Annotated in this window: 56 protein-coding genes (2 of these 56 running past the window's edge); 26 read left to right on the top strand and 30 right to left on the bottom strand. The window is 69.5% G+C overall.

Features of this window, described 5'->3' with window-relative positions:
- From AB0B96_RS20750 to AB0B96_RS20705, 10 genes are all read right to left on the bottom strand, one after another.
- Positions 1 to 1360 carry the 5' portion of a cation acetate symporter gene (locus AB0B96_RS20750; protein WP_362900829.1) on the bottom strand. It extends 251 nt beyond the left edge of the window, so 1360 of the gene's 1611 nt are visible here — the first part of the coding sequence; the start codon lies at positions 1358 to 1360; its stop codon lies off the left edge, out of view.
- Entirely contained in the window at positions 1357 to 1686 is a 330-nt protein-coding gene (locus tag AB0B96_RS20745) for a DUF485 domain-containing protein (protein ID WP_350943939.1), read from the bottom strand. The genes AB0B96_RS20750 and AB0B96_RS20745 overlap by 4 nt, the downstream gene beginning before the upstream one ends.
- Positions 1687 to 1859: 173 nt before the next feature.
- Complete coding sequence (locus AB0B96_RS20740; RefSeq protein ID WP_362900827.1) at positions 1860 to 3044, bottom strand: MFS transporter; 1185 nt, start codon at positions 3042 to 3044, stop codon at positions 1860 to 1862.
- A 312-nt stretch (positions 3045 to 3356) separates the two neighbouring features.
- Positions 3357 to 4856 (bottom strand): cation acetate symporter, encoded by a 1500-nt coding sequence (locus tag AB0B96_RS20735; protein WP_350943941.1) that lies wholly within the window; start codon positions 4854 to 4856, stop codon positions 3357 to 3359.
- Positions 4853 to 5350: a hypothetical protein gene (locus AB0B96_RS20730; RefSeq protein ID WP_362900825.1), complete on the bottom strand. Its 498-nt coding sequence runs from the start codon at positions 5348 to 5350 to the stop codon at positions 4853 to 4855. The genes AB0B96_RS20735 and AB0B96_RS20730 overlap by 4 nt, the downstream gene beginning before the upstream one ends.
- A complete protein-coding gene (locus tag AB0B96_RS20725) occupies positions 5347 to 6108 on the bottom strand; it encodes a LytTR family DNA-binding domain-containing protein (protein ID WP_362900823.1) in 762 nt (253 codons plus the stop codon). The genes AB0B96_RS20730 and AB0B96_RS20725 overlap by 4 nt, the downstream gene beginning before the upstream one ends.
- 105 nt (positions 6109 to 6213) lie before the next feature.
- Positions 6214 to 7410 (bottom strand): histidine kinase, encoded by a 1197-nt coding sequence (locus tag AB0B96_RS20720; RefSeq protein ID WP_362900822.1) that lies wholly within the window; start codon positions 7408 to 7410, stop codon positions 6214 to 6216.
- A gap of 146 nt (positions 7411 to 7556) precedes the next feature.
- Positions 7557 to 8033: a VOC family protein gene (locus tag AB0B96_RS20715; protein ID WP_362900821.1), complete on the bottom strand. Its 477-nt coding sequence runs from the start codon at positions 8031 to 8033 to the stop codon at positions 7557 to 7559.
- A gap of 438 nt (positions 8034 to 8471) precedes the next feature.
- A complete protein-coding gene (locus AB0B96_RS20710) occupies positions 8472 to 9206 on the bottom strand; it encodes a DUF3618 domain-containing protein (protein WP_362900820.1) in 735 nt (244 codons plus the stop codon).
- Entirely contained in the window at positions 9203 to 9601 is a 399-nt protein-coding gene (locus AB0B96_RS20705) for a phage holin family protein (protein ID WP_362512280.1), read from the bottom strand. The genes AB0B96_RS20710 and AB0B96_RS20705 overlap by 4 nt, the downstream gene beginning before the upstream one ends.
- A 471-nt stretch (positions 9602 to 10072) precedes the next feature.
- Between AB0B96_RS20705 and AB0B96_RS20700 the strand changes: the two genes are divergently transcribed.
- Positions 10073 to 11842: an NERD domain-containing protein gene (locus AB0B96_RS20700; protein WP_362900818.1), complete on the top strand. Its 1770-nt coding sequence runs from the start codon at positions 10073 to 10075 to the stop codon at positions 11840 to 11842.
- Positions 11843 to 11894: 52 nt separating this feature from the next.
- Here the strand turns inward: AB0B96_RS20700 and AB0B96_RS20695 are convergent, their stop codons facing one another.
- The 3 genes from AB0B96_RS20695 to AB0B96_RS20685 form a co-directional block, all read right to left on the bottom strand.
- Positions 11895 to 12053, bottom strand: a complete 159-nt coding sequence (locus AB0B96_RS20695) for a hypothetical protein (RefSeq protein ID WP_350943952.1) — start codon at positions 12051 to 12053, stop codon at positions 11895 to 11897.
- A gap of 80 nt (positions 12054 to 12133) precedes the next feature.
- Positions 12134 to 13072: a YegS/Rv2252/BmrU family lipid kinase gene (locus AB0B96_RS20690; RefSeq protein WP_362900816.1), complete on the bottom strand. Its 939-nt coding sequence runs from the start codon at positions 13070 to 13072 to the stop codon at positions 12134 to 12136.
- Between the two features lie 111 nt (positions 13073 to 13183).
- Positions 13184 to 15877: an immune inhibitor A domain-containing protein gene (locus AB0B96_RS20685; RefSeq protein ID WP_362900814.1), complete on the bottom strand. Its 2694-nt coding sequence runs from the start codon at positions 15875 to 15877 to the stop codon at positions 13184 to 13186.
- A gap of 276 nt (positions 15878 to 16153) precedes the next feature.
- Here AB0B96_RS20685 and AB0B96_RS20680 point away from each other — a divergent pair, with 276 nt between their 5' ends.
- Positions 16154 to 17515 carry an FAD-linked oxidase C-terminal domain-containing protein gene (locus AB0B96_RS20680; protein ID WP_350943955.1) on the top strand — a complete coding sequence of 454 codons (1362 nt, stop codon included), beginning with the start codon at positions 16154 to 16156 and terminating at the stop codon, positions 17513 to 17515.
- Between the two features lie 215 nt (positions 17516 to 17730).
- Complete coding sequence (locus AB0B96_RS20675; RefSeq protein ID WP_362900812.1) at positions 17731 to 19656, top strand: protein kinase; 1926 nt, start codon at positions 17731 to 17733, stop codon at positions 19654 to 19656.
- A 122-nt stretch (positions 19657 to 19778) separates the two neighbouring features.
- On the opposite strand, the gene AB0B96_RS20670 is transcribed toward AB0B96_RS20675, so the two are convergent.
- Together AB0B96_RS20670 and AB0B96_RS20665 are read right to left on the bottom strand one after the other, a co-directional pair.
- Positions 19779 to 20186: a PIN domain-containing protein gene (locus tag AB0B96_RS20670; RefSeq protein ID WP_350943958.1), complete on the bottom strand. Its 408-nt coding sequence runs from the start codon at positions 20184 to 20186 to the stop codon at positions 19779 to 19781.
- Entirely contained in the window at positions 20171 to 20431 is a 261-nt protein-coding gene (locus AB0B96_RS20665; RefSeq protein WP_362900810.1) for a type II toxin-antitoxin system prevent-host-death family antitoxin, read from the bottom strand. Before AB0B96_RS20665 ends, AB0B96_RS20670 begins: the two co-directional genes overlap by 16 nt.
- 180 nt (positions 20432 to 20611) lie before the next feature.
- On the opposite strand from AB0B96_RS20665, the gene AB0B96_RS20660 reads away from it, so the two are divergent.
- The gene (locus AB0B96_RS20660; RefSeq protein WP_362900808.1) at positions 20612 to 20908 is read left to right on the top strand and encodes a hypothetical protein; all 297 of its coding nucleotides are present in this window, start codon (positions 20612 to 20614) and stop codon (positions 20906 to 20908) included.
- Between the two features lie 143 nt (positions 20909 to 21051).
- Positions 21052 to 21912, top strand: a complete 861-nt coding sequence (locus AB0B96_RS20655) for an alpha/beta hydrolase (protein WP_362900805.1) — start codon at positions 21052 to 21054, stop codon at positions 21910 to 21912.
- Positions 21913 to 22040: 128 nt separating this feature from the next.
- Here the strand turns inward: AB0B96_RS20655 and AB0B96_RS20650 are convergent, their stop codons facing one another.
- Positions 22041 to 22997: a TIGR01777 family oxidoreductase gene (locus tag AB0B96_RS20650; protein WP_362900803.1), complete on the bottom strand. Its 957-nt coding sequence runs from the start codon at positions 22995 to 22997 to the stop codon at positions 22041 to 22043.
- Positions 22998 to 23269: 272 nt separating this feature from the next.
- On the opposite strand from AB0B96_RS20650, the gene AB0B96_RS20645 reads away from it, so the two are divergent.
- Together AB0B96_RS20645 and AB0B96_RS20640 are read left to right on the top strand one after the other, a co-directional pair.
- Positions 23270 to 24118 carry a hypothetical protein gene (locus AB0B96_RS20645; RefSeq protein ID WP_362900801.1) on the top strand — a complete coding sequence of 283 codons (849 nt, stop codon included), beginning with the start codon at positions 23270 to 23272 and terminating at the stop codon, positions 24116 to 24118.
- The gene (locus tag AB0B96_RS20640; RefSeq protein ID WP_362900800.1) at positions 24079 to 26727 is read left to right on the top strand and encodes a PQQ-binding-like beta-propeller repeat protein; all 2649 of its coding nucleotides are present in this window, start codon (positions 24079 to 24081) and stop codon (positions 26725 to 26727) included. Before AB0B96_RS20645 ends, AB0B96_RS20640 begins: the two co-directional genes overlap by 40 nt.
- Positions 26728 to 26769: 42 nt before the next feature.
- On the opposite strand, the gene AB0B96_RS20635 is transcribed toward AB0B96_RS20640, so the two are convergent.
- Genes AB0B96_RS20635 through AB0B96_RS20620 form a run of 4 tightly spaced genes read right to left on the bottom strand, consistent with a single transcriptional unit; the run spans position 26770 to position 29182 of the window.
- On the bottom strand, positions 26770 to 27264 hold the full coding sequence (locus AB0B96_RS20635) for an N-acetyltransferase family protein (protein ID WP_362900798.1): 495 nt from the start codon (positions 27262 to 27264) through the stop codon (positions 26770 to 26772).
- Positions 27265 to 27293: 29 nt separating this feature from the next.
- Positions 27294 to 27710: an arsenate reductase ArsC gene (locus tag AB0B96_RS20630; protein ID WP_362900796.1), complete on the bottom strand. Its 417-nt coding sequence runs from the start codon at positions 27708 to 27710 to the stop codon at positions 27294 to 27296.
- A gap of 9 nt (positions 27711 to 27719) precedes the next feature.
- Positions 27720 to 28802, bottom strand: a complete 1083-nt coding sequence (arsB, locus tag AB0B96_RS20625; RefSeq protein ID WP_362900794.1) for an ACR3 family arsenite efflux transporter — start codon at positions 28800 to 28802, stop codon at positions 27720 to 27722.
- Positions 28799 to 29182 carry a metalloregulator ArsR/SmtB family transcription factor gene (locus AB0B96_RS20620; RefSeq protein ID WP_362900792.1) on the bottom strand — a complete coding sequence of 128 codons (384 nt, stop codon included), beginning with the start codon at positions 29180 to 29182 and terminating at the stop codon, positions 28799 to 28801. The genes arsB and AB0B96_RS20620 overlap by 4 nt, the downstream gene beginning before the upstream one ends.
- Positions 29183 to 29307: 125 nt before the next feature.
- On the opposite strand from AB0B96_RS20620, the gene AB0B96_RS20615 reads away from it, so the two are divergent.
- On the top strand, positions 29308 to 29796 hold the full coding sequence (locus AB0B96_RS20615; RefSeq protein WP_362900790.1) for an ArsI/CadI family heavy metal resistance metalloenzyme: 489 nt from the start codon (positions 29308 to 29310) through the stop codon (positions 29794 to 29796).
- Between the two features lie 843 nt (positions 29797 to 30639).
- Positions 30640 to 32583, top strand: coding sequence for a primary-amine oxidase (locus AB0B96_RS20610; protein WP_362900788.1), 1944 nt, complete (start codon positions 30640 to 30642; stop codon positions 32581 to 32583).
- A gap of 208 nt (positions 32584 to 32791) precedes the next feature.
- On the opposite strand, the gene AB0B96_RS20605 is transcribed toward AB0B96_RS20610, so the two are convergent.
- Complete coding sequence (locus tag AB0B96_RS20605; protein ID WP_362900786.1) at positions 32792 to 33367, bottom strand: hypothetical protein; 576 nt, start codon at positions 33365 to 33367, stop codon at positions 32792 to 32794.
- Between the two features lie 321 nt (positions 33368 to 33688).
- Between AB0B96_RS20605 and AB0B96_RS20600 the strand changes: the two genes are divergently transcribed.
- Positions 33689 to 34000: a hypothetical protein gene (locus AB0B96_RS20600; protein WP_362900784.1), complete on the top strand. Its 312-nt coding sequence runs from the start codon at positions 33689 to 33691 to the stop codon at positions 33998 to 34000.
- Between the two features lie 77 nt (positions 34001 to 34077).
- On the opposite strand, the gene AB0B96_RS20595 is transcribed toward AB0B96_RS20600, so the two are convergent.
- The gene (locus AB0B96_RS20595) at positions 34078 to 34779 is read right to left on the bottom strand and encodes a hypothetical protein (RefSeq protein ID WP_362900782.1); all 702 of its coding nucleotides are present in this window, start codon (positions 34777 to 34779) and stop codon (positions 34078 to 34080) included.
- Here AB0B96_RS20595 and AB0B96_RS20590 point away from each other — a divergent pair.
- The 4 genes from AB0B96_RS20590 to AB0B96_RS20575 all read left to right on the top strand — a co-directional run bounded on the left by AB0B96_RS20590 (position 34769) and on the right by AB0B96_RS20575 (position 36619).
- Positions 34769 to 34969 (top strand): hypothetical protein, encoded by a 201-nt coding sequence (locus AB0B96_RS20590; protein ID WP_362900780.1) that lies wholly within the window; start codon positions 34769 to 34771, stop codon positions 34967 to 34969. The two genes, AB0B96_RS20595 and AB0B96_RS20590, sit on opposite strands and share 11 nt — an antisense overlap.
- Before the next feature lie 11 nt (positions 34970 to 34980).
- On the top strand, positions 34981 to 35598 hold the full coding sequence (locus AB0B96_RS20585; protein WP_362900778.1) for a hypothetical protein: 618 nt from the start codon (positions 34981 to 34983) through the stop codon (positions 35596 to 35598).
- Between the two features lie 211 nt (positions 35599 to 35809).
- A complete protein-coding gene (locus AB0B96_RS20580; protein WP_350943985.1) occupies positions 35810 to 36121 on the top strand; it encodes a DUF1778 domain-containing protein in 312 nt (103 codons plus the stop codon).
- 3 nt (positions 36122 to 36124) lie between these two features.
- The gene (locus AB0B96_RS20575) at positions 36125 to 36619 is read left to right on the top strand and encodes a GNAT family N-acetyltransferase (protein ID WP_362900776.1); all 495 of its coding nucleotides are present in this window, start codon (positions 36125 to 36127) and stop codon (positions 36617 to 36619) included.
- 87 nt (positions 36620 to 36706) lie between these two features.
- Here the strand turns inward: AB0B96_RS20575 and AB0B96_RS20570 are convergent, their stop codons facing one another.
- Both AB0B96_RS20570 and AB0B96_RS20565 read right to left on the bottom strand, forming a co-directional pair.
- Entirely contained in the window at positions 36707 to 36943 is a 237-nt protein-coding gene (locus AB0B96_RS20570; protein WP_362900774.1) for a hypothetical protein, read from the bottom strand.
- Positions 36940 to 37353 carry an ATP-binding protein gene (locus AB0B96_RS20565; protein WP_362900772.1) on the bottom strand — a complete coding sequence of 138 codons (414 nt, stop codon included), beginning with the start codon at positions 37351 to 37353 and terminating at the stop codon, positions 36940 to 36942. The genes AB0B96_RS20570 and AB0B96_RS20565 overlap by 4 nt, the downstream gene beginning before the upstream one ends.
- 262 nt (positions 37354 to 37615) lie before the next feature.
- Here AB0B96_RS20565 and AB0B96_RS20560 point away from each other — a divergent pair, with 262 nt between their 5' ends.
- The 3 genes from AB0B96_RS20560 to AB0B96_RS20550 all read left to right on the top strand — a co-directional run bounded on the left by AB0B96_RS20560 (position 37616) and on the right by AB0B96_RS20550 (position 39458).
- Positions 37616 to 38464: a helix-turn-helix transcriptional regulator gene (locus AB0B96_RS20560; RefSeq protein WP_362900770.1), complete on the top strand. Its 849-nt coding sequence runs from the start codon at positions 37616 to 37618 to the stop codon at positions 38462 to 38464.
- Between the two features lie 7 nt (positions 38465 to 38471).
- Positions 38472 to 38669: a DUF397 domain-containing protein gene (locus AB0B96_RS20555; protein WP_362900768.1), complete on the top strand. Its 198-nt coding sequence runs from the start codon at positions 38472 to 38474 to the stop codon at positions 38667 to 38669.
- Between the two features lie 243 nt (positions 38670 to 38912).
- Positions 38913 to 39458 carry a hypothetical protein gene (locus AB0B96_RS20550; RefSeq protein WP_362900766.1) on the top strand — a complete coding sequence of 182 codons (546 nt, stop codon included), beginning with the start codon at positions 38913 to 38915 and terminating at the stop codon, positions 39456 to 39458.
- A 129-nt stretch (positions 39459 to 39587) separates the two neighbouring features.
- Here the strand turns inward: AB0B96_RS20550 and AB0B96_RS20545 are convergent, their stop codons facing one another.
- The 4 genes from AB0B96_RS20545 to sigJ all read right to left on the bottom strand — a co-directional run bounded on the left by AB0B96_RS20545 (position 39588) and on the right by sigJ (position 44281).
- On the bottom strand, positions 39588 to 39782 hold the full coding sequence (locus tag AB0B96_RS20545; RefSeq protein WP_350943992.1) for a hypothetical protein: 195 nt from the start codon (positions 39780 to 39782) through the stop codon (positions 39588 to 39590).
- A 154-nt stretch (positions 39783 to 39936) separates the two neighbouring features.
- Positions 39937 to 42696, bottom strand: a complete 2760-nt coding sequence (locus tag AB0B96_RS20540; RefSeq protein ID WP_362900764.1) for a M14 family zinc carboxypeptidase — start codon at positions 42694 to 42696, stop codon at positions 39937 to 39939.
- Positions 42697 to 42927: 231 nt separating this feature from the next.
- Entirely contained in the window at positions 42928 to 43281 is a 354-nt protein-coding gene (locus tag AB0B96_RS20535) for a hypothetical protein (protein ID WP_362900762.1), read from the bottom strand.
- 55 nt (positions 43282 to 43336) lie between these two features.
- A complete protein-coding gene (sigJ, locus tag AB0B96_RS20530) occupies positions 43337 to 44281 on the bottom strand; it encodes an RNA polymerase sigma factor SigJ (RefSeq protein ID WP_362900760.1) in 945 nt (314 codons plus the stop codon).
- Between the two features lie 311 nt (positions 44282 to 44592).
- Between sigJ and AB0B96_RS20525 the strand changes: the two genes are divergently transcribed.
- The 9 genes from AB0B96_RS20525 (at position 44593) to AB0B96_RS20485 (ending at position 54503) form a co-directional block, all read left to right on the top strand.
- Entirely contained in the window at positions 44593 to 45102 is a 510-nt protein-coding gene (locus AB0B96_RS20525; protein ID WP_362900758.1) for a carboxymuconolactone decarboxylase family protein, read from the top strand.
- 112 nt (positions 45103 to 45214) lie between these two features.
- Complete coding sequence (locus AB0B96_RS20520; protein WP_362900756.1) at positions 45215 to 46849, top strand: carboxyl transferase domain-containing protein; 1635 nt, start codon at positions 45215 to 45217, stop codon at positions 46847 to 46849.
- A gap of 61 nt (positions 46850 to 46910) precedes the next feature.
- Positions 46911 to 48920 carry a biotin carboxylase N-terminal domain-containing protein gene (locus tag AB0B96_RS20515; protein ID WP_362900846.1) on the top strand — a complete coding sequence of 670 codons (2010 nt, stop codon included), beginning with the start codon at positions 46911 to 46913 and terminating at the stop codon, positions 48918 to 48920.
- 70 nt (positions 48921 to 48990) lie between these two features.
- Positions 48991 to 49803: an enoyl-CoA hydratase-related protein gene (locus AB0B96_RS20510; RefSeq protein ID WP_362900754.1), complete on the top strand. Its 813-nt coding sequence runs from the start codon at positions 48991 to 48993 to the stop codon at positions 49801 to 49803.
- A complete protein-coding gene (locus AB0B96_RS20505) occupies positions 49803 to 51608 on the top strand; it encodes an acyclic terpene utilization AtuA family protein (protein WP_362900844.1) in 1806 nt (601 codons plus the stop codon). Before AB0B96_RS20510 ends, AB0B96_RS20505 begins: the two co-directional genes overlap by 1 nt.
- Positions 51609 to 52022: 414 nt before the next feature.
- Positions 52023 to 52151, top strand: a complete 129-nt coding sequence (locus tag AB0B96_RS20500) for a hypothetical protein (RefSeq protein WP_362900752.1) — start codon at positions 52023 to 52025, stop codon at positions 52149 to 52151.
- Between the two features lie 135 nt (positions 52152 to 52286).
- A complete protein-coding gene (locus tag AB0B96_RS20495; RefSeq protein WP_350944003.1) occupies positions 52287 to 53138 on the top strand; it encodes a helix-turn-helix transcriptional regulator in 852 nt (283 codons plus the stop codon).
- 67 nt (positions 53139 to 53205) lie between these two features.
- On the top strand, positions 53206 to 53475 hold the full coding sequence (locus AB0B96_RS20490) for a hypothetical protein (RefSeq protein ID WP_350944005.1): 270 nt from the start codon (positions 53206 to 53208) through the stop codon (positions 53473 to 53475).
- A gap of 281 nt (positions 53476 to 53756) precedes the next feature.
- On the top strand, positions 53757 to 54503 hold the full coding sequence (locus AB0B96_RS20485) for a hypothetical protein (RefSeq protein WP_362900749.1): 747 nt from the start codon (positions 53757 to 53759) through the stop codon (positions 54501 to 54503).
- 163 nt (positions 54504 to 54666) lie between these two features.
- Here AB0B96_RS20485 and AB0B96_RS20480 read toward each other — a convergent pair whose 3' ends face one another.
- Together AB0B96_RS20480 and AB0B96_RS20475 are read right to left on the bottom strand one after the other, a co-directional pair.
- The gene (locus tag AB0B96_RS20480; protein WP_362900747.1) at positions 54667 to 55317 is read right to left on the bottom strand and encodes a TetR/AcrR family transcriptional regulator; all 651 of its coding nucleotides are present in this window, start codon (positions 55315 to 55317) and stop codon (positions 54667 to 54669) included.
- Positions 55318 to 55662: 345 nt separating this feature from the next.
- Positions 55663 to 56285, bottom strand: the 3' portion of a protein-coding gene (locus AB0B96_RS20475) for an intradiol ring-cleavage dioxygenase (RefSeq protein ID WP_350944009.1). Its footprint extends 241 nt past the window's final position; the window shows 623 of its 864 coding nt (coding positions 242-864); the start codon falls outside the window, past its right edge; its stop codon occupies positions 55663 to 55665.

The raw sequence follows: 56285 nt of genomic DNA, 5'->3' as shown, positions 1-56285 counted from the left end.
CGTAGATGGCCGAGACCGCGCCCGCGGTGTTGAAGCGCTTCCAGAACAGGCTGTAGAGGATCGCGGGCAGGTTGCCCGAGGCCGCCACGGCGAAGGCGAGCGCGACCAGGAAGGCCACGTTCTGCCCCTGTGCGAGGATGCCGAGCCCGATGGAGACCGCGCCGATGACGAAGGCCGAGATCCTGGCGACCAGGACCTCCTCCTTGTCGGTGACGTTGCCGCGCTTGAACACGTGCGCGTACAGGTCGTGGGCGAAGGAGGAGCTCGACGCCAGCGTCAGGCCGGCGACGACCGCGAGGATCGTGGCGAAGGCGACCGCCGCGATGACGGCGAGCAGGATGGTGCCTCCCACCTCGCCGAAGATCGCCTGGCCGACCGCCTCGGCGAGCATCGGGGCCGCCGTGTTGCCCGCCTTGTCCTGCGCCACGATCGCCTCGCCGCCGACCAGGGCCGCCGCGCCGAAGCCGAGCACGAGGGTGAGCAGGTAGAAGGTGCCGATGATGCCGATGCCCCACAGGACCGACTTACGGGCCTCCTTCGCGGTGGGGACCGTGTAGAAGCGGATCAGGATGTGCGGCAGGCCGGCGGTGCCGAGGACCAGCGCGAGGCCCAGGCTGATCAGGTCGATCTTGCCGGCGAGGCCCTGCGCCTCGGTGCCGTACTTCAGGCCCGGCTCCAGGAAGGCCGCGCCCTTGCCGCTCTGGGCGGCGGCCTCGCCGAGCAGGCCCGAGAGGTTGAAGCCGTAGTGGCCGAGCACCAGCAGGGTGACCAGGGTCGCGCCGCCCATGAGCAGCACGGCCTTGACGATCTGCACCCAGGTGGTGCCCTTCATCCCGCCGACGACCACGTAGACGATCATCAGAACGCCGACGCCGACGATCGTGAGCGCCTTGCCCGTCGGCGAGGTGACGCCGAGCAGCAGGCCGACCAGCGCGCCGGCGCCGACCATCTGGGCGAGCAGGTAGAAGATCGACACCGTGATGGTGGAGACACCGGCCGCGGTGCGGACCGGGCGGGGGCTCATCCGGAAGGCCAGCACGTCGGCCATGGTGAACTTGCCGGAGTTGCGCATCAGCTCGGCGACGAGCAGCAGCGCCACCAGCCAGGCGACCAGGAAGCCGATCGAGTACAGGAAGCCGTCGTAGCCCGACAGGGCGATGATTCCGGCGATACCCAGGAAGCTCGCGGCCGACATGTAGTCGCCGCCGATGGCGAGACCGTTCTGCACGCCACTGAAGGAGCGGCCACCGGCGTAGTAGTCGGTGGCGTCCTTGGTGTTGCGGCTCGCCCAGAAGGTGATGCCCAGCGTTCCCGCGACGAAGAGCAGGAACAGGATGGTGGAGAGGGTCTGGTGGCTCATTCGGTCTTCCCCTCGACTCCGTGGCGGATGTCGTCGGCCAGCGGATCGAGCTTCTTCTCGGCGAAACGGGAGTAGGCCCAGGCGATGCCGAACGTCGACACGAACTGCAGCAGACCGAAGATCAGCGCCACGTTGATGTTGCCAAAGACCTTCGCGCCCATGAAGTCGCGCGCCCAGCCCGACAGGACGACGTACAGCAGGTACCACGCGAGGAACGCCGCGGTCATCGGGAACGCCCAGGCCCGGAAACGCCTCTTCAACTCCTGGAACTGGTCGCTGGCCTGAATTTCTTCGTAGACCGATGAATCATGTTGCCTGGCGGTCACGGGACCTCCCAAAATGTGATCTGGATCACGGACAACGTAGGGCTGGACGCTACCCCCGGAGGAGACCCGCATGCGATCTCTTCGCCGAGGCGCCGCCGAGTCGCGTTCAGTTGGGTGGGGCTTGCGGTGAAAGGTCTGTATCGCGCGACGAACGGTCCCCGGGGAAGCCGTCCTCACCACCGTCTCGCCCGCAGGGCGTACGCCCCCGCGCCGCAGACCGTCAGGCCGACCACCGCGAGCAGAACGCGATAGTCGACGAGCGACACCAGCACGGCGCCGGCGAGCAGGGACGACAGCTGGGCGAACCCGATGAGGGACTCGAAGGCGGTGGAGACCCGGCCGACGAGGTGGCCCGGGCTGCGGCGCTGCACCAGGGTCGTCCTGGCCACCCCCTCCAGGGTCAGCCCGGCGCCCGCGACCATCATGGCCACCAGCACGACCGCCTCCGAGGGCACCGTCCAGCAGATGACCGCCATGCCGTACAGGCCGATACCCGCGCCGATCGCGAACAGTTCGCCCCGGCGCGCGATCACCGTGGAGCTCCGCAGTCCCCCGGCGACCGCCCCCAGGCCCATCGCGGTCGAGGTGAACGCGGTGAACTCCGGCGACCTGGCCAGGCCGTGCTCGATGACCGCGAAGATCAGCGACTCGGTCGCCCCGGCCAGTGCGAACATCAGGCAGAGCGCCAGGGCCGCGCGACGCAACGGCGGGTCGGCGCGCAGGTGGCGGGCCCCGGCCCAGAACTCCTCGCGCCAGCGCCCCGGAGGTGCCGGCGAGACGGGCGTGAGAGGTCTCGGTGCGGGGAGCATCGCGAAGACCCCCGCGGCGACGAGGAAAGTGATCATGTCGAACAGCACGAGCGCGCTGATCCCGAAGCCGGTGTAGACACCCACCCCCAGCAGCGGCCCGAACAGGCGCAACCCCTGCCGGGTGGTCTGCAGGGCGCCGTTCGCCTCGGCGAGCAGGTGCTCGGGCAGGATGGCCTTGATCAGCCCGCCGAGCGCGGAGAAGATCACCGCGTACGAGCAGCCCATCGCCGCGGACACCGGGTAGACCAGCCAGACCGTGCCCTGCCCGGTGACCGCGATCAGCGGGGTGAGCGAGATTCCCGACAGCAGGCAGGTGACGACGAGGAGTTTCCTGCGGTCGACCCGGTCGATGAGGTATCCGAAGCAGGGCGAGAAGCACAGGGGGACGGTGAAGAAGAACAGGGTCAGACCCGCGGCGGCGTCGGAGCCGGTGAGGCTCTTGGCCAGGATGGCGGGCACCAGCAGCAGCGAGGCGTCGCCCAGCAGGCTGACGGCCATCCCGAAATAGACGAGCCGGAACCGGGGCCGGCGCAGGACCTCCGGTATCACCGCTGACCGGCTGACCGGCGGACCGTCCCGTTCCCGGAGAGCACGGTGAACCGATGCGGCGCGGTGAAGCGGTGCGCCGTCCCGTTCCCGCAGAGCACGGTGAACCGGTACCGCGCGGTGAAGCGGTGCGCCGTCCCGCTCACGGAGAGCCCCGCGACCGACCGGCGTCCGGCCCGGTTCCCGGGTAGCACGGCAGTGGCGTCGCCGACCTCGGCGACCGCCTCGTCACCGGAGCCGGCACATACCAAAACTAGTTAGAACGACCGATATGTCGGTTCATAATCGTCATTCCGTCACAGCTCCTCGGAGCCGTCAAGAGGACCGTGGCCGCCAGTCCCCCCGGTCCAGGTTGAGGATCTCCGGGGTGTGCAGGCGCACCATGGTGCGGGCCACGTTCGGCGGGATACGCCCGGGCGTCAGCAGCGAGACCACCACCATGACGAGAAAGGCGATCGGCACCGTCCACGCGGCGGGCTGCGCCAGCAGGGCACCGACCAGGCCGGTGTACGGCCCCCCGCCGATCGTCAGCAGGACCGCACCGCAGGCGAGACCGCCACCGGCGAGCAGCCCCGCCATCGCACCCGCGGGAGTCAGCCGCCGCCACCAGATGCCCAGCACCAGCAGCGGGCAGAAGGAGGAGGCCGCCACCGCGAACGCCAGGCCGACGACGTCGGCGACCGGCAGCGAGCGGGCGAAGACCGCCAGAACCAGCGGAACGATCACGGCCAGCACCGCCGCCGCCCGGAACGACCGCACCCCTCCCTTGAGGATGTCCTGCCCGATCACCCCGGCGACCGAGACCGTGAGCCCCGAGGAGGTCGACAGGAACGCCGCGAACGCCCCGGCCGTCACCAGCGCCGTCAGCAGGTCCCCGGCCACACCGCCGACCAGCCGCCCGGGCAACGACAGGACCACCGTGTCACTGCCCTCCAACTCCGGGACGTAGATCCGGCCCAGCGCGCCGTAGACCGCCGGCAGCATGTAGAAGGCGCCGAGCAGCGACAGGACCACCAGCGTCGTCCGCCGCGCCGCCCGGCCGTCGGGGTTGGTGTAGAAGCGGACCAGCACATGCGGAAGCCCCATGGTGCCCAGGAAGGTCGCCAGGATCAGCGAGTAGGTCGAGTAGAGGCCGTACTCCCTGCCCGCCGACAGCGGCAGCGCCCACGAGGCCGCGTCCGCCGCGCTCAGCCCCGGCGCGCCGCCGTCACGCCACGCCAGCAGCAGGAACACCAGCGGCACGGCGAGAGCGGTGAGCTTCAGCCAGTACTGGAACGCCTGCACGAACGTGATCGACCGCATGCCGCCCGACATGACGTTCACCGCGACCACAGCCGCCACCAGCAGGCCCCCCGCCCACTCGGGCGCTCCGGTGATGGCCCGCAGGACCAGGCCCGCGCTCTGGAACTGCGGCATCAGATACAGCCAGCCGATCAGCACGACCAGCACCCCGGCCATCCTCCGCACCGCCATCGACTCCAGCCGCGCCTCGGCGAAGTCGGGAAGCGTGTACGCGCCCGAGCGGCGCAACGGCGCGGAGACCAGAACGAGCAGCACCAGATAGCCGCCCGTCCAGCCGACGGGCAGCCACAGCATGTCGGCGCCGAAGGTGAGGATCAGCCCCGCGATGCCCAGGAAACTCGCCGCCGACAGATACTCCCCGCCGATGGCGGAGGCGTTCCACAGCGGGGAGACCGTGCGGGAGGCGACGTAGAAGTCGGAGGTGGTCCGCGACAGCCTGAGCCCGAACGCGCCGATCAGCACGGCCGCCAGCACCACCAGCACGACGGCCGTCACCCCGTACGCGGTACTCAACGGGCCCTGTCCACCAGCTCGGCGAAGTGGCGCTCGTTCCGCTCCGCCTGCCGGACATACAGCCAGGCCCCGATCACGAACGCCGGGTAGATCAGGCCGCCCAGCACCGCCCAGGGCAGCGGGACCCCCAGCACGTGCAGCGCGCCCAGCTCCGGCACCAGCAGGAACACCACCGGCAGGCCCACCACCACGCACCCCAGCACCGTGCAGACGAACAGGGCCAGACGGAACTGGGTACGGATCAGCGAGCGCATGTAGACCTCGCCCAGACGGGTCTGCTCGTCGATCTCGCGGGTGACCGGGTAACTGGGGTGGCGGGGAGCCGTCGTGCGAGGGCTGGTCACCACCTCGCGCCGCGGACGCTCCTCCTTGCGGGAGCGCTCGCCGTCCCTGCGCGGACGCTCGTCCTTACGCGGACGCTCGGCCTCCCCGCGCGACCGGTCGGTGTTCCGCCGGCGCGGCTCGGCCTCCTCGGGCCCGGCGTCGCCGCTCACTCCTGCCTGCCCTTGCGCGCCCTGCGGACCAGCAGGTCGCGCAGCTCGCGGGTGTGGCGGCGGCTGACCGGGATCTCGGTCTCGCCGATGCGGACCACGCAACGCCCCGAGTCGATGTGCAGCTCGTCGATGTGCTTGACCGCGACCAGGTGACTGCGGTGCACCCGTACGAACCCCGCCGAGGACCAGCGCTCCTCCAGCGTCGCCAGCGAGATCCGCACGAGATGGCTGCCACCCGCGGTGTGCAGCCGGGCGTAGTCGCCCTGGGCCTCCACGTAGCGGACCTCGGTGCTGGCCACGAACCTGGTGACGCCGCCGAGCTCCACCGGGATGGTGTCGGGGTCGGCACGGCCGGAGCCCTCGATCTCCGGCAGCTCCGCGGAGACGAACACCCTGCGGATCGCCTCGGCCAGCCGCTCCGGCCGCACCGGCTTGAGCAGGTAGTCCTCGGCCTTGATCTCGAAGGCGTCGACCGCGTGCTCCTCGTAGGCCGTCACGAAGACCACCCGGGGCGGGTTGGCGAACTGCGACAGCAGACGGCCGAGCACCACCCCGTCCAGGCCGCGCATCCGGATGTCGAGGAAGACCGCGTCGATCGGCCTCCCGTCGGCGATCGCCCGGTCCAGGACGCGCAGCGCGGCGGCCCCGTCCCTGGCCAGGGAGACCTCTCCGATACGGGGATCGTCCCGAAGGAGGTAGGCCAGGTCCTCCAGCGCGGGAAGCTCGTCGTCCACCGCAAGGACACGCAGGCCGGTCACGCTCACTCCTCCGGGTCGTTCGCGAGGGAATTTCTAGAGGGTGATGAATCAGACATCGCCTGTCAACTTCGCGGGATGAGGGGAAGATCCGGACCGGAGGCGGGCTCACCGGACGGAGACACCGGGATGGTACTTGGGCAGGCGGACGCTGACCTTCGTCCCCGCCCCCTTCGCCGTCTCCACCACCAGGCCGTACTCGTCACCGTAGACCTGGCGCAACCGCTCGTCCACGTTGACCAGCCCCACTCCCCCGGCCCCCGAACGCTCGTCGGCGGCACCGGCGAGGATGCGGCGCAGGCGGTCGGGCTCCATGCCCACGCCGTCGTCCTCCACGCTGATCCGGCACTCGGCCCCGGCGTCCTCGGCGACGATCGAGATGCGCCCGATCCCGGGCTTGCTCTCCAGGCCGTGCTGGACCGCGTTCTCCACCAGAGGCTGCAGGCACAGGAACGGCACCGCGACCGCGAGCACCTCGGGGGCGATGCGCAACGTCACCTGCAGCTGGTCGCCGAAGCGGGCCCGTTCCAGGGTGAGGTAGCGGTCGATGGAACGCAGCTCCTCGGCCAGCGTGGTGAACTCCCCGTGCCTGCGGAAGGAGTAGCGGGTGAAGTCGGCGAACTCCAGCAGCAGCTCGCGGGAGCGGTTGGGGTCGGTACGGACGAAGCTGGCGATCGTCGTCAGCGAGTTGTAGATGAAGTGCGGGGAGATCTGCGCGCGCAGCGCCCGGACCTCGGCCTCCATCAGGCGCGTTCTCGACCGGTCGAGCTCGGCCAGCTCCAGCTGCGAGTCGACCCAGTTCGCGACCTCGTGGGCGGCCCTGACCAGCCCCGCCGAGGCGTGCCCGCCGTACGCGGCGAGCGAGCCCACCACCCTGCCGTCGGTGGTGAGCGGCACCACCACGGCGAACCTGATCGGGCACTCGGGCAGGTCGCACGAGACGACCTCGGGGCCCAGGACGCGGGTCCGGCCTCCGGAAAGCGTCTTGGCGGCGTGGGCGAACGCCTCGCGGGCGTGGTGGTCGCCCTCGCCGTCGTAGACCAGCAGCCGCTCCTCGTCGGTGATCGCCAGCGCCGGGGAGCCCAGCAGCTCCCGAAGGTAGCGGGACGCCTTCTGCGCCCCCGCCTCGGTCAGCCCCGCCCGCAGCGGCGGCGCGGCCAGGGACGCGGTGTGCAGGGTCTCGAACGTGGCCCGCTCGGCGGGGCTGCTGCCCAGCTCCCTGCGGCCGCGCAGCACCCGCCACAGCACCAGGGCGGGTACGCCGATCAGCGCGGCGACCACCAACACGGCGACGAGGGGTTCCACGCTCCGGACCTTATACGTCCGGTCACGCCCGCGCCTCGTTCATGGAGATCACGGCCGTCGCCTTTACGATGTAGATTAAATTCTTCCCGCCGGGGACCGGGACCTGTCCTCGCAGGTGGTGAGGCGCGCGGGTGGTGAGGCGCCTCTCAGTCCCGCTCCCGCCCCGGGGCGGAGGTGAAGTCGGCGGCCTGATCCGGCCGGTAGACGCCTTCCGCGCCCACCTGGGCGGCGTGGACCCGCTCGTCGGGGGCGTACAGGCGAATCTGGACGCCGTCGGGGTCGACGAAGCCCAGCGCGTGGCCGGCGGACGCCTTGATGATCGGGCTGTGCGGGACGCCGAGCCTGTCCAGACGGGCGACCCAGGCCTCAAGCCCGTCAAGGGTGACCTGGAGCGCGAAGGGGTCGGCGTCGAAGAGCGCCTTGGCCAGGGAGGGGTTCTCGCGCAGCGCGATCTGGAAGGCCGCGCCGGGGACCGTGAAGCTCATACCCCTGATCACGCCGTCCTCGTCCTGGAAGCTGGTGTGGTGTTCCAGCCCCAGGACCTTCTCGTACCAGGAACGGCTCCGCTCCAGGTCACTCACCCAGATCTTGAGGTGGTGCACACCGGTCAGTACGGCGTTCAACTCGTCTCCTCAGGGGGCCTGCGTCGTCGTGACGGTCGTGGTGAAACGGTGGTCGCGGAAGGGCGGCGGCCCTCCGCGTGCCCGAGATCAGAATAGTTCGCCTTCCGGCCCGGCATCCTGGACCTGACAGGACGTCCGGCGGCGGCAAGCTCCGGGTGGGCGGAGAGGAGGGGGTCCGCCGCCCACCCGGAAACGGTCAGATTACCCCGGCAGACATGAGTTTGGCTCGCTTGTGCGCACAGGTATCGGTCCGATCTCCGCGGACCCGACGGCCCAGTCGGGCAGACCGTCGCGCCGGAACTCCCCGACGGTCCGCTTGAGGACCCCCCATCATGCCCCGCGAGGCAGTTCCGAGGGGGTTTGGGGGACGCTTCGGGGGACATGGGCGGGCCGCCCTCGCGAATCGCCGAGAGCGGCCCTTTCCGTGCTATCGGGCATCTACTTCCTCTTGCCCCGCCGCAGGACGCGCAGGACGACCAGGACGAGCGCGGCGAAGGCAGCGACCGTCACGACGGGACGCTTGCTCGCCTCGGTCGTGACCCTGCCCGCCGCGTCCTTGATCTCGGCGGGAGTCGCCTCCCTCACCCTGCCGACGACCTCGGGAGCCGCCTCCTTCACCCGGCCGACCATCTCGGGAGCGGCCACCTTCACCCGCTCCACCATCTCGGTGGCCGTGGTGGCGGTCGCCGCCCCCACCTTGCGCAGGTCGTCGCCCACCTGGGCGGCGGTCTCCTGAATACGGCCCTTGACGTCGGTCTTGTGCACCAGTGCCTCCACTGTGTCGCCCAGTTCGCGGCGGGCGTCCTCGATGTCCCGCCGCAACGTTTCCGTGTCGTTCCCGTCGTCTCCGACGATCTTTCCGATCTTCGCCGCTTCCGTCGCTCCCGCTGCCCCGACACCGGTACCGCCGGTGTTGGCGTACGGGGTGGTCGCCGCCGTCGTCTCCGGGACGACGACGGGTGCCGCGCCCTCCCGGAGCGGGGACGTGCCGTCACGCGCCGGCTCCGAAGCGCCGAGGCCCTCGCGGGATGTGCCCTCCGGCTGGTTCGGCGGGATGTTCAGCGATCCGCTCTCGTCCGGCGTGATCGGCTCGTCGACACCCTTCCTGCGAGATCCGGTGGTTCCGGCGTCCGGCTCAAGCCGGCCGGGTCCGCCCGGGTCTGTCTCGGTCATCGGTGCGCCCTCTCTTTCACCGCGTCGATGTCGTCCTTGACGCTCTCGATGGTCCGTACGGGGGTCGGCGGAGCGGCCTCGGCGACCTGGCGCTTGCCGAAGAACCCGAGGGCGCCGGCCACGACCAGCAGCACCCCGCCCACCAGCGCGGCCGCCGCCCACGGGGGCATGACCTGCGCGAGCAGCAGGATCACCGCGGCGACCAGGGCCGCGGCCCCGAAGAGGGCGACGATCCCCGCTCCGCCGAACAGCCCCACGCCGATCCCGGCGTGCCTGCCCTTCTCCGTCAACTCCGCTTTGGCCAGGCGCAGTTCGTCCCTGACGAGACGCGAGACCTGCTCCGACATCTGCCGGATCAGCTCGGACGTCGGCAGTGACTCCTTGGTGTTGGTCATGGACTGCCTCCTCCCTCACAGCAAGGGGACGTCTACCCTCCTCTCCCCCGGCAAACATGGGTCTGGCTGCGATGATCACAGAGGGCTCGGGGGCGTCACCGTGCCGTATCCCATGGCGAACCACTCCATGGCCCGCATTTGATCCGTTTTTGATTTCGAGCCGGGACACCCGCGACCCGGGCGGACATGGCGGCGATCATGACGACCCGGTCCGGGGATCCGGGATCACGGCGGTCCGCCAGGAAACCCCGGCCCCCCGGCCGGCGAGGCCGGACGCCCCGGCGGAGCGGCACCGCCACCCACGCGTCCGGTGCGGGTGGACACCTCGATCGCTCTCACCCCCGGGATGCGTCATGATCATAGGGAGGCCCGCGTGTCCGAGTGGTGGAAAAGTAGAGGTACGGGCGAAGATGAGCCTCTTGGGATAGTGCGGGGCACGATGAACACGAGCAGGAAGGCGGCACGCTAGAGATGGCACAGATCGTCGGCGGCGGAAGCCCGGTCAACGACGCCGAGCGACGGGTCATCGCACACCTGCGAGACAACGCCCCGGACGACTGGCTGCTGCTGCACAACATCGAGGTGCCCCGCGGAGACGACATCTTCGAGGTGGACGCGATCGTCCTGACCGGCCACTCGCTCTGCGTCATCGACGTCAAGGGCACCCGCGGCCGGATCGAGGTCGCCGGGACCCGCTGGTTCCCGCTGCGGCGTGAGGCGTTCGGCTCCCCCGTCGCCAAGCTGCGCGGCAACGGGCGCGCCCTGAAGGGCCTGCTCACCCAGGAGCGCCGCGAGCTGGACCGGGTCTACGTCGACAGCCTCGTGGTACTCACCGGCCCCGACGCCGAACTGGTCGACCCCGCGGGCCGCGACTCGCGGCACGTCACCGACCTCGCCGGGCTGATCGACACGCTGAGCGACGTCTCCCGCGTCAGGCGCGGCCACACCACCGACACCGCGCCGTACGGCACCGCGATCATCGAGGCGCTCAACGGGAGCGTGCGGCGCTCCACGGCGCCGCCACGCTTCGGCAGCTGGGAGGTGGAGGAGCAGCTGGGCGGCGACAACCGGGTCACCGAGTACCGCGCGATCAACGCGACGGTCCCCGGCAGCGAGACGGTCCTGCTGCGCGTCTACCGGGCGGATCCGCTGGCACAGGAGGAGCCGAGGGCGGCGGAGCGACGGCTGATCACCAACGCCTACCAGGCCCTCACCAGGATCCCCCCGCACCCGTGCGTGGTGCGCGCCCGCGACTTCTTCGCCATCGACGACGAGAGCCGGTTCGTGCTCGTCCTCGACGACGTGCACGGCCAGGCGCTGCACCTGCACCTCACCGCCTCCCCGCCCACGCTCTCCACCGCCGCCCGGCTGGACGTGGTGGAGGACATGCTTCGCGGCCTGGCCCACGTCCACGCCAACAACGTGATCCACCGGGCGCTCAGCCCCGCGTGCGTGCTGGTGACGGAGGAGGGCCGGGCCATGCTCACCGGGTTCGACTACGCCAAGCCGGGGCCCCGCGCCCACACCGTGGCCAACGAGCTGCCCAACGTCCTCGACACCCACTACGCCGCTCCCGAGTGCCAGGCCATGCCCGTGCGGGTGACGGCCGCCTCCGACGTGTACGCGGCCGGGGTGATCGCCTTCCAGCTGCTGACCGGGAGGCTCCCGCCGATCACCCCCGACGCCGAGCCCGCCTCCGCTTCCGCCTCCGGCGAGGCGTCCGTGGAGGTGATGGACCTGCTGCGGCGCATGCGCGACCACGCGACGCACAAGCGTCCCAGCGCCGCCGAGGCCCTCGCCGACCTCCGGCGGGCTCTGGCCCCCGGCGGACCCCGCCCGCCGGAGCCCGCCGGCCGGATCCCCTCCCCGCAGCAACTCGCCGTACCACCGGATCCCGCCGGATCGGACGCCCTCCCCCACGGCGTCCCGCCGCAGGACGCCCCCTCTCAGGACACCCGCCCTCAGGACGTCCGGCCACAGCCCGCCGAGCCCTCGCACGGCGGCCTCCCGCAGAGCCCGGCACCTCAAGGCCCGGACTCTTCGGGCCCGGACTCTTCGGACAACGGCGCGGCGAGCAACGCGCGACCGGAAGGGCTCGGGCAGGAAGCCCTCCCTGCCCAGGCCCGCCCCCAGGCTCCCGCGCGGTCCGAGGACGAGCGCCCCGAGAGCCCGCCCGCACCGGAGACGCTGCTCGGCAGGCTCAGGACGGGACTACGGCGCATCACCGGCAAAAAGCCGTGAAGGCGAATCGGCCACCCACCGTCGCCCGGACCTGAGCCCGGGCGGGCGGAGGTCAGCGGCGGCGGGTGGGGCCGCCGCGGAAGCGGTCGAGGAGCCCGCGCAGCCTCTGCTGGTTGCGCGGGTCGCGGGCCATGGTCTTGGCCTTCTCCATGTTCCGCCGTCCCTGCGGGGTGCTCAGGTAGCGTCGGACCCGGTCGATCAGCGATGCCATGGTGCCCTCCATCTGTCGGAGACCTTCGACTACCCGGTGACGCCGGTTCCAATCGCCGCCGGCACCGGACCGCACCGGGCTCAGGAGTCGACGAAGTCGTCGGGGACCATCACCCGCAGGCCGTTGGGGATGGTGCGGATCGTGATCGGGGTCATCAGGCGGACCTCGCCGTCGACGTCGGCGGCCATCGGCGGGTCGGTCTCCAGGTGCATCTCGCGTCCCACGACGAAGGGGCCTCCCGCCAGGCTGAGCCAGCGGCCGCTGCCGGCGCGGACCATGGTCTCCAGCAGCAGGCGCAGACGCTTGCCCGACCCGAGCTGGTACGCGACCAGGAGCCCGTTGTCGATGCTGATGTCCCTGGCGACCTGCCAGCCGCCGTGGAAACGGCCGTTGGCGATGTTGAGCTGGTGGGTGAGCAGCTCGTGGCGGCGCCCGTCCACGGTGAGGAAGGCACGGAACGGCCGGTGGCCCGGCAGGATCGTGAGGGCCGTGAGCGGGTAGGCGGCGCGGCCGAGAAGACGCTTCACCCCGTGCCTGACCTTGCCCGCCACCTCCACGGAGACCCCGAAACTGGCCAGGTTGGCGAACTCGCGGTCTCCGGCCACGCCCAGGTCGATGTCGGCGACCTTCCCCGTGCGCAGCACCCGGATCGCTCCGGCGAGGTCGAGGGGGACGCCCAGGCTTCGGACGAAGTTGTTGGTCGTGCCCAGGGGCAGCACGCCCAGGGCGACGTCGCGGTGGGCGACGTGCTTGACGGCGGCGCTGAGCGTGCCGTCGCCGCCCCCCACGACGAGCAGGTCGGGCTCGGAGGCGAGGGCCTCCTCCAGGGTGGCGCGCAGGCGCTTGGGGTCGACCACCGGCAGGAAACGGATCGAGTCGAACCCCTCGGCCCGCAGCGCGCGGACCACCGCGGCGTAGTGGCGCCGGCCTCGGCGCGAGCGCGTGTTGACGACCACGCAGACCCTGCCCTTGGTCCGGATGGCCTCGGTGTGCTCGGCCTTGCTTCGAAGCTCTCCCACGCTGCCCCTGTCCGATCGGATGGTCGCCCGTTCAAATGGTAGGGCCCCGCCGTCGATGACGGCGGGGCCCTACCGATTGTGGGATCTCGTTTACCTTGCCGGCCGGTGCCCCTACTTTTTGGGCGGGGTGACCTGCACGATCGCGCCGAGGTCGCCGGGGAGCGGGGTGATCAGCTTGAGCTTCACGCCCAGCGCCCTGCCCTCGTCACCGGGGTTGCCCGAGCCGAGGACGTGGCCGTTGCCCATGTCGGTCCCGTACAGCTCGGTGGCCGGGGTGCCGTCGGCGTTGACGATCCGGGTGCTGTAGAGCTGGTCGCCCTTGGACGGGACGACCGTGGAGGCGTCGAAGTCGCGGTAGAACAGGCTGGTGCCGCGCGCCTCGAACCCGGGGTACCAGGTCTTCGCGTCGGTGAACTCGGAGACCCCCTTCTGCGCGGCCACCTTGGTGCAGTACTCGCTGAAGGGCTCGCCCGGCCCCTCGAAGCACTCGGTGAAGGGGTAGGTCTTGGCGAAGGAGAAGGCGGCGTTCGAGCTCTGCACGCGGCCGCTCATGTTCTTGAGCGTGGTGGTGTCCTTCGCGGCCGCCGCTCCGGTCCGCCGCAGCGGGTCGAAGTGGGAGTCGACGAGGAGCAGGCTGCCCTTGGAGCCGATGCTCGGCGCCAGGTCGAGGTTGTTCGCCACCGAGTTGTTGGTGTAGTTGGAGTCGCGGAACCACACGAGCAGGCCGGGGGCGTTGTACTTGACCTTCTCCACCTTCCAGGAGCCCTCACGGGAGTAGTTGGTGGCGTAGGTGTACTGCAGGCCCTTGTCGAACCCGTCGAGGTTGCGCCACTCGGCCAGATAGAACCGGGAGACCTCGCGCTTGCCGTCGTTGACGACCCAGCCCTTGCCGGTGGTGCCGTTGAAGGTGCCGCCGTTCGCCGTCCAGCCGGCGGCGCCGCTCTCCAGGTCGTCGCTCCAGACGGTCTGGGCGCCGTTGGTGAGCGCGAAGTCGTCGACGTGCCAGCCGCGCGGGGTGTAGGCGGCGTCGGTGTTGTACGTCAGGCGCAGCTTGACGGTCGTACCGGCGAACGGGGTGAGGTCGACGTAGTCGTGCCGCCAGCCGCCGGTGTCACCGGCGAGGCCGTACTTCTTGTTGCCGAACGCGGCCAGGTTGCCGTTGGGGTCGGGGTAGTCGTCGCCGGTGGAGACCAGGGCGCCGCCCTCGGTGTAGACCTTCTGCTGGGCCCAGGTCGTGCCGCCGTCCGTGGAGACCTCGACGAAGCCGAAGTCCCAGTCCTCCTCGATCTCGTAGTTGTTCCACATCCAGAACTTCAGGTCGCTTCCCGCGGGCACCTGGACGTCACGGCCGATCTTGACGTTCGCCCACTCCTGGTCGAAGTTGGACCAGAACGTCTTGGTGCCGCTGTGCGGCTCGACCATCGTGACCGGAGGGCTGGTCAGGTTCACCCTGACGCCGTCCTGGGTGAGCTTGGGTGTGCGCGAGGCCTGGCCGATCGTCACCAGGCCGGCGCGGTCGCCCGGGTCGAAGACCTTGGGGTTGGCCCAGCCGAGGACCCACTTGCCCCAGAGGCTCATGTGGGTGGGCATCGACTGGAAGATCGGGCCGCTGTGCGAGCCGCTGGACATCAGGTCCCAGAAGTCGACGGCCGAGGAGGCCTGGCCGCTGGTGTCGTAGAGGTCGGGAAGACCCAGGTCGTGGCCGTACTCGTGGGCGAAGACGCCGACGCCGGAGTCCTCGGGCTGCACGATGTAGTTGGAGATCTTCACGTTCTGACCGGGAACCTGGTAGCCGCCGGCCACCGCGCTGGAGTGCGCCCAGATCGCGTAGGTGCCCTCGGCGCCGCCGTCGGAGGACTTGTCCTTGCCCGCGTGGACGAGGACCAGGTGGTCGATCACGCCGTCGGGCTCGGCGAAGTTCCCGTCGCCGTCGGCGTCGCCGACGTCCTCGAGGTCGTAGTCGGCCCAGGGGAAGTTCGGGTCGGAGGCGGCGAGGGTGTTGACCGCGTCGATGGCGAGCTGGCCGGCCCCGCGCGGGTTGTCCGGGTGGCCGCTCATGTCCTGCACCGGCTGGCCGCAGGCGCGCGCGCCGTAGTAGGCCTCGGAGTGCGGGACCTTGATCCACGGGCTGGCCTGGCCGGTGACCGTGTAGGCGCCCTTGGACATCTCCTCGTACATGTTCTTCATGGTGTAGCCGGAGATGTCGATGCCCTTGCGACCGTCGCGGGGGTCGGTCAGGTCGGTGCGGACGCGCTGGGTGATGCCCTGCTTGGTGTAGAGCATCTTGTTGAAGTGGTCGGGGCTGAAGTCGGGCACCCAGAAGCTGTTGTTGTCCTTGTGCGGCAGGGTGGCCGGGTTGGGGATCTTGTTGTGCAGCGGGCCGTTGAGCAGCGTGCCCGGCGGCTCGGTGACGCACTCGGCCGGGTCCTCGCTGTTCACGTCGGCCGGGCGGGAGAAGCCGGAGAAGTCGTCGTTGGCCTTGTCGTCGAACTCCACCAGCAGCGTGAGGAGCTTGGCCGTCTTGACGGTCTTCGACTTCTTGAAGATGAAGTCGGCGGGGTTGATCCCCGTCCTGATCGCCTGCGCCTCGCGGGCGGCCAGCACCCGCGCGGCCACCGGGTTGCCCTGCGAGTACTTCTCGGCGATCTTCTTGGAGGGACCGGCCTTGCGCGCCTTGGCCGACGGGACGGCGGGGTCCTTGACCTCCGGCTCGTCCCTGGGAGGCGCGTAGTTGATGTAGTAGTCGGCCGCGGTCGGCTCGTACCGTGCGACCGAGGTGTCGCTCTCGGCCGACGCACCGCTCACGGCCAATCCCGTGACGGCCAGGCCGAGCACGGGGACTATCGCGAGAAGGCGCCTGCGAGCGCTCCCGCTCCTGACTCTGCCGGACAACGTGTCCCCTTCCTGCCGCCCGGGTTCACCGGACGCGTCCACCACCGGCGCGCCGTATGAGCGCGCCGAACGGGGACGTTAGACGAGAAAGTAAAGGAAGAGTCAAGAGACCAAATGATGTTGCGAAACTGCAATAAAACGTGTTTTGTCCGGAGAAGGCATGTTGGCATAGGCCGTAAAGTCCAATATGTGACCGCAATCTCCGCACTCGCCGCCGCGCTCGCACCGGAGAAGGTGCTGACCGATCCCGACGTGACCGACTCCTACGCGCGTGACCGGACCTTCCTGGAGCCGGGCAAACCGCTCGCCGTGGTGCTCGCCCACACCAGGGACGACGTGGTCGCCGTGATGAGATGGGCCACCGAGCACCGGGTGCCCGTCGTCCCCAGGGGCGCCGGGACCGGGCTGGCGGGCGGGGCGACCGCCGTCGAGGGATGCGTCGTGCTCGCGCTGCACAGGATGGCGGCGATCAGGGAGCTCTCCCCCGCCGACGAGATGGCCGTGGTCGAGCCGGGCGTCATCACCGCCGACCTGGACCGGGCCGCCCGCGAGCACGGGCTGATGTACGCCCCCGACCCCTCCTCGTACGAGATCTCCACCATCGGCGGCAACCTCGCCACCAACGCGGGCGGGCTGCGGTGCGTGAAGTACGGCGTGACCCGCGACTCGGCGATGGGCCTGGAGGTCGTGCTCGCCGACGGGCGGGTGATCAACACCGGCAGGCGCACCGTGAAGGGCGTGACCGGGTACGACCTGACCGGGCTGTTCGTCGGCTCCGAGGGCACTCTGGGGGTCATCACCGCGGCGACGGTACGGCTGCGCAGGGCACCTTCGGTCTACCCGGCGACGATCGCGGCCGAGTTCACCTCGCTCAGGGACGCCGCGGCCGCCGTCTCGGCGATCATCGCGGCCGGATGCCAGCCGTCGCTGATGGAGATGCTCGACCGCAACACGCTCAAGGCCATCGACGACTGGCGGAACATCGGGCTTGAGGAGTCGACCAGGGCGATGCTGATCGCGCAGTCGGACGCGGCCGACGGGCCCGTCGTCTCCGAGCGGATGGCCGAGCTCTGCACCGCCAACGGAGCGGCCTTCGTCGCGGTGTCGTCGTCGGCGCAGGAGGCCGAGGAGCTGATCGGGGTCCGGCGGATGGCCTACCAGGCGAAGGAACGGCTGGGCAAGTGCCTGGTGGAGGACGTGTGCGTGCCGCGTTCCTCGCTGCCGTACATGATCGAGAAGATCGAGGCGATCGCCGTCAAGCACGACGTGCTGATCACCACGGTCGCGCACGCGGGCGACGGCAACCTCCACCCGGTCTTCATCTTCGACCACGCCCTGACCGAGCCGCCGCCGCAGGTGTGGGCGGCGGCCGACGAGCTCTTCAGGGAGACCCTGGAGATGGGGGGCACGCTCACCGGCGAGCACGGCGTCGGGCTGCTCAAACGGCGCTGGCTGGCGCTGGAGACCGGCCCGGTCACCGAGGAGATCCACCACGGGATCAAGCAGGTCTTCGACCCGCTCGGCATCCTCAACCCGGGCAAGGCGATCTGAGCGGGCCTTTGAGGGGGCCTGCCCCGGATTCCCCGCCTCCCCGGTCGTCGCGGCGCGAGATCGCGGGAGCTCCGGGGCACGGCGTCATGGGATCCCAGAGCAACCCGGGCCTCCACCCCCGAGGGGATCTCCGTCACCGTTCACGCTGGTAGCGTTCTGCCCCATCTAAACCTTTTTTGGGTTTTGTTCGGGGACATCGTGTTCGGGGGGACATCGTGACGGCGCCGCTCATCGAGGGGGATCCACCGCGACTGGGCCCGTTCGAGCTGATCGGACGGCTCGGCGAGGGCGGCCAGGGAGTCGTCTACCTCGGGCGGGGGCCCGAGGGCGAGCAGGTCGCCGTCAAGCTCCTGCACCACGGGCTGGTCGGCGACCCCGAGGCCAGGGCCCGCTTCCTGCGCGAGGTGTCGGTCGCACAGCGGGTCGCCAGGTTCTGCACCGCGGCCGTGCTCCACGCCGACCTCGCCGGCAGCCGCCCGTACATCGTGAGCGAGTACGTCCCAGGCCCGTCCCTGCGCCTGCTGGTCGACCGGGAGGGTCCCCGGCGCGGCGCGTCCCTGGAACGTCTCGCCGTCAGTACGGCCACCGCGCTGTCGGCGATCCACCGCGCGGGCATCCTGCACCGCGACTTCAAGCCCGCCAACGTGCTGATGGGGCCCGAGGGCCCGGTGGTGATCGACTTCGGCATCGCCAGGGCACTGGACGCGCCGGGGATGACGGCGACCGGGGTCGCGATGGGGACCCCCTCCTACCTCGCGCCCGAGCAGCTCGGCCCCGGCGAGGTGACACCCGCGGCCGACGTGTTCGCCTGGGGCGTCACGATGGTCTTCGCCGCGACCGGCAGCCCCGCGTTCGGCCAGGACTCCATCGCGATCGTGATCAACCGGATCCTGAACGCGCAGCCGGAACTGGGCACGCTGGAGGGACCGCTGCGCGACCTGGTCGCGGCCTGCCTGTCCAAGGACCCCGCATCGCGCCCCACCGCCGAACAGCTCGTCAGCCACCTGATGGGCGCGGCCCCCACCGGCCCCGTCCCGCACCCGGCCGCCCTCCCCCATCTCGGCCCCGCACCCGGCGCCACCGCCGCGACCGATCCCGGTTCCGCTCCCGCCGTCGGCCCCACGTCCGCGACGCCCCCGCGACCGGGCGTACAGAGCGGGTACGGCCCACCACCCCAGGCCGGGCCGCGCCAGGCCAGCCCCTGGCAGGCCGGCCCCTGGCAGAGCGGACCCTCGCAGGGCGGACCCTCACAGGGCGGACCCTCACAGGGCGGACCCTCGCAGGGCGGATCGGCGCAGGGCGGATCGGCGCCGAACGGTCCCGACGCCGGCGAAAGGAAGAGGACCCGGCCCGCGGGGCTCCTGCTCGCCGGAGTGGCGGTCGTGGCCGCGCTCGGCGCGACCACGGGGGCCGCGGTGCTCCTCCAGGACAACGGGAAGGCCGCGGCGACGCGGCCGGCGGCGACCCCCACCGCGTCGGAGGTCACGGAGCCGGAGCCCGATCCGACGCTCGTCCCCGAGGTTCCGAAGGAGTCCTCCCAGCCCTCGGAAAGGGTTTCCGAGGCGGAGGAGAGAACCGAGACGGTCCCCGCGATCACGTCCTCTCCGTCCCGGCGCACCGCGCGGCCCTCCCCCCGGCCGGACGAGGATCCGATCCCCGCCACAGAGAAGCCGACGGCGAAACCCGATAGGTCCCCCTCACAGACTCCGGGACCGACGGCCTCGCCGCAGCCGAGCGCCCCCTCCAAGCCCTCGCCGTCCCCGACACCCACGGCGAAACCGACGGCGAAACCCACCACCGAGCCACCGCGGAGGCCCAACCCCCACACGGCCACCGGCGTCTGCGGCGGCGGCTACAAGGTGATCAACTCCAGGGCGCTGGGCAACGCGGCGACCGTCTATCTCCTCTACAACGCCGCCCAGGGCAAGAACTGCGTTGTCACGATGGCCCGATACGTGACCTCCTCCAAGGTCGCGATGAACGCGATCCTCCAGGTGAAGGGCGGCTCCGCCGCTAGCGACCCCGGTAAATTCACCGCCTACGCGGGTCCCGTACGGCTTCCCGCCGGGAAGAAGTGCGTGATCTGGGGCGGTTCGTACGGATCACGGTCCTGGAAGAGCGGCTGGAGCCACTGCGGCTGAGCACGGGGGATCCCGCATGCTTCGTCGGCTTCCGTTTCATCCGGTCCGGCCGACTCCGGTCGTTTCCACCACCTCGCGCATGCATTTCGCTCGAGAGCAGTGGAAATCGGGCATTGTGGCGTTCAGCGGGAAACGACTTGCGCGTGGACTCCGGGCAGGTCGTCGAACCCGGCGGACGAATCCATCGTGATCACGGTCCTCGCGGTAGCAGCCGCCGTCGCGGCGATCAGCAGATCGTACGCTCCCCGCGCCTTCCCCGAGCGGCGCACATCAGCCAGGAGGCGAGCGTGCACCTTGGCGACGTCCACCGTGTACTCCTCGACCGGTATCAACGCCAGAACCTCGTCCACGAATGCCTGTCGCCCGGGACGGCGTGCCGCATCCGCCAGCTCCACACCGACGAGCAGCTCGGCCACGGTGATCGCGGCGATCGCCACATCGTCGGCATCCCCGATCACCGCGTCCACGGCGGCCTTGCCCCGCTCCGCCGCGATCAGTACGCCGGTATCCAGGATCAGGCGTCGGGCCACGTGCTCCTCATCTCGTCGTCGACTGCCTCCCTGGCCATCGCGACATCGGCCTCGAAGTCGGCGTCCAGCGCCTCCGCGGCCCTGGCCAGGAAGGCTTTGACCATACGCCCCGGCGCCGCGGGCGCGGGGCCGATTACCGCGATCCGTTTACCTCCGCGAGTGACCACGATCGTCTCCCCCCTCTCAGCCTCGTCCAGAACGACCGCGAAGCTCCGAGACGCCTCAGTGGCAGTCATCACCTTCATGAAATCAGACTATCTGATTTTTAGCAGGAATCGCCTCGCCTCGGCATCCAGCCAACAGGGCGGCGGCCTGGGAGTGAACACGCTAGAAAAAGCCGGATTCTCACCACATGCCCGGCAAACCAGCTTGGCCTGCCAGGAGTCATAGGAAGAGCACATATTCCCTCCCCTCGGAGCCTTCCCTTGCTCAAGAACCTGCTCGTGTCGGCGGCCCTGGTCGGCAGCGCCCTGATCGCACCGGCCGCCGTAGCCCTGCCCGCCTCGGCGGCGACCCTCCACGCCCAGGCCCCCGCCGTTTCCGCGGGCGGTCACGCCGCCTGCAAGTATCGGCAGGACAAGCAGGTCTGGCGGTGCATCACCCCGGGCGCCTTCTGCCCGAAGGCCGCACGCGGAAAGTACGGCTACGCCAAGGTCACCAACCGCAAGTACCGGTGCCTGTACAAGAACAGCGACCCGTACTGGCGCTGGCGGCGCGCCTGATCCCTGGAAGACCGGAGAGCGCCGATCCCCGCGCGAGGGATCGGCGCTCTCCGGCGTTCCGGTGCCGCGTCAGGCGCCGTCCGCCCCGTTCAGCAGCGAAAATCGGATGCGGGCGTCGCTCGTTCGCGACCATGATGAGGACCATGAGTGTGCGCATCGACGACCCCGCTCGGCTCGGGGAGAGCCGGCTCCCGGACGGACGACTGCTTGGCTGGGCTGAGTGGGGACCACCGGACGGCATGCCGGTGTTGCTGTGCCCGGGAGCGGCCACGAGCCGGCGGCTCGGCTTCGGCACGGATGTCGTCGACGCGCTAGGGGTGCGTCTGGTCTCCGTGGACCGCCCGGGACTCGGCACCTCGACACCCGCGTCCGGCCGGACGTTCGCCGACTTCGTCGACGACATCCGCCATCTCGTCGAACTACGCGGGTTGGGGTCGCCGGCGTTGATCGGCAACTCGCAAGGCGCGCCGTTCGCGCTCGCGTGCGCCGCGGAAGGCGTCGCCGCCAGGTTGGCCATCGTGTCCGCCGCGGACGAGGTCGCCGCGCCGGAGTTCGCCGGGGCACTACCTGCCGAGCTGCGCGAGCTCGTCGACAAGGTCGCCCGCGACCCGGCCGGGACGGAGAAGTTCTTCGCCGGCTTCGGCGCGGGCGCGATGTGGGACATGGTCATGGGTGGGAGCCCAGAGTCTGACCTGGCGGTATATCGGGGTTCCGAGTTCGAGTCCGCCTACCGCCGGGCCTTGAACGAAGGATTCGCCCAGGGGGCGGCCGGCTATGCCCGTGACACCGTCCTGGCCATGGGGCTATGGCCGTTCGACCTCGCGAAGATCGCCGTTCCGGTCGACGTTTGGTACGGCGAGCAGGACATCAGCCACTCGCCGGACAACGGGGTGACACTTGCTGCCCGGATTCCCGGCGCCGTCCGGCGCCTCGTGCCAGAGATCGGTGGCGCGGTGCTGTGGACCCATGCCGAGCCCATCCTCCGCTCCCTGACCGGAAGATGATCACGCGCCGTCGGCGACGGTGACCCCCTCCTGCGGTCTTTGAGGTTCCCCCGGACACCGACGGGGTGTCACCGGAAGGAGCTGTCTCCGCGCGAGTCGCGGAACGCCCGCCCGCCTCCTTGGGAGACTTACACCGGGGCGCGGCCTCCTCCGCGCACGCGCCGTACGAGCTCTTCGGCGGCCTCCGGCCAGTGGTCGTGGTCGAAGGTGAAGCCCGCTTCGAGCAGGCGGCCGGGGACGACCCGGCGGCTCTTCAGCAGGAGTTCGGTGTCCGAGCGCAGCACGAACGCACCGAGCCCTGCCATCCATTTCGTCGCGGGCAGGCCGACCCGGATTCCCCATGCCGCGCGTAGCGCGCGCATGAACGCGCGCTGCGGCAGAGGCTCTGGGGCGGCGAGGTTCACCGGCCCGGCGAGGTCGTCCCGCTCGGCCAGGAACTCGACGGCGCGGACGAAGTCGCGGTCGTGGATCCAGGACATGTACTGCGCGCCGCCCGCGATCGGGCCGCCGAGCCCGAGCCGCGTCATCCGCAGCAGGACGTCGAGGACGCCGCCGCGATCGGGACTCATCACCATCGCGGTACGCAGGGCGACCTTGCGCGTGTGCGGGGTTTCGGCCCGCTCCTGCTCCCGCTCCCAGGCTTTCGCGATCTCGACGCTGTAGGCCCAGTAGTCCGGGACACCAGGTTCGCCGCCGCCGATCACGCCGGTCGCCTCGTCGTTGGGCGCGTCGAAGCGGTGCGCGTAGACGGTGGCGGTGCTCATCTGCAACCAGACCCGGGGAGGCCGCGCGGCGGCGGCGATCGCCTCGCCCACGACCCGGGTGGAGTGCACCCGCGAGTCCATCATCGCCCTGAGGTTGGCGGCGGTGTAGCGGCAGTCGACGCTGCGCCCCGCCAGGTTGACCACGACGTCGCTGCCGTCGATCTCCCGCACCCAGGGCCCCAGCGTCTCCCCGTCCCAGCGCACGTCGTGCTCCCGCACCGGGCGCCTGGTCAGCACCACGACGTCATGTCCTGCGGCGGTCATCGCGCGATCCAGGATCACGCCTACCTGACCGCTTCCTCCGGGTATCACTATTTTCATTCGGACTCCCCAGAACGTGTGAGGCCAGCCTAGCGCGGCACACTGAACGCGTTCAAAAGAGGTCGCCCACCGGCCCGCGCGCACGCGCGGCGGCCTCACCGGCCCCGGCCGCTCGGACGAGCGGTCCTCCTCCCCCGTGCGGGTAGGCAGCGGATCCGCGGGACACGCCGGGCATGCTCGCCGAGAGTCGTGAATAACCGGAAACCACTCCTTCTCGCGCAAGCTCGTACCTACTCTGGTCTCGACGATCAGTCGTGGAGGAACGCGTTCCTATGGGCAGAGCACGCCGGAAGAAGCGCACATCGATCGGCCGCGAAACCACGGCACAGCGGCAGGAGGACGCAGAGGCGTCCGATCCCGCCCGGTCGAAAGGGCTGCTGGCGTGGCTGGCGGGGATCGCCGGCGCCGTGATCCTGGCCGCGTTCGGCGTCGTGTTCACCGAGTGGTACAACGCGCACGGCTCCGACACGGTCGAGCAGGTACGCGGCGCCGCCCCGATCATCGTCGGCCACGTGGCCGTCGACTACTCCGAGCGCGACACCGTCCTGCGCGAACCGGTGACCACCCCAGAGGACCGGACACTCATGCTCGCCGCCCACGCGGACAAACAGCGTGAGGCGATGCTGGCGCGCCACCGGATGGCCCTGATCGACAGCATGAACGTCACCGTCGCACTGACCGGGAACCGCAGCAGCCTGCGCATCGTGGACATCGAGCCGCGAGTCCTCGCCCGCAGGCCGGTGTCGGAGGGCGCCCGCCTGATCGCCATCACCGGCGGCGGCGAGGTGAGCACCGTCGAGATGGCCGCCGACCTCGACCGTCCCGCGCCTCGATTCACAACCGGCGGGGACACCCCGTACTTCCGGAAGAAGCAGATCGACCTGAAACGGGATGAGCCGGTCACGCTCAGCCTGAGCTTCACCGGCAAGAAGGCGTACTACGAGTTCGATCTGCGGGTCACGGTGCTCGCGGACGGCCGTACAGAGGAGGTCGTGGTCAAGGGACCGGACGGAGGGCCGTTCCGGTTGACCGGCGAGGCCGACCGGTACCGGTCCCACTACCGGCAGGCCTCGCAGGGAGGGTGGCAGCCGGTCTCCTGCGGGAAACGCCGGACATGCTGATCACCCGCTGCCTCCGAGTCCTGGCGGCGCTCTCGGTGGCCGCCGCGCTCGCGGTCGCCGACGACGGGCGGCCCCCGCTGGAACTCGTGGGGTGGAAGACGGTGTGGTCGGCCCCCGCCGATGAGAAGGTCTCCTTCTCCTTCCTGTCCGGCGAGAATCTGATCATGGCGGCGCCGGAGGAGGGAACGGTGACCGTGCGCGATCCCGGCACCGGCGCGATCCGGCTCACCGTTCGCACCCCGCTCCACTCCCTCGGCGACGCGTGGGCCACGGCCGACACCCTCGTCGTGGCCGGGACCCGCGAAGGATCGTCGGACCGGACCCTGTACGGCTACGACCTGGCCTCCGGCGGACCGCTGTGGCGGCACGCGCTCCCCCCGTCGAGGCCACGGGAGTACACCTTCCCGCGGATCCAGGTGTCCGAGTACGGCGTCGTCGTCTTCCACCGGGAGTCCGGGCTGTTCTCGCTCGACGTACGAACCGGCGGCGTCCGGGCGCGGGCCGCCGTGGCAATGGGCTGCGAGGCAGAGACCGATTCCACCTCCGGGGCTCTGCTGCTGCTGAGCCGCTGCGAGCAGGGCCGCGTGCGGCTCGACTCCTTCGATCCGCGCACGCTGCGGCGGAACTGGACACGTCCGGTGACCACCTGGCGCACCGCGCCGGGCGTCGGCGTCCGGCTCTGGTTCAAGGAGGCGTCGGAGGGCTTCGTCATCGCGGCGTTGGACGGCGACGATTTCCTCTTCACCCGGGACGGCACACCGCTGCCCCGCTCCCACCTGGAGCGGGCCACCGCCAAGATCCCGGCACCGGAGATCGGCCCGCACCCCGACGCCGAGGACCGCCCCGGGTTCGACTGGAACAACACGTGGCCGCTGCCCGGTTACCTCAACTCGCGAGAGCAGGACAGCGGCCCTCCCGTCCCGCTCCCCCTCGACAGGCCGCTCACCCACACCACCGTCTTCGTGGGCGCGACCTCCCACATGGCCTTCATCCACGGTGACGCCCACATCACCGCCCTGCGTCCCGTCTACGGACGTCCCGCCGGCCCCGTCGCGCTCGGCGGCGTCCCGCCGGGCGATTGGCCGGACGCCTGCTCCCTGCTCACCTCGCGCGACCTCGGCGGGGACTTCCACCACGTCCCGGGAGACAAATCCCTGGGCCGCCTCACGTTGCCCAGGCCCGTGACCTGCGACTGGGTGTCCCCCGAGGACGACCGCGGGGTCATCTCGCTCTCCGTGAGCTGGGTGTCCCCGTACGCCGGCGCCCTCTTCGCCGCCGCCGCCGAGCTGACCAGGCGCCACGAGAGCTTCGACCACGACCCCACGGTCGAGGGCGAGGGCGTCTTCTCCTACACCGCCCACGGCCCCGGAGGAACCTTCGGCGCGGCGCTGGTCAACGTGGGCCCGGTCATCGTCCATCTGACGTCGCCGTCGCGACTGATGCTGCGCCTGGCCGCGTCCCGGGTGCGTGACAACCTGATGGCCCGCTATCGGCCGGGGGAGCCCGTCCCGCCTCCGGCGCGGACGGGCGGGTGGACCCACCTCTCCGACAGAAGGATCGGCACCGACCCTGTGGTGGACGGCGGTGTGGTGTACGCCGGCGCCGACGACGGTCTGTACGCCCTGGACGCCGTCACCGGCCGGACGCGGTGGAGATCCTGGCCGGCCGCGCCCATGCTCGTGGACGGCGTGCTCTACGGCGTGAGGAGCGACGGGGTGGCGGCCATCGACACCGCCACCGGCCGGATGCGGTGGAACCGCCGGCTCAACGTCAAAGACGTCGTCATCCAGGACGGCGGCGTGTACGCGAGCGTCGGACTCACCCACGTCGTGGCGCTGGAGGCCACCACCGGCAAGCGGCGCTGGCGCTTCCGCGTCCCCGGCACCCTGGGCCGTATGGTCGTGGCCACCGGCACCGTCCACGTGAGCAGCCGGGAAGGCATGCTGTATACCCTCGACGCCAAAACGGGCACGCTTCTCCGGCGTTCCCGCGTGGGCACCGGCAACATCGACCCGGCCGGTTACCTGGCCGCGACCGGGGAGGCCGTCTTCGTGGTCACCGGCGCGAAGGTGTCCGCGCTCGACCCCGTCACCGGCAAGACCCGGTGGCGCGCCCGCGTCCACGCCGCCGTCCGGTACGACCCCGTGGTGATCGGCGGCACCGTCTACCTCGGCGACTTCGCCGGGCGCACGTACGCGCTGGACGCCGCCACCGGCCGGGAGCGATGGAGACTCGCCGCCGCCGAGGGCGACAGCGGCCGGTGGAACGTCACCGCGTCACGAGGGAAGGTCCACGTCGCAGGCCTGAGCCTGCACACCCTCGATCCCGAAACCGGAAAGGAACAGTGGAGCAGGCCGCTCGTCGTCCAGGCGTCGGTCCACGAGGACACCGTCTTCGCCCAGGACGAGGGCGGCACGCTGCACGCGCTGGACGCGGCCACCGGCGCGCCCCGCTGGCGTTTTCAGACCGGCGGCCGTTTCCAGACCCGGCCGGTCGTGGCCGGCGGCCTCGTCTACGTCGGCAGCTCGAACGGCAACCTGTACGCGCTGCGCGCCACGGACGGACTCCCCGGGCCGAACCCGGCGGAGCTCGACCGGCGCACCCGGTGAGTACGGGACGTCCGGTACGAGCCGACGGGCTCGGGTGTGGTGTCAGGCAATGACCGGGCTGCGGCGTTCGATCAGTACGACGTCACGCCAGACGCCGTGGTGGCGTCCGATCCGCTCTCGGGTGCCGATCACCCGGAACCCGGCGCGTGCGTGCAGGGCGAGACTCGCGGTGTTCTCGGGGAAGACGCCGGATTGGATCGTCCAGATTCCGGCGGCCTCCGTGGAGGCGATCAGCGCCGCGAGCAGCGCGGAGCCGACACCGCGACCTCGGGCCTCGGGGTGGACGTAGACCGAGTGCTCCACCACCCCGGCGTACGCGCACCGGTCGGAGACCGCCGTCGCCGCGACCCAGCCCAGCACCCGGTCACCGTCCCGGTCGCTGCCGGTGTCGGTGTCGACGGCGACGTGACTGTGGGCGGGCAGCTTGGCCGCCACAAAGTGTTCCCAGGTCGGGACGGCGGTTTCGAAGGTCGCCTGCCCCTCGTCGATGCCAAGTCGGTAGATGTCCAGCACCTGCGCGCCATGCCTCGCGGTCATGGCCGTGAGGCGCGGCCCCGCAGTGGTGGTCACGAACGGCCTGCGGCGGGGACCAGTTCGGCCAGCAGCGCGCGAACCCTGGCATCGATCTCGTCGCGGATGAGGCGTACCTGCTCGATGCCCTGGCCGGCCGGGTCTGTCAGCTGCCAGTCCAGGTAGCGTTTGCCGGGGAAGATCGGGCAGGCGTCGCCGCAGCCCATGGTGACGACCACGTCGGCGGCCTGGACGGCCTCGCCGGTGAGCGGTTTGGGGAACGCACGGGTCAGGTCCAGGCCGAGTTCGTCCATGACCGCGATGACGGCCGGGTTGATGGAGTCGGCGGGGGCGGATCCGGCCGATCGGACGGTGACACCTCCGGCGGCGTAATGCTCCAGCAGGGCGGCGGCCATCTGGGAGCGTCCGGCGTTGTGCACGCAGACGAACAAAACCTCGGGGACGGTGGACATGAAGGCTCCTTAAGCACGGGCGAGGCGGTGGCGCAGGGCCAGGGAGAGGTAGACCAGCGCGAGCAGGACGGGCACCTCGATCAGCGGGCCGACCACCCCGGCCAGGGCCTGGCCGGAGGTGACGCCGAAGGTGGCGATCGCGACCGCGATGGCGAGTTCGAAGTTGTTGCCCGCCGCGGTGAACGCCAGCGTCGCGGTGCGCGCGTATCCAAGACCGACCAGGTGGCCCAGGGCGAAGGCGCCGACCCACATGAGCGCGAAGTAGACCAGCAGCGGCAGCGCGATCCGCGCGACGTCGAGCGGTTTGGAGGTGATCGCGTCGCCCTGCAGGGCGAACAGGATCACGATGGTGAACAGCAGACCCCACAGCGCCACCGGGCCGATCTTCGGCAGGAAACGGGTCTCGTACCAGGTGCGGCCCTTGGTCTTCTCCCCCAGGCGGCGGGTGAGGTATCCGGCCGCCAGCGGGATTCCGAGGAAGATGAGCACGGAGCGGGCGATGTCCCAGGTGGACACGTCCAGCGCGGCGGCGGGCAGGCCGAGCCGGCCCGGCAGCGCGACCAGGTAGAACCAGCCGAGCCCGGCGAAGGCGATCACCTGGAAGGCGCTGTTGATCGCGACCAGCACGGCGGCGGCCTCCCGGTCCCCGCAGGCCAGGTCGTTCCAGATGATGACCATCGCGATGCACCGGGCCAGCCCGACGATGATCAGGCCGGTGCGGTAGTCGGGCAGGTCAGGCAGGAAGAGCCAGGCCAGGGCGAACATCAGCGCGGGGCCGGCCACCCAGTTCAGCACCAGCGAGGTGACCAGCAGCCGCCGGTCACCGGTCACCGTCTCCAGCCGGTCGTAGCGGACCTTGGCCAGCACCGGATACATCATCACCAGCAGGCCCAGCGCGATCGGCAGCGAGATGCCGTCGACCTGCACGACCTCCAGCGCGGCGCCCAGGCCGGGGACCGTTCGGCCCGCCACCAGCCCGGCGGCCATCGCGGCGGCGATCCAGACCGGCAGCCACCGGTCCAGCGTCGACAACCGCCCCGGCACCACTTCGGCCCCTGCCGGGGCGGACGGCGCCCGCGCGGCGCCGCTCACGCCATCGCCGGCAGGCGCGGTCCCAGGATCGCCGACAGCCGCGCCAGCACGCCCGGGTTGACCCAGTAGTAGACCCAGGTGCCACGCCGTTCGCAGTCGATCAGTCCGGCCTGGCGCAGCACCTTCAGGTGGTGGCTGATGGTCGGCCCGGTCAGCTCGAACGCGCTGGTCAGGTCGCATACGCACGCCTCGCCACCCTCGTGGCAGGCGATCAGCGACAGCAGTCGCAGCCGCACCGGGTCGGCGATCGCCTTGAACAACGGCGCCAACTCCTCGGCCTCGGCCGCGTTCAGCGGCTCGCACACCAGCGGCGCGCAGCATGCCTGCCCGGCCTCGTCGGTCCCGGCCAGGTCCACGATCGGCAGCGCTTGTTTCGACATAGCTCTAAGTTGACAGATCTCTAAGCAACATTGCAAGCTGGCGACATCCGCTGAATAGATATCCATCGAAACAGCGATGCGAGTGGTGACCGCCACCACCCGCCGGAACCTCCTGGAGGACCACCATGTCCCGTGTCCAGCTCGCCCTGCGCGTCTCCGACCTGGAGGGCTCGATCGCCTTCTACTCCAAGCTGTTCGGCGTGGAACCCGCCAAGCGCCGCCCCGGTTACGCCAACTTCGCCATCGCCGAGCCGCCGCTGAAGCTGGTGCTCCTGGAGGGTGAGGAAGGCCACGACACCCGCCTGGACCACCTGGGCGTCGAGGTCACCGACACCGCCCAGGTGGAGGCGGCCACCCGGCGACTGAAGGACGCCGGGCTCGCCACCTTCGAGGAGAACGACACCTCCTGCTGCTACGCCCTGCAGGACAAGGTGTGGGTGACCGGTCCCGGCGCCGAGCCGTGGGAGGTGTACGTGGTCAAGGCCGACGCCGACGTCCTGGGCAAGTCCGCGACCGCCGACCAGGACCCCGCGGCCCCGTGCGTCTGCGGCCCGACTGCGGAACAGGCCCCGGACCAGCCGGTCGGCGCCGCGGCGAGCACCGGCTGCTGCTGACGAACCACCGAGAGATCACCCTGCCTGCCACAACGCGCGACAACCCCGCCAGGAACCACACGGCCGGCCGCGGCAGAAAGCGACAACGGAAGGGATGATGTGAATCTGGGTGGGATGCCGACCCGGCGCTGATGGAGTGGTTTCTCGGCGGGCAAGCACCGCGGATGCGAAAAGACTCCGCCGCTTCTCCGGCGCAGGCCCGACGGGGGCCCGGCGGGGGCCCGGCGGGGCCCCGGCGCCTGGGGTTCGATCGTGAGAGAGAACTCAGGGCGCTGGGGTTCAACCGCCCTGAGCGTAAGGTGCTGCTCCGGCCCCCGCCCGGCCAGGTCGTCATCGCCACCGTGTGCACGATGCCCGAGGAGCGCACCCGCAGGTTCGAGCCGTCAGCGCAGGCGGCCCGCGCAGCGGCTGGCGCCCGGCCGGCGTCGGCGGGTCCACCCCCTCGCCTCTTGCCGCACCTCAGCAGAGGCATAACCGTGTGCCGAACAGGCCCGCGCGCAGGCCGGGCTCTGCGCGTCCGTAACGCGCCCTGCCACCGGCGCCACGGCAGTGAAAAGCGCCCTCCGCCCCAGAAGCTACGGCAGCACCGGCAACGACACCGCCGTTTGGGGTCTTCTCGGAGCGGGTTTGGGTCATTTCACCAGTTGCGCGGCAGGACGCAACCATGGATAGTGACTTTAAGTGATCACATGAACCGTATATGTGACCGTTGGATGTCTCCAGTACCAGTGCCAGTCCCGTCGTTGACCAGGGCGACGGCGTCGCGTCGTTTTCGATCCCGCTGCTGTTGCCCAGAGCGTCGCGTTGAGCGGCTCGACGCCGACCCACCCGAGAAAGGACCCCATGACCCCCCTGACCACCCCGGTCTCCAGCCTCACCGCGACCGAGATCGAGCAGACCGTCACCCTGGTACGCGAGGCCGGCCTGGCCGGCGAGAGCGTCCGCTTCGTCTACATCGGCCTACTCGAACCACACAAACAGCAGGTACTCGCCTTCCAGGCCGGTACCGGGCCAAGGCCCGACCGCCAGGCGCGGGTACTGCTGCTCGACACCACGACCGGCGACGCCCGAGACGTCAGCGTCGACCTCACCACCGGCGCGGTCGCCACGATCGTCGATGTCGACGGCTCTCGCGGCGCGATGCCGATCATGGCCGAAGAGTTCATGTCGGTCGAGGGAATCCTCGCCCAGGAACCGGCCTGGGTCGAGGCGCTGGCCAGGCGCGACCTGACCACCGAGCAGGTCAGATGCGCGCCGCTGTCAGCCGGCGTCTTCGGCCTGCCCGGCGAGAAGGGCAGGCGGATCATCCGGGTGCTCTGCTTCGCCACGCTCGACCCCGACGCCCACGTCTGGGCACACCCGGTGGACGGGCTGAGCGCCTACGTCGACCTGATCGAGAAGAAGGCGACCGAGGTCATCGACATCGGTATCTTCCCGCTGCCGCAGGAGCCGAGCACGTTCCACCTGCCGCAGGGGCGCCCGGCACCGTTGGAGACCCTGAAACCCATCGAGATCACCCAGCCCGACGGGCCGTCGTTCCAGGTCCAGGGCGATCGGATCACCTGGGCGAACTGGTCTTTGCACTTCGGCTTCGACGCCCGCGAAGGCCTGGTGCTCCACCATGTGGCCTACACCGACCCCGACCACGACGGCGAGCTGCGGCCGGTCATCTATCGCGCCTCCATCGCAGAGATGGTCGTGCCCTACGGCGACCCGGCGCCGGTCCGCTTCTGGCAGAACTACTTCGACGCCGGCGAATACCTCTTCGGCCGGTATGCGAACTCGCTCACTCACGGCTGCGACTGTCTCGGCGAGATCCACTACGTCGACGTCGACCTGGCCGACGAACTCGGCAACGTGCAGCAGATCCCCAACGCGATCTGCCTGCACGAGGAGGACTACGGCACGCTCTGGAAGCACACCGACATCTACACCCCCAACTCGGCCGAGGTCCGCCGCCAGCGCCGCCTGGTGATCTCCTTCTTCACCACGGTCGGCAACTACGACTACGGCTTTTTCTGGTACCTCTACCTCGACGGCAGGATCGAGTGCGAGGCCAAGCTCACCGGCATCCTGTTCACCACGGCCTACCGCGGGCTACGAGAATGGCCCTACGCCGGCGAGGTAGCGCCAGGCCTGGGCGCCCCGTTCCACCAGCACCTGTTCAGCGCCCGCCTCGACATGATGGTCGATGGCGTCTGTAACGCGGTCGACGAGGTCGACGCGGCCCGGGTACCGCTCTCGTCGGAAAACCCGTACGGCAACGCCTTCAGCTACACCCGGACCCGGATCGCCAGCGAGGCCCAGGGGGTACGCAGCGCGGACGCCTCGGTCGGGCGGACCTGGCACATCGTGAGCACCGAGCGCACCAACCGGCTCGGCCAGCCGACCGGCTACGTCCTGCGCACCGAGCAGAACCCGACCCTGCTGGCCGACCCCTCCTCCTCAATCGCCGCCCGGGCGGCGTTCACCACCCGAGAACTGTGGATCACCCGCTACGCGTCCGAAGAGCGATATCCGGCAGGCGAGTTCGTCAACCAGAACCCGGGCGGCGACGGCCTACCGGCGTATGTCGCGGGCGACCGCCCCCTGGACGGTGAAGACATCGTGCTGTGGCACACCTTCGGCGTGACCCACTTCCCGCGACCTGAGGACTGGCCGGTGATGCCGGTCGACCATGCCAGATTCTCGTTGACGCCCTATGGGTTCTTCGACCGCAACCCCACACTGAACGTGCCCGCCGACACGGCCAGGCACCACGGCGGACCCTGTCACCACGGCGCCTGAGAGGCGCAGACGGAGCAGGTGGTGGCCGGGTGCTGCTTCCGGCGGTGCTCGGGGCCCCCATGCCAATCTCCTCTCAACGAGTGGCACAAGAATCCAAGAACCCGCCTCCACAAGACCAGGGACACACCACTGTGTCCCGGCTCAATGAAGGTGGCACGGCCAAGGGCTTTCGAGCTGGACGCGTGCCACTTTCACTGAGTCAGAGCAGTCAGTAGGCGCACTGGACGACGACGTCGTCGAGTTCGGCGCGTGGGGCGAACTGGTGGTTGAAGGCCTTTGCCACGGTCAGCCGCAGCACGACATCGGAGCGCTGCGCGGTCCAGCTCACCGTGTGCAGGCGCCAGCCTGGGTCCACCGTCTGGTCCACCGGTACCGTCTTCAGGGCGATGTAGGTCCAGTCGGCCGGGTTGATGACCTCCAGGTTGAAGGTTGCCGCGGCGTTGCGCAGGTCCAGCCAGACGCCCGCGGTACAGCGGGCGCCGGGGTGGGCGGGCACCGGGGTGAGGAAGATGGTCCGGCCGATCGCGCACCATCCGCCGGTGTTGCTGACGCGCAAGCCGGCCATGCCGGTGCCGGTACGGGGCGAGGCGACACCGACACTCTGGAAGTACGGGGTGTCGCAGTCGCCCTGGTCGGTGAACGTCCAGCGGGCGGCCGGGTTCGACGCCGGTTCGAAGCCGTCGGAGAGCTGCCAGATGCCCGCGGACGCGGGCTCGGCCGGGACGAGGACCGCTGCGAGGGCGATGGCTGCCGCCATCAGCGTGCGTGGAAGTGCTGAGCGCATAACCAAGCTCCTTGTCAGAGCTGAGACGACAACGCTGTCATTTTGCGGCCATTAGGGGCTCGTCTGTAGTTTCCGGACTAAAAACAATGCTAAGACGGTGACTCATTTGGCGAGTCGGCGGTAGCAGAGTCCCGGGAAACACGCGACTGGTTCGAAAGATGAGCGACATCGAAGCCGACCTCAGCGACTGATCTCCCCCGGTCAAAGGGAGGACCAGATCCAAGGCCACCGGCCTTTTGTACGGTCCACACCCCGCGACGTGGAGGCCACCGGCTCGGAAATCCGGCGGACGCGGGCCTGTGCTTCCTCCAGATCCGCACCGTGAACGCCTACGTCTACGACCTCCTCCACGGCGACGGCACCACGACCGGCTGGGCGACCCAACGCTGGTACGGAGAGGTCATCACCGAACCCGGCTCCATGGTCGAGCCCTACCTCCGAGAAGTCGGCTGCCCCGAGTCCCCCGAAGTCGTGCGCTCCGGATCCTGGGTCGTCGAACCCGAACACCACGGACGGGTCTGCCTGGAGACCTACCTCTTCCTCACCGGACGCATGAGCGGCCGGTTCATCGACCACCAATGGCTGAGCGAGAAGAGAGCCCTCTACACCATCCCCCTGCCACCGGCGATGTAGCCGAACACGTCGCCCTCGGCGACGACCGCGGCCCGAGGTTTCCCCTGTGGTCCGGACTCCGGCGGTGGGTCATCAGGTCATTCGACGCCCAGCGCCTTCTTCACCCGGAGGGCGACTTCGTCGATGCTCCCCATCGCCTTCCACTCGCCTTCCAGGTCTTCTTGTCCGCCCACGAGCTTCGAGCCGTCGTCGAAGACCATCCCCTGGGCATCCGGGGTTGCCAGAACGGCACCGCTCGGCAGACCGTTCTCGGCCCCTTCGATCCGTAAGGCCGTTCGCCGATCCGAGAAGAGGAAGAGCATCACCCTCACACCGGCAGGTATGGCCTTTCGGAAATCATCAAGAGACCTACGGGGCTTTCCGTTGTGATACAGACCCCCCTGATCCAGGTCGACATAGACGCGACCGCCACTGACAATCCCGTTGTCCTTTACGGTGGAGTCGACGCGAACGTGCATGACCACACGCTTGTCCGGATAGGGGTCACCTTCGATGTCATATATGTCTCGCCCCTGTTCGAACCCCTCGACACTTCCGATGACGATGGCTTCATGATCTCTGGACTTAACCAGCTCCTCGGGTGAACTCTTGTGGTCGTAGTCGACAATCATCGCCCGAAGCACCGATGTGTCTATGCGGTATGTCGTTCCGGTTGTCTGCCCATTTCCCCTAGCCGGAGATTGCCGAGCGCCGCAGCCGGAGGTCATGGAGATGGACAGAGCCAGCACTATCACGAGACGAAAGCTCGTCAAATTCACGTAACACTCCATGAGCATCATCGGTAAACGGTTCGTGGTCACCGACGCGCTCGGGCCGCTGACGGCGGTGACGGTGCGCCCGGCCGAAGTGCGAGATCGCGCCGGGGCCACCCTCACCAGGGGCGAGTTGCAGGAGTCTCCTCCTGTGACCAGCTTGTTACAGGGAGGCGGGGTAACCCGTCGAGAAGATTCCGCGTCTCAACAGTCGTGATCAACCAAGCGATGGCAACAGTACTGGTGATCGGATCGCTGATGGGCGGAACCAGCGCGGCCCACGCGGGCACCACCGAGATCCCCAAAGGCTTCCTGCTGACCGAGCGCGCGGCGGCTGCGGGACCGGTCATCGCGGACGAGGAGTGGTGGGAGATCAGTAACAGCCTGTCCCGGCAGCTCGCGCTCAATCCCTGTCGCACGAAGGGGAAACCCCGTGACGGCCGGGTCGCGATGCGCACCATCACGTACTCCAACAGCGCTCCCTCCGGGGGCGGCGAACAGCTCGTGCTGTACAGGAGCACCAGGTCCACCCAGGCCGCGTTCCGTAAGCTCCGGGCGGACCTGGCCAGGTGCCCGAGGCGGGCGACGACGAAGAGCGGCAGCGGGTTCGGCTACGTCGGCAAGCCATTGCGCGTCGGAGACGAGGCCCTGTCTGTCGCGGGCCACTTCCACAAGCGAGGAAAGCGTGACCGTGAGCCTGCCGAGCTGGGGATCGTCGCCCGCCGGGGCGCCGCGCTGTTCGTCTACACCGACGTCGGCAACGGCCTGGGAGCGGGCAGGAAAATCGTCAACCAGGCAAAGAAGATGACGAAGAAGGTGTGCGGCCTGCCCAGGGTGTGCGGGTAGATCGCCCACTTCGGAAAAAGCCCTGCATATCCCCACCGATGGTGGCCGAACCACCGTCGGCGGATTGACATCCAGCCGATTCGTACGGACACTGTCCGTACAGAATCTAAGCAGTGGGGAGTGATCTCCCTACGGTCGAAGAGCGCCGCGTACTGCGGCGCCGACCGGCGTCGGCGCAACGCCGACATCCGCTGTGGAGGAGCCAGCAGCCATGACCCGTCCCGCGCCCGGCAACACCGCCTCCCCCAGGCACGACACCAGAAGCCGACTCGAAGTCCGCATCAGCACGGAAGACAAGAACCTGATCGAACAGGCCGCCCACGCCAGACGGGAGACCGTCACCGGCTTCGTTCTCCACGCCGCCCTCGACGCGGCCGAAGAGGTCATGCGCCATGAACGGATCACCGTCGTGCCTCCCGACTTCTTCGAAGCGATCATCGACTCACTTGACGCCCCCCCGCAGCGGAACGAAGCGCTGACCCGTGCCGCCCGGGAGAGCCGAGAGATTCCGAAAAGGAAGTAACGGGTGTACGACCCTCAGTCGCTCAACCAGCAGCACCGCACGGATTCGTTCGACTGCGGGAAGGAGTCGCTGAACTTCTGGTTGAGCACATCAGCCCTGCAGGCTGAAAAGAACCGCACCGCCCGTACTTTCGTGTGGACCGCAGACGGAGAGCACGACGTCGTCGCCTACTACTCCCTTGCCGGTCATCTGCTGCAGAAAGACGAGATCCCCTCCAAGGCAGGTCGTGGCGGCCCGAACCAGATTCCCGCCGTCATCCTGGCGCGACTGGCACTCCACAAAACATTGCAGGGCGGCGGCCTGGGCAGTCGTCTGCTCGTCCACGCCCTCAGCAGGGCACTGGAGTCATCTCGGAGCGTGGCGGCTCGCCTGGTCGTCGTCGACGCCCTCGACGAGGAGGCGGCGCGCTTCTATGAGAAGTACGGATTCATCCGTGTCCCGGGGAACACGCGACTGGTTCGAAAGATGAGCGACATCGAAGCCGACCTCAGCGGCTGAACATCTGACCCCTTGGTCAGAGACGAGGTGGTGGTGCCCTGCTGCCGGTACCGGACGGGGAGGGCCGCCCGGCGTGGTGGCGTCGAGTCAGCCCGGGTACCGCTCGCGGCCGCCCGGCGGGCAGGACGGGTTGCACAGCACGTCGACCCAGATGTCGGCGACCGGCGCGGTGATCTGCTCGACGGCCTCGGCCGGGATCACGTCGTCGGTGACGTCGGCCCAGATCAGACGTACCGCCGCCGCCAGCGTGACGATGTGGGTGCCGCACCCCGCACACAGGCGCACCCCGTCGGACAGATCCACGATGGGCAGCGGACCGCTCATCGAGACCTCCACTCCGCGCAGACGAACCAGACGGTCTTGCCGTCCGCCGGCCTGCCCTCCGACGCCGGTACGACGCCCCACCGGTCGGCGTAGGCCGCGACGATCGCCAGCCCACGACCGTGCTCCTCCTCCGGGCCGGCCGGGACCGGGCTCGGCCACACAGCACTGTGGTCGGTGACCTCCCCACGGACGACCCGCCCGTACCGATACAGGGCAAGGGTGATCGGCGCCTTGCCGTGCAGGATCGCGTTGCTCACCAGCTCGGACACGACCATGGTCACGTTCTCCGCCACGGAGGACATGTCCCAAGCGGCGAGGGCCTCCCGCACGAGGCCGCGCGCCTTACCGACCGCTTCGGGATCGGCAGGCAGATCCCAGTACGCCTCAAGGGCGTTTCGAGGTGTCTTCATAAGTGCTCCAGCGAGGGCGAGGCCGATAGAGGGAGTGCCGCACTTGGCGTACGCGAGCTCAGAAGCACGAGGTTGGAACCCGACTCAGGCAACAGCTGATGTCACGCAGAATCATGATCTCCTCACACAACGTGTTCGCTCGCGGCCCTATGATGTGGCCTGCACAGTCCATACTGCAACTCTCATTTTGAAACTCGACCGATATGTCTTCCCTTGTGCCAGGTGCTCTACGATCGACTTCCCTACGCCCTGGAGGTAACCGATGACATACAGTGGCCAGAGTCCAACGGTGCGCCGACGGCGCCTGGCCGCCGAACTCCGGGGTTTGCGCGAGGCCGCAGGCCTGACCATGGAGGAGGTCGCTCAGGCGCTGGACATGTCACGGGCCACGATTTCGCGTCTCGAAACAGGCAAAACGGCCCGGCCACGACCTCGCGACATCCGAGACATCCTTGATCTGTACAGGGCAGAGGACGCTCACCGGGAAGCGGTCATGGACCTCGTCCGGGGTGCTCGCGAGCGGGGATGGTGGGAGCAGTACAAAGGTGTCTTCACCGGCACCTACGTAGGACTCGAAGCCGAGGCATCCTCAATCGACACCTTCGAACCCCTCGTGATCCCTGGCTTGCTGCAAACCTCCGCGTATACAGCCGAACTGATCCGAGCCTCCCTGTCTTATGATCCTGCCGAGCTCGACAAGCGCGTGGAAGCTCGGATGCGCCGACAGGAGATTCTGCGGCGTCCGAACCCGCCCCGATACCGGGCGATCATCGATGAGGCAGCCCTGCTACGGCCGGTAGGTGACACGGAGGTCATGCGCGACCAACTTCGCAAGTTGATCAACACCCATCCGCTTGAGCACGTGACCATTCAGGTCATGCCGATGTCGGCAGGCCTGCATGTCGGCATGTCGGGCCATTTTGTTATTCTGGAATTCCCTGATTTCACTGATCAGAACGTTGTCTATATTGAAACACCGACAGACAATCTCTACCTTGAAGAGCCCAAACAGCTCGAACGCTATAACCTGATGATGCAGCGCCTCGTCGCCGACGCACTTGGAGCTGACGCCTCGATCGCATATCTGTCCGAACTCATCGACCGGTTGTGAGACACCAATGGATCTGTCTAGCGCCGAATGGCACAAGAGCACCCTCAGCCAAGGCGACAACAACAACTGCGTGGAAGTCGCCCGCAACCTTCCCGGCATCGTCGCGATACGTGATTCGAAGACCCCCGACAAACCGAGCCTGATCTTCACCACCTCGGAGTGGACCGCCTTCATCAGCGGCATCAGGAACGGCGAGTTCGGCTGACGGGCACCGGCTATACGGGCATGACCGTGACCAGTCGCCGGGCCAGGGCTTTCGCTTCGGCGAGTAGCCCGGTCGGTGGCTGGTCGAGATCGAGGGCGTGCTGGCCGACTCAAACGGCACCAGTAGCAATGAATCGCTATTCCTGGCGGACCCCACCTGATAGACCGACATGAAACCGGGTCCCGGGGTTCGGAACATCGAACCCCGGGACCCGCCGCGTTACCTGACACTGAAAGGAACAGCGTGAGCTCAACGGTTGAGACCGTCGTCTCCGGAGACTCCGAGAACACCCTCATCCGTGCTGAGTTCCCCGTGAACTACGCGCAGTTCTACCTGTTCGACGGCAACACGTATCGAACCGTGCACCCAGAGCCGAAAGCACCTGGACTGTCGAACGCGGGCATCCTGCGAACTGTACGAGGAGGAGCCCACTTCGTTACCGGCCTCTATCTGGGAAACATCGACTTGACCGTATCCCTGCACCACCACGCCCCGGAGCCGCTGCTGGAGGAATACGAGGACGTGGTCGAGGCCAGCTTCCAAACCGACCGCGACCCACTCGCGGTCATTGCCTGGGATTCCACAAAGTACATCGCCCTGCCACAGCTGCCGTCCAAGGCCGGCTGGTACCGGCTGCGCTACCACGCCCGCAACATGGACCAGGCCTTCGACCTGCGTTCCACGGTGATCATCGACTCGTTTCACCTTCAGATATGGCCCACCCCTCAGAGCGATGCCAAGGTCCTCCAAGTGGTATCGGACAGGGCCCGCCGCAAGTTGTCCCGCTGACCACAAAAATCCAACGGCGCCACCTGCCGAACCCAGGCCGCCGCGCGGCCTGTCGTCTCACAGGGCGCGAGCGGCGTCACCCGATCCGAGGGGCCATGGTTTCCCTCACGTGGCGTACGCGCTGGTTGTTCACCCCTTGCCCTCGTTGTTCTTCTTGCCGGTCGTGAAGGCCACTCCCAAACCGGCGCCGACGGCGATACCGATACCCATGCCCATGGCCAGGTTGCCGAGTGCCACTCCCAGGGCGGCACCGATGGCGACGCCGACGGCGATGCCCATGGAGAGTCCGGTGGCGGCCTTCGACGCTTCGTCTTTCTCATCCATGCGTCTGCCGCTTCCCCCGCTCCGGTGGAACATGCGCCCCATCGGGCAGACATCTTGGCGCGTCGGCCTTCCTTACTCACACGGACGCACGACGGCGGGCCCGGCCGGACGAATCCGGCCGGGCCCGCCGTGTTCCATGAGACGGATACCGGGATCAGGCGACGACGGAGCGGAGCGGAATGCCCGCGCCGTCCAGATCACGGATCAGGTCGCGGACGAACGGGTGCTCGTCGGCCGTCAGGCCGTCGGGGTTGGGGATCGTGATGTACGTCGAGCCCGCGGCGGACGCCGTCTGTGCCGTGTCGGTGTACTTCTCGATCACCGCCTGTGCCCGCGCGAGGTCGGCGTCGGCCACCTCGATGGTGATCGGCCGCCACTCCCCGCCCAGGTTGGGCAGTTCCTCCGCCTGCTCCGCGGCGCTGCGCGAGGGCTCCGCACGCAGGGTCCGCTGCTGGGCGGCGGGCGTTCCCCCCTGGTACAGCAGGGCGTTCGCGACGAGGTGGATACCGTTCTCGTTGTACGCCCTGAACAGCGGGTTGTAGGCGAAGAGGACGGCGCGTCCGGCACCGGTCGGCTCGTCGACGATGGCGGCCGTGCCCTTGAGCGCGTCGGACCCCACCGTGTAGCCGTTGGACCAGAACCTGCTGTCGGACGGGTATGTGAGGACGTTCCTGCCGGTGGTGCTCGGGTTCAGGATGGGGTCACCGTTGTTGAACTGGAAATCCTCCAGGGGACGGCCGAGCGCCACCGGGTTGTCGCTCGCCACGTCCACTCGGAAGTGCGATCCGATGACCTGGTAACCGGTCGGCTTGGGCTTCTCGGTCGTGGAGGTCAGACCCGCGGCGCGGGCGACCCGGGTGCCCTCGTTGCGCAGTCCGATGTAGGTGCCGCCCGCGGCCACCCACTGCTTGAGGTTGGCCTGGCCCGTGGCGGTCAGGCCGCCCGTGGAGCTGCTTCCGTCGGGCACGAGCACGACGGTCCGCTCGGTGAAGGCCGGGGTGTTGTCGTTGATGTCGGCCGTGGTCACCGGCTTGAGGTCCAGGCCCCAGCGGTTGCCGAGCACGTAGCGGGTCTCGCCGTACGACCCGGAGGTCGTGGTGATGCCGGTTCCGGCGAACAGGCCGACGTCCGGGGTGCGCAGCGGGCTGCCGGAGGCCGCCGCCGAACCGCCCATGACGGTGACGCCGAGCGACTTGGCGAGCTTGTCCAGCGTGTTCGGGGTGAGCGCGCCCGCGGGCAGGCTGACCACACCGCTCGTCAGGTCACGCGAGAGCGGCACGCCCGAGGCGAGCAGCTTGAAGGTGAGCTCGGAGGCCGCGGCCGAGTCCAGCGGGTAGGAGTAGGAGCCCTTCGGCGGAGCCGAGGAGGCGATCCCGCCCTCGATGTCCTTGACGAGGTCGACCTTGGGTGACAGCTCGTCCCCGGTGTAGATCGTGTCGACCCCCATCAGCAGCGGGTTGCTCCACGAGGAGACGTCGTAGAAGTACGGGAACGGGGCGTAGGGGTTCTCGCCGATGAGCGCCTGGATCCAGTGCTTCTGCGGCTGGTTCATCGGGATCCAGTAGGCGCCCTTGGGAACCGTGAGGTTGGCGGCGCTCCGGCCGCCGAGAATCTTGGCGCTGGGCACCGTGACGGGGTTCTTCAGCCGGTAGACCTCGACGTCCATGTCGCGCAGCCGCTCGACCAGCCGGCGCACGTCGCCGATCTGCCGGTCGGGCAGCAGGAAGTACGAACGGATCTTGATGTCGGGCACCGGGAACTGGACCGTGTTGGTCGGCTGGACGACCTCGTTCGGCTGAAGGGTGCCGGCCGCCCCTTCCTCGATCGCGGTCCGCCAGATCGAGTAGTAGCCGTTGAGGACCTCATTCTTGTTGTCGGCGGCCCAGCCGGTCGTGGCCCACTGGGTGTTGAACTGCTGCTGCACCCGGTCCTCCACGGCCGAGGCGCTGCCCTTCTCGTACGTCATGCCGGCGGCGCCGAAGCCCGCGGCCGGCACGGTGTCGCCGTAGCCCATGTAGAACAGGTCGTACGTCGAGTAGTTGAAGTAACACTCGGTGGTGACGCCGGGGCGGCAGGCGCCGTTGTAGCCGAAGCCCTCGCCGTTCGCCGCTCCGATACGGTTGATCCAGTTCACCGGCTGGTCGGCGATCTCGTGGTGGATCGGGTCGGCGTTGGGCGGGAAGAAGTACTGCCGGCCGCCCATCTCGTGCGCGTCGACGAAGACCTGTGGCGGGTATTTCCGCAGCATCTCGATCTTGGCGTCGGTCTCCGGCTGGGTGCGGGCGAACCAGTCCCGGTTCAGGTCGAAGCCGTAGTTGTTCTGCCGGCGGTTCGCGTCGCGGCCGTCCGGGTTCTGGGTCGGCACGATGACCGTGACGAGGTTGTCGTTGCGCTTGGCGACGTCGCAGGACAGGCCGCTCGCGAGTTCGTACAGGGTCCTGAGCGCGGCGTCCGCGCCGCTCTTCTCGCCGCCGTGCACGTTGCCCGTGATCCAGACGATGGCGGGAGAGTCTTTGGCGATCCGCGCCGCCTTGTCGGCCTTCAGCGAGCGTGGGTCGCGCAGCGAACCGACCTGATCGGCGATCTTCTTCAGCTGGCCGGGAACCATGTGGTGCTGGTCCGACACGATGGCGTAGGGCAGTTCCTGGCCGGAGACGCTGTGTGCCATCGTTCCCGTGACCACGCGCTTGGAGGCGCTTCCCACGGCCTTCAGGTAATTGTTGATCTCTTCTGTCGTGAGGACCCTGGGCTGTCCCTGGCCCAGCGGGAAGCCGAAGAACTGCTCGGGGCTCGGCACGTCGGCCGCGTGGGCGGTGGGGTCGGTGCTGCACTTGTCGCCGGCTGGACCGGCCTGCGCCGAGGAGGTCGGTGTCAGGGCGAGCACGGCCGATACGAGGACCGCTACACCTAGCACCTTCCCATAGGGGGATTTTCTGCACGTCGTCGTGCGAAACCGCATTTCAACTCCAGACAGGGGACGGGGGGTGACTCTGGGGAGAGCCCCGGCCAGGAAAGGATGAATTCACGGCGAACAGTATTAGAAAGCAGCAAACCGGACAAGAGGGAAGGAAACTTCACAACACCATGCGAATTGTCGTGATTTGCCATTTCTCCAGGTGGGGGCATTGGCGAGTGGCCGCATCAGCTATACCGGAGTGCGTTGGCCGGTCAGGATGCGGCTGAGGTGAAGGAGGCTCATGCCGAACAGCAGCACCCCCAACGGGAGGTGCAGGGTCGTCATCCCCGCGATGCCCAGCGCCACCTGCGCCAGCGTGAGTCCCAGGAACACGGCCGCGTACAGGATGGGCCTGGGTGAGCCGCCGCCCGGACGCCACAACAGGATCGCGGTGGCCAGGTGCACCACCGCCACGGTGAACACGCTGTACGCCGAAGCGCTGTGCAACGCCCGTCCGCCGGGCGAGGACAGCAACAGGCCCGCGGTGATCGGCGCGGTGAAGACGACCAGGGTTTGCAGAGCGATCACGACACGCAAGAACACGGATGACTCCTTGACCGCTGCGGGACGGAGGAAGACGGCGACGACGGCGTGCCTGCTATGCCGTCGTCCAGGGCCGGAGCTTCTCGGGGTTGCGTACGGCCCAGATCCGGGTGACCCGATCACCCGCGACCTCGAACGCCATCACCGCCTCGGTGACGCAGTCGCGCTGAGCGACCAGACCGGGCTGACCGTTGACCGTTCGCTCCAGGATCGTCATCCCGGGCGCCAGGTCGGCGATCGCCATCGCGTAGCGCGCGATCTGCTCGCCGCCCTCGATCGGGCGGAGCAGGGCGCTGACGACACCGCCCCCGTCGGAGACCATCGTCACCTTGGGGTCGAGAAGTCCGATGAGAGCGTCGATGTCCTTGGCCTCCCACGCCCGCTTGAAGTCCCTGACGACGTCGGCGCGCCGGGCCGCCGGGGTCGCGGGGACCTGTGCGGCGCGGATGCGGCGGCGGGCCGAGGAGGCCAGCTGGCGGCAGGCCGCCGGGGTACGGCCGACGATCTCGGCCACCTCGGCGAAGGAGTAACGGAAGACGTCGTGCAGGACGAACGCGACGCGTTCGGCCGGGGTCATCGATTCGAGCACGACGAGGAAGGCCATGTTGACCGACTCGTCGAGGGTGACCCGATCGGCGGGGTCGGTCAGGTCGGTCACGGCGCCGCCCGGCCGCCCGCCGAGCAGCTCCGTACGGTCCGGCAGCGGCTCGGGGATCCACTCGCCCACGTAGCGCTCCCGCCGGGCACGTGCCGAACCGAGCAGGTCGAGGCAGACGCGGCCGGCGACCGTCGTCAGCCAGGCGCCGGGCGACTCGATGGCCTCCCGCTGTCGCCGCGACATGGCGTACCAGCGGGCGTAGGTCTCCTGCACGACGTCCTCGGCGTCGGCCAGGGAGCCGAGGAGCCGGTAGGCGAGATTGATCAGCTGACGCCGCTCGCTCATGACCGCGCTCAGGCTCGGGTCGGTCAGGTCGTCTCCTGGCTCGGGCGGGACGGTCATGGTGGCGTCGGCTCCCTCGGTGTGGTTGCTGGTGTGGCTGCGCTCACCGGATCGACGAGACAGCGCGCCGAACTGTGAGGCCGGTCGCGTCGCCTCACATTCTCGGCGGTTGTGTCGTCGGAGTTCCCGGACACCGTCCAGCACGCGGGAGACCGCTAAAGAACGCTGGAGAACTCCGCACCCCGACCCGGGACGCGGGTCACCGTCGGAAGTCTCACCTCGGAAGACGGGCCGTCCTCCACGGGGTCGAGGACGGCCCACCATCGGGGCGTGAGCTTCGGAAACACCGCTGACATCGAGAGGAAGACATCGTGACGTCCACCCCCAGCAGTACCGAGCAGGACGACCTCAGGTCGCGTCTGCCCGATCCCTCCCAGTTCTTTCCCGAGGTGATGTCGATCGCCGGAGCCATGATCAAGGCCGTCCAGAACGGTGCGATTCCGCAGATCACCGTCGGCCTGGTACAGCTCCGCGCCGGGCAGATCGTCGGCAGCACCTACCACGCGATCCGACAAACCGACAATCTCCGCAAGGCCGGTGAGACGGAGGAGCGCATCACCGCCGTGGCGTCATGGCGGGACGCCCTCTACTTCACCGACGCCGAACGGGTCGCGCTGGAACTCGTGGAGGCCGTCCTCACCCCGAACCCGGCCGGGGAGCGCGTCCCCGACGAGCTGTACGCCAGAGCGTCGGCTCACTACGACGACAAGGCGCTCTGGACGCTCATCCTCGCGATCGGCCAGATCTGCTTCTTCATCCCCGTCGCCCTCATCGCCAAGCCGATCCCCGGCATGCCCCCGGGCAAGAACTACCGGGCGTAACATCCCTCGGACGTGAGCACCATCCCTGGCGGGGGCACCGGTTGTGGGCTACCTTGCTTGACGTGATCAGGGGCGCGGGTATGACGTTCGTGTCAAGCGAGGGAGCGGAGTCATGAGCCGCCTGGACACCACGGGTGACGACTACCGGGCGCGGCGTGAGGCGATGCTCGCCAAGCTGGCGGAACTCGACGCCGAGCACGCCAAGGCCGTGGCGGGCGGCGGCGAAAAGTACGTCGACCGGCATCGCGCGCGAGGCAAGCTCCTCGCCAGGGAGCGGATCGAGCTGCTCGTCGACCCCGACTCGGCGTTCCTGGAGCTCTCACCGCTCGCGGCCTGGGGCAGCGACTTCCCGGTGGGGGCGAGTGTGGTCACCGGGATCGGGGTGGTGGAGGGCGTCGAGTGCGTGATCGTCGCCAACGACCCGACCGTGCGGGGCGGCTCGTCCAACCCGTGGACGCTGCGCAAGACGCTCAGGGCGGCCGACATCGCCTTCGAGAACCGGCTGCCGCTGATCAACCTGGTGGAGTCCGGCGGTGCCGACCTGCCGACCCAGAAGGAGATCTTCATCCCCGGCGGCCGGATCTTCCGCGACCTGACCCGCCTGTCGGCGGCCGGGATTCCCACGATCGCCCTGGTCTTCGGCAACTCCACGGCCGGTGGGGCGTACGTGCCGGGGATGAGCGACCACGTGGTCATGGTCAAGGAGGGCGCGAAGGTCTTCCTCGGCGGGCCGCCGCTGGTCAAGATGGCCACCGGGGAGGAGTCCGACGACGAGTCGCTGGGCGGCGCCGAGATGCACGCCCGCGTCAGCGGCCTGGCCGACTACCTCGCCGCCGACGAGCACGACGCGTTGCGGATCGGGCGGCGAATCGTCAAAAGCCTGAACCGGCGCCGTCCCGGCCGCTCCCCCGGCGCCGTGCGTGACCCGCTGTACGACGAGGACGAACTGCTGGGCATCGTGCCGGAGGACCTGAAGATCCCGTTCGACCCGCGCGAGGTGATCGCGCGGGTGGTGGACGGCAGCGAGTTCGACGAGTTCAAGCCCCTGTACGGCGGAAGCCTGGTGACCGGGTGGGCCCGCCTGCACGGCCATCCGATCGGGATCCTGGCCAACGCCCGCGGCGTGCTGTTCAGCGAGGAGGCGCAGAAGGCGGCGCAGTTCATCCAGCTCGCCAACCAGGTCCGCGTCCCGCTGGTCTTCCTGCAGAACACCACCGGCTACATGGTCGGCAAGGACTACGAGCAGGGCGGCATCATCAAGCACGGCGCGATGATGATCAACGCGGTGTCCAACTCGTCCGTCCCGCACATCACGATCGTGATGGGCGCCTCCTACGGCGCGGGCAACTACGGGATGTGCGGCAGGGCCTACGATCCCCGCTTCCTGTTCGCCTGGCCCAGTGCCAAGTCGGCCGTGATGGGTCCCGCCCAGCTCGCCGGGGTGCTGTCCATCGTCGGCCGGGCCGCCGCGCAGGCGCGAGGACAGGTCTACGACGAGGAGGGCGACGCGGCGATGCGACAGCTGGTCGAGGCGCAGATCGAGGCCGAGTCACTGCCGTTCTTCCTGTCGGGCCGCCTCTACGACGACGGCGTGATCGACCCCCGCGACACCCGGACGGTCCTCGGCCTGTGCCTGTCCGCCATCGACAACGCCGTCGGCGACACCGGCGGCGCCGCCTTCCACGGCGCGGCGGCCGGCAACACCACCGCCCCGCGGCCCTCGGGCTTCGGCGTCTTCCGGATGTGATCGTGACCACGCCCATGCCCATGACCACGCCCATGTTCCGGATGTGACCGTGACCACGCCCATGACCGGCGCCGCGCCGATCCGCCGCCTGCTCGTCGCCAACCGCGGTGAGATCGCCCGCCGCGTCTTCCGCACCTGCCGCGACCTCGGTGTCGAGACCGTCGCGGTCTTCTCCGACGCCGACGCGGACGCGCCACACGTGGCCGAGGCCGACCATGCCGTACGGCTCGCCGGTGTCAGGCCCGCCGACACCTACCTCGCGGTGGAGAGGATCGTCGAGGCGGCCCGCCTGGCGGGGGCCGACGCGGTGCACCCCGGCTACGGCTTCCTGTCGGAGAACGCCGCCTTCGCGCGGGCCGTGACCGAGGCCGGGCTGACCTGGGTCGGTCCTCCGGCCGAGGCCGTCGCCGCGATGGGCTCCAAGATCGAGGCCAAGGCGCTGATGGCCCAGGCGGGGGTCCCGGTGCTGACGGGCTTCGTCGCGGGACCCGGTCACTCCACAGACGACTTGGAGGCCATGTTCTCCCGGATGGGTGAACCGATCTCCGAAGGGGCCTTTCCCCTGCTGGTGAAGGCGTCGGCCGGTGGCGGCGGGCGCGGGATGCGCGTCGTGCGACGCGCCGAGGACCTGCCGGAGGCGGTCGAGTCGGCGCGCGGGGAGGCCGCGTCGGCGTTCGGGGACGGCACGGTGTTCGTCGAGCCCCTGCTGGAGGGCGCCCGGCACATCGAGGTGCAGATCCTGGCCGACGGGCACGGGACGGTGTGGGCGCTGGGCGAGCGGGAGTGCTCGATCCAGCGGCGGCATCAGAAGGTGGTCGAGGAGACTCCGTCCCCGGCGATCTCCGCCGCGATGCGTGCGCGGCTCCTCGACGCGGCGGTCACCGCCGCGCGGGCCATCGGGTACGTCGGCGCCGGGACCGTCGAGTTCCTCGTCAGGGAGGAGACGGTCGCCTTCCTGGAGATGAACACCCGCCTGCAGGTGGAACACCCGGTGACCGAGTGCGTGTACGGCGTCGACCTCGTCGAGTGGCAGTTGCGGATCGCCGAGGGCGCCCGGCTCCCCGCGTCGCCGCCCGAGCCGTCCGGGCACGCCGTCGAGGTGCGTCTCTACGCCGAGGACCCGGCCCGCGACTGGCTTCCGCAGAGCGGCGTCCTGCACCGCTTCGAGGTCTTCGGGGTGGACTCCCGCTTCGCGTCCCCGCCGGGCGGGCGCCACGGCCTGCGGCTGGACTCCGGGGTCGAGGACGGTTCGGAGATCGGCGTCCACTATGACCCGATGCTCGCCAAGGTCGTCTCCTACGGTGCGAGCCGCACCGACGCGGTGCGCAGGCTCGCCGCCGCGCTGGCGGGTGCGAGGATCCACGGTCCGGTCACCAACCGGGACCTGCTGGTCGAGGTCCTGCGTCATCCGGCCTTTCTCTCCGGAGAGACCCACACCGGATTCCTGGAGGAACACGGGCTCACCGGGTCCGGCCGAGACGCCCACGGGGTCGTGCGCCTGTCCGCCCTCGCCGCCGCGCTCGCGGGGGCGGCGGCGAACCGGGCGACGGCGACCGTGCAGGCCGGACTGCCGAGCGGGTGGCGCAATGTGGTGTCGCAGCCGCAGCGCACCTCCTTCGCGGAGGCGGAGATCTCCTACCGGATCACCAGGGACGGCCTGCGCGCCGAGGGGTTTCCCGATACGGTCCTGATCGGCGCGACGCCCTCACTCGTGGTGCTGGAGACCTCGGGCGTGCGGCACCGATTCGCCGTCGCCCGCTACGACGACGTGACGCACGTGGACTCCCCCCTCGGTTCCGTACGGCTCACCCCGCTGGCCCGCCTGCCGGAACCGGTGGAACACGTGCTGCCCGGCTCCCTGGTGGCGCCCATGCCGGGTACGGTGCTGCGGGTCAACGTCGAGGTCGGCGAGACCGTCGGGGCGGGGCGGGTGGTCGTGGTGCTCGAGGCGATGAAGATGGAGCATCGGATCGCCGCGCCCGCGCCGGGTACGGTGGCGGCGGTGAACGTGGCGCCCGGCCGCCAGGTCGAGGCGGGGGCCGTGCTGGCCGTCATCGAGGAGCGGACGTGACCTTCCGGCTCTCCGACAGGCTCCGTGGAGTCCCGGGGAACGGGAGAAGGTCTTGGAGGAAAGGACCGAAATGAGGACCGACGGCGGCTGGCCGGTGGAACGCCTGGTGCACAAAGAGGTGTCCGGCGGGGTGGCGACGATCACCCTCGACTCCCCCCGCAACCGCAACGCGTTGTCGGTGCGGCTGCTCGGCGACCTGGAGGACCGGCTCAACTGGGCGCTCGCCGAGGAGAGTGTCCGGGTGATCGTGCTCACCGGGACCGGTCCCGTGTTCTGCGCGGGCGCCGACCTGAAGGAGCAGCGGGTCGCGCCGGGGGACGCGCACGAGGCGCCGGTGACCGCGTCGTTCCCGGAGATCATGAGCCTGATCTGGGAGAGCCCGAAGCCGGTCGTCTGCCGGCTGAACGGTACGGCTCGGGCCGGAGGGCTCGGCCTGGTGGCGGCCTGCGACTTCGCGATCGCCCCCGACTCGGCGTCGTTCGCGTTCAGCGAGGTGCGGCTCGGCGTGGTGCCCGCGATGATCTCGGTGACCGTGCTGCGGCGGCTCGACCCGCGCGCCGCCGCCGAGTACCTGCTCACCGGCGAGACGTTCGACGCCGCCCGCGCCGCGCAGATCGGGCTGCTCACCCGCGCCGTGCCCGAGGAGGAGCTGGACGCGACGGTCGCCCACTACACCGGCATGCTGCTGCGCGGCGGCCCCGAGGCGCTCGCCCTCACCAAGCAGCTGGTGCGGACCGTGCCCGAGCTGAGCGTCGAGGAGGGCATGCGCCAGATGGCCGAGCTGTCCGCGAAGCGTTTCACCTCCGCCGAGGGCCAGGAGGGGATCGCCGCCTTCATGGAGAAGCGGCCCGCGTCGTGGATTCCCGCGCCGGAGTCGAGCTGATGTTGCGCGTCGCCAACTGCTCCGGCTTCTACGGTGACCGGCTTTCCGCCGCCAGGGAGATGGTGGAGGGCGGTCCGATCGACGTGCTCACCGGCGACTGGCTCGCCGAGCTGACCATGCTCATCCTCGCGGGGAACCGGTCGAAGGGCCGTCCCGGCTACGCGCCGACCTTCCTGCGGCAGCTGGAGGAGGTCCTCGGGACGTGTCTGGAGCGGGGCGTCAAAATCGTCTCCAACGCGGGCGGGCTGGATCCGGCCGGGTGCGCCGAGGCCGTGCGCGAGCTGGCCGGACGCCTCGGGCTGCCGGTGCGGGTCGCCCACGTCACCGGTGACGACCTGACCGGCCGTGACCTGGGCGGCGCGCCCAACGCCGACACCGGTGAGCCGCTGCCCGCCCCCGCCCTGACCGCCAACGCCTACCTGGGGGGCCGCCCGATCGCCGCCGCCCTGTCGGCCGGGGCGGACGTGGTGGTGACCGGCCGCGTCACGGACGCCGCCCTGGTCACCGGGCCGGGGATCTGGCGGTACGGGTGGGGGCCGGACGACTTCGACGCGCTCGCCGGTTCTGTGGTCGCCGGGCACGTCATCGAGTGCGGCTGCCAGGCGACCGGCGGCAACTACGCGTTCTTCGGCGAGGTGCCCGACCTGGCGCACTGCGGGTTCCCGCTGGTGGAGCTGGAGGCCGACGGCTCCAGCGTGGTCACCAAGCACCCGGGGACCGGCGGGCTGGTCTCGGTGGGCACGGTCACCGCGCAACTGCTGTACGAGATCGCCTCACCCCGCTACCTCGGTCCCGACGTGGTCGCGCGCTTCGACACGATCCGGCTGGAGCAGGAGGGCCCCGACCGGGTCCGCGTCTTCGGGGTGCGCGGCGAGGCGCCTCCCGACTCGCTCAAGGTCGCCGTCAACTACCTGGCGGGCTACCGCAACACCATGACGCTCGTGCTGACCGGCCTGGACATCGAGGCCAAGGCCCGGCTGGCCGAGGAGGCCATCTGGTCGCGGGTGCCGAGGGAGTCGTTCGACCAGGTCCACGTGGAGCTCACCCCGCTCGCCGGGACCGCCCTGCTGCGCGTCACCGTGATGGACGCCGACCGGCGGAAGGCCGGGCGCGCCTTCTCCTCGGCCGTGGTCGAGACCGGCCTGGCGAGCTATCCGGGCTTCTACGGCCTCACCCCTCCCGGTGACGCCTCGCCGTACGGGGTCTACTGGCCCACGCTCGTCCCGGCGGAGACGGTGCGGGCCCGCGTCTGGCTCGACGGCCGCGAGCTTCCGGCCGTGCCCGGTAGGGACGACGCGTCAGGCGCGGGCGAGGCGTCCGGCACGTACGTACCCGGCACGGACGAGAAGCCCGGTGTGCCCGGATCCTCGGAGGTGACGGCCTCGCCGGCCGCGAGCGGCGGTGGAGGTGAGGCGGCGGGCTCGGTGGACGACGCCGACCTCGGACGGCACGGCGGCGAGCGCGGCGACGGTGAGACCGCCCGGGTCGCGCTGGGAACGGTCGTGGGCGCCCGCTCGGGTGACAAGGGCGGCAACGCCAACCTGGGGGTCTGGGTCGCCACGCCGGAGCGGTTCGAGTGGCTGGAGGCCCACCTCACGGTCGACCGCCTGGCGGAGCTCCTGCCGTTCACCGCCGGCCTGCGGGTCGAGCGCTTCGAGCTGCCCAACCTGCTCGCCCTCAACTTCGTCGTGCACGGCCTGCTCGGCCGGGGTGTGGCCGCGAGTCCTCGTCTCGACGCCCAGGCCAAGGCCCTCGGGGAAGAACTCCGCGCCGGGTTCGCCGACATCCCCCGGCGCCTCCTCTGATCCGCTCACCCCGCCACGGCGACCTTCCATCACGCCGGGCCGGGGAGTACGCGGTGACGGCCTGCCGCAGACTCGGCATCGTCTTGAGGGCGCCCGCGGGGGCAGGGGTCCGGCAGCCGGGGTCGTGCTCCGCGCCACCCCGTTGAACCGGTTCGCCCTCGTCCGCAGATTCATGTCACATACGGGGAGATGTTCAGCTGCCGTGCGCCGAAATAGGCGGAATACGCGCCGTCCGGCTTTGAAACCTTCATGCAACCTTCCGAAATCTAGGATTGCACGCAATTGCTCCATGAGTGTGATTCGGGGAAGGACTCAAACATGCGCCTCCGGTTTCTTGGCTCCACCTCTGAGGCGGGGGCCTGTCCCTCCCTCTACGAAACCGATCGCGGGACCATCGTGGTGCAGGGTCTCCGGGTGACCGACGCCGAGGCGATGGCCGACCTGCGCCACGTCCTGGACGGCGAAACCGCCGTCGAGGTACCCCGTGAGCTTCTCGTAGAGATCGCCCGCCGAGTACTTTCTGTAAATATTGGTCACGATTAGGAGTGCTCTATGGTTTGATCCACATGCTCGGGGCTAGCGTCGTTCCGCACCATGGGGAGGCGACGTGAGCACGCGGGAACGACGGGCGGACCACAGCCGCGGCACACGGCCCGCAGGAACGGCCGAGGAGATCGGGTGAGCGGGTTCCAGCAGGCCAGGACCGAGCTCGGCATGCGACTGCGGCACCTGCGAGAGACCGCCCACCTGTCGGGCAAGGACCTGGCCGAGCGGCTGAGGTGGCAGGCGTCCAAGGTCTCCAGGATCGAGAACGCCCGCCAGACCGTCACCGAGGACGACGTCACCCGGTGGGCGCGGGCGGTGGACGCCTCCCCCGAGGTCGTCCAGGCGTTGTTGGAGCAGGCCGCGGGCCTGCTGGACCGTCAGGACTCCTGGCGGCAGCGGCACCGCGGCGCGCTGGTCACACTCCAGGAGGACATCCGCGACGTGGAGGCGCGGACGACCCTGCTGCGGGCCTTCGAGCCCGGCGTGATCATCGGGCTGCTGCAGACCACCGAGTACGCCCGGAGCATCTTCACGCGGATCAAGCGCCTCTACCGGGAGCCCGAGGAGATCGACGCGGCCATCCGGGTGCGCATGCAGCGCCAGGACGTCCTCTACGACCAGAGCAAACGCTTCAGGTTCGTCATCCCGGAGGCGGCGCTGCGCTACCGGCTGGCCCCGCTGAACGTGATGCGCGGGCAGCTCGACCGATTACTCGCGGTGACCGCGCTGCCGAACGTGGAGTTCGGGGTGATCCCCTTCGAGACGCCCCTGCCCTCGGCGCCGCTCAACGGTTTCTGGGTGTACGACGAGGACCATGTGACGGTGCCGACCAGGACGAGAGACCTGCTTCTGCGCGACCCGGAGGACGTCGCCTTCTACATGCAGGCTTTCGAGGAACTCCGCGAGGTCGCGGCCTTTGGCGAGGGCGCCAGATCGGTGATCGTCCGAGTACTCAGCGATTTATCCGGACAATTAAAGGACTAAACCCTGCAATTGCTTGATTAGCATCCCAAGATCGTGCAATTCTCTGTCCAGACGGAGGTGACTCACGATGCTGGACACGCTGTCTTGTCTTGAGAGATTCATTGCCGCCATACGGCTGCACGGCGACCTTTCCGTGCAGCGGATCTCGTTCGGCGACCCCGCGTACGTCTACGTCCGCAACCGTTTCAGCAACACCCTGGCGGAGACCGTGACCTGCGCCCAGGACGGCGGCTTCATCACCTCGTGGGGATATCGGCTCGGCACCAGCGACGACATCGACGACGCCGCGGCCCGGCTCGCCTTCCTCCTCGCCGCCATGCCCACCCCCCGGATCTGAGCGCCCCGGCACCGGGCCGGTCTCCCGTACGCCGGGTGCCGCGAAACCGCCCTCGCGCGTGGGCGCACGTGGGTCCGCCACTCAGTCCTGTCCATGCCGCCTCGACCCGTCCGACCGCGAATCCCGGTGCCGCCAATCGGACGGCAATCGGTCGTTCATCGCCTGCTCGGACACTCGTGGGGAGGCAGGCCGCCGATCCCGGCGGCCTTGCCGGCGCGTGACGCCTGTCGGGGCGATCGAGGCGGTCCGTCATCCAGCTCACACCGACGGAGAGGACTCCGATGTCCGAGCAGACGAGCACACCCACCTTCGCCGACCAGGTGCCGGAGACGGACTTCCCGGAGTGGGCCAGTGCCGTTCGAACCGACCTGCAGACCTATATCAAGACCCACGTGCCCGACTTGGCCAGCAAACGAGACCCTTTCGAGGCCATCGACAAAAAGCTGTCAAGCCTGACGTACGCCATCGCCTACTACGACAAGGCCGAGAGCACGGCTCGCGAGGAGTTCATCGCGTGGCTGGAGGAGAACGACACGGGCGCTTGGGGGACCTTCGTCGCCCATACGACCCGGATGGAGACGCTGAAGGCTCAGGAGAAGGAGAGGAAGGACAAGGACTCACTCGCCTCCAAAGCGCTGGAAGAGGCGCAGCGCCTGACCAGGAAGTACGGTGCGGGCGCGGGCAGAAAGGCGGGCACGGTGATCGCCGTCGTCAGCCATGCCGGGACGGGCAAGACCTGGTCGGGGACGAGCGGAGAATACTCCCTCTCCACGAAGCATCCGCTCATGGCGAAGGTCCTGACCGGCGTGAGCCAGGTCGAGGATTGGCCGATCACCGCGTGCGGAGAGGTCGCCGCGATGAACGCGTACCTCAACAGCACCGGTATCACCGAGATGGCCAAGATTCCCAAGGACATGCTCTACTTCCACGCCCAGACCTGGAACGCGACCGGCGGGAAGTGGCAGGCACGCTCCGCGTGCGGGAACTGCGACCAGTGGCTGAAGAAGATCGGCGCCAAACGGATCTGAGACCCGCTCGCGCCGGCCGCGCTCCGGCTCACCTTCCCCCCTGATCGAGGGCTGAGGAACAGGCGGTCCGCGCCGTCGCCCGGATGCGTGCCGAAGCCGTGCTCACCAGGATCAACCGAAGCCCCCGGGCCGACCGGTTCGGGGGGAGGGTCACCCGGGGACGTCAGCTCTCGGCCGGCACGTCGGGGAAGTCGGCGAGGCCGCGGCCGACCTCGCGGGCGGCGGCGACCCGGGCGTGATGGAGCATCCGGCTCCGCGACATGTTGCCGGCGTGCAGGGTGTATCGGACCACGAGGCCGTCGAGCATGCCGTCGATCCGCTCGGCCGAGCCCAGCGGGTCGTCGCAGGTGAACTCGCCCGAGGCGACACCGTCGGAGATCACCTGGCCGAGGATCTCGATCCAGGCGCCCTCAAGCTCCAGCAGGATCGCGCGGACGTGTTCCTCGCGCACCCCGACGGCCCAGGCGTCGACCCAGAGGATCCAGCTCTGGTCGGAACGGGAGGCGGGGATGTAGAAGCGCAGGACGCGGTCGAGACGCTGGAGCGCGGTGCCGGGACCGGCGACGATCTCCTTCAGCCGCTGGACCTCGGAGTCGCTGGTGCTGCGGAGCATCTCGGTGATGAGATCGTCCTTGGTGGCGAAGTGGTAGTGGATCAGCCCGCCGCTCACGTTCGTCGCCTTGGCGATGTCGGCGACGCGGGTGCTGGCCAGCCCGCGCTCCAGCACGACTCGCCTGGCGGCTTCAAGGAGCTCTGCTCGACGCTGGTCGGCCTGGTCGGCGCGGCTGCTGCGCGCCCCTCCTCCGCTATGCACGGCGCAAGACTACAGCAGCTCGGACCGCCGCTCACTACTCCTGATCAGCGGATCAGTCAATACCTGCACGCCTGTCTCATCGGCTGTATTCGGTCACCGTACGGGCGAAGAAGACGGTGACCGAATACGGGCGACCGCCGGGGCGTCGCAACGTCACCGCCGGCCTCAGCCGCGGCGGTGGAAGGGCTGGTCGGAGGCACAGGACGAACTCCCTCCTCTGCCCTCGGACGACGTTGAAGCCCGTGGAGAGCCCGCGAAGAGCCCGGTGCGGACGGCCAGGTCGCCGTGGCCGGTACGTCGCGGTGAGAGAGGCCTCGGCCATGGCCGGGGGCTGTGCTCAGAGGGTCATTTCGCGGCGGGGGCGGAGAACGTCATCACCCCGAGGTGGCCGTCGCCCTCCACGGTCAGCTTCATCAGCAGGCTGTCGTCGTAGATGGAGTCGGATTCGTTCCTCAGACGCTGCCCGGTGTGGTCGGCGTACGGCCGTGCCGCGTAGACCTGGTCGGAGACCGTCTCGTCGCAGAACATCTGGGTGGTCAGCACCCGGGAGTCGCCGATGTGCACCATCGCGTGGATGTGCACGCTACGTCCCTGATACCAGCCCGGGTAGATCGTGACGAACTCCACGATGCCGTCGGTGTTGGTGACCTGGGCGCCGCGCAGGTAGCGCTTCTCGTCGGTGGGCGTGGCGTCGGCCATGCCGTCGTCCGCTCCCGGCCCCTGGACGCCCTCTCCCTGGCCGCCGGGGCCGCCACTCGGCGGCGCGCCGGTCGGGCGCTCTCCCGTGGGGCCACCGCCCGCCGCCTGGGAGGCGCTCTCGAAACCGGAGTAGACGCCTCCCGCGTCGCAGTGCCAGATCTCCACCACCGCGCTGGGAATCGGTTCACAGGTGGCGGCGTCCAGCACCCGGATCGCCACCCGCAGCGTGCTCCCCTGCCTGTCCTCGCGGATGTCGCTGCGGATCTTGC

The sequence above is a fragment of the Streptosporangium sp. NPDC049046 genome, from assembly GCF_040649155.1.
Taxonomy (GTDB): Bacteria; Actinomycetota; Actinomycetes; order Streptosporangiales; family Streptosporangiaceae; genus Streptosporangium.
The sequence above is the reverse complement of the archived record's forward strand: the minus strand, read 5'-3'. Positions and strand labels throughout refer to the sequence as shown.

What these genes read in the sequence shown, in the direction of transcription:
- AB0B96_RS20710 (WP_362900820.1), bottom strand. Translation starts at nt 9,206, where the DNA reads ATGACCGAGACAGACCCGGGCGGACCCGGCCGGCTTGAGCCGGACGCC.
- AB0B96_RS20705 (WP_362512280.1), bottom strand. Translation starts at nt 9,601, where the DNA reads ATGACCAACACCAAGGAGTCACTGCCGACGTCCGAGCTGATCCGGCAG.
- AB0B96_RS20700 (WP_362900818.1), top strand. Translation starts at nt 10,073, where the DNA reads ATGGCACAGATCGTCGGCGGCGGAAGCCCGGTCAACGACGCCGAGCGA.
- AB0B96_RS20695 (WP_350943952.1), bottom strand. Translation starts at nt 12,053, where the DNA reads ATGGCATCGCTGATCGACCGGGTCCGACGCTACCTGAGCACCCCGCAG.
- AB0B96_RS20665 (WP_362900810.1), bottom strand. Translation starts at nt 20,431, where the DNA reads ATGAAGGTGATGACTGCCACTGAGGCGTCTCGGAGCTTCGCGGTCGTT.
- AB0B96_RS20655 (WP_362900805.1), top strand. Translation starts at nt 21,052, where the DNA reads ATGAGTGTGCGCATCGACGACCCCGCTCGGCTCGGGGAGAGCCGGCTC.
- AB0B96_RS20650 (WP_362900803.1), bottom strand. Translation starts at nt 22,997, where the DNA reads ATGAAAATAGTGATACCCGGAGGAAGCGGTCAGGTAGGCGTGATCCTG.
- AB0B96_RS20645 (WP_362900801.1), top strand. Translation starts at nt 23,270, where the DNA reads ATGGGCAGAGCACGCCGGAAGAAGCGCACATCGATCGGCCGCGAAACC.
- AB0B96_RS20635 (WP_362900798.1), bottom strand. Translation starts at nt 27,264, where the DNA reads ATGACCGCGAGGCATGGCGCGCAGGTGCTGGACATCTACCGACTTGGC.
- AB0B96_RS20630 (WP_362900796.1), bottom strand. Translation starts at nt 27,710, where the DNA reads ATGTCCACCGTCCCCGAGGTTTTGTTCGTCTGCGTGCACAACGCCGGA.
- AB0B96_RS20620 (WP_362900792.1), bottom strand. Translation starts at nt 29,182, where the DNA reads ATGTCGAAACAAGCGCTGCCGATCGTGGACCTGGCCGGGACCGACGAG.
- AB0B96_RS20615 (WP_362900790.1), top strand. Translation starts at nt 29,308, where the DNA reads ATGTCCCGTGTCCAGCTCGCCCTGCGCGTCTCCGACCTGGAGGGCTCG.
- AB0B96_RS20610 (WP_362900788.1), top strand. Translation starts at nt 30,640, where the DNA reads ATGACCCCCCTGACCACCCCGGTCTCCAGCCTCACCGCGACCGAGATC.
- AB0B96_RS20605 (WP_362900786.1), bottom strand. Translation starts at nt 33,367, where the DNA reads ATGCGCTCAGCACTTCCACGCACGCTGATGGCGGCAGCCATCGCCCTC.
- AB0B96_RS20590 (WP_362900780.1), top strand. Translation starts at nt 34,769, where the DNA reads ATGAGCATCATCGGTAAACGGTTCGTGGTCACCGACGCGCTCGGGCCG.
- AB0B96_RS20595 (WP_362900782.1), bottom strand. Translation starts at nt 34,779, where the DNA reads ATGATGCTCATGGAGTGTTACGTGAATTTGACGAGCTTTCGTCTCGTG.
- AB0B96_RS20585 (WP_362900778.1), top strand. Translation starts at nt 34,981, where the DNA reads ATGGCAACAGTACTGGTGATCGGATCGCTGATGGGCGGAACCAGCGCG.
- AB0B96_RS20580 (WP_350943985.1), top strand. Translation starts at nt 35,810, where the DNA reads ATGACCCGTCCCGCGCCCGGCAACACCGCCTCCCCCAGGCACGACACC.
- AB0B96_RS20570 (WP_362900774.1), bottom strand. Translation starts at nt 36,943, where the DNA reads ATGAGCGGTCCGCTGCCCATCGTGGATCTGTCCGACGGGGTGCGCCTG.
- AB0B96_RS20565 (WP_362900772.1), bottom strand. Translation starts at nt 37,353, where the DNA reads ATGAAGACACCTCGAAACGCCCTTGAGGCGTACTGGGATCTGCCTGCC.
- AB0B96_RS20560 (WP_362900770.1), top strand. Translation starts at nt 37,616, where the DNA reads ATGACATACAGTGGCCAGAGTCCAACGGTGCGCCGACGGCGCCTGGCC.
- AB0B96_RS20555 (WP_362900768.1), top strand. Translation starts at nt 38,472, where the DNA reads ATGGATCTGTCTAGCGCCGAATGGCACAAGAGCACCCTCAGCCAAGGC.
- AB0B96_RS20545 (WP_350943992.1), bottom strand. Translation starts at nt 39,782, where the DNA reads ATGGATGAGAAAGACGAAGCGTCGAAGGCCGCCACCGGACTCTCCATG.
- sigJ (WP_362900760.1), bottom strand. Translation starts at nt 44,281, where the DNA reads ATGACCGTCCCGCCCGAGCCAGGAGACGACCTGACCGACCCGAGCCTG.
- AB0B96_RS20520 (WP_362900756.1), top strand. Translation starts at nt 45,215, where the DNA reads ATGAGCCGCCTGGACACCACGGGTGACGACTACCGGGCGCGGCGTGAG.
- AB0B96_RS20515 (WP_362900846.1), top strand. Translation starts at nt 46,911, where the DNA reads ATGACCGGCGCCGCGCCGATCCGCCGCCTGCTCGTCGCCAACCGCGGT.
- AB0B96_RS20510 (WP_362900754.1), top strand. Translation starts at nt 48,991, where the DNA reads ATGAGGACCGACGGCGGCTGGCCGGTGGAACGCCTGGTGCACAAAGAG.
- AB0B96_RS20505 (WP_362900844.1), top strand. Translation starts at nt 49,803, where the DNA reads ATGTTGCGCGTCGCCAACTGCTCCGGCTTCTACGGTGACCGGCTTTCC.
- AB0B96_RS20490 (WP_350944005.1), top strand. Translation starts at nt 53,206, where the DNA reads ATGCTGGACACGCTGTCTTGTCTTGAGAGATTCATTGCCGCCATACGG.
- AB0B96_RS20485 (WP_362900749.1), top strand. Translation starts at nt 53,757, where the DNA reads ATGTCCGAGCAGACGAGCACACCCACCTTCGCCGACCAGGTGCCGGAG.